Annotated in this window: 44 protein-coding genes and 1 pseudogene (2 of these 45 cut by a window edge); 28 read left to right on the top strand and 17 right to left on the bottom strand. The window is 61.7% G+C overall.

Features of this window, described 5'->3' with window-relative positions:
* The 8 genes from QF050_RS19065 to QF050_RS19030 form a co-directional block, all read left to right on the top strand.
* Window positions 1–989: the 3' portion of a LacI family DNA-binding transcriptional regulator gene (locus tag QF050_RS19065; protein WP_308931837.1), read on the top strand. Its footprint begins 73 nt before the window's first position; 989 of the gene's 1,062 nt are visible here — the last part of the coding sequence; its start codon lies beyond the left edge, outside the window; the stop codon is at window positions 987–989.
* 334 nt (window positions 990–1,323) lie between these two features.
* The gene (argH, locus tag QF050_RS19060; RefSeq protein WP_308931836.1) at window positions 1,324–2,766 is read left to right on the top strand and encodes an argininosuccinate lyase; all 1,443 of its coding nucleotides are present in this window, start codon (window positions 1,324–1,326) and stop codon (window positions 2,764–2,766) included.
* A gap of 66 nt (window positions 2,767–2,832) precedes the next feature.
* A complete protein-coding gene (locus QF050_RS19055; protein ID WP_308931835.1) occupies window positions 2,833–3,750 on the top strand; it encodes an amino acid ABC transporter permease in 918 nt (305 codons plus the stop codon).
* Window positions 3,747–4,514, top strand: a complete 768-nt coding sequence (locus QF050_RS19050; protein ID WP_308931834.1) for an amino acid ABC transporter ATP-binding protein — start codon at window positions 3,747–3,749, stop codon at window positions 4,512–4,514. Before QF050_RS19055 ends, QF050_RS19050 begins: the two co-directional genes overlap by 4 nt.
* Before the next feature lie 29 nt (window positions 4,515–4,543).
* The gene (locus QF050_RS19045; RefSeq protein WP_308931833.1) at window positions 4,544–5,416 is read left to right on the top strand and encodes an ABC transporter substrate-binding protein; all 873 of its coding nucleotides are present in this window, start codon (window positions 4,544–4,546) and stop codon (window positions 5,414–5,416) included.
* Window positions 5,413–6,270 carry a polysaccharide deacetylase gene (locus QF050_RS19040; protein ID WP_308931832.1) on the top strand — a complete coding sequence of 286 codons (858 nt, stop codon included), beginning with the start codon at window positions 5,413–5,415 and terminating at the stop codon, window positions 6,268–6,270. The genes QF050_RS19045 and QF050_RS19040 overlap by 4 nt, the downstream gene beginning before the upstream one ends.
* Entirely contained in the window at window positions 6,267–7,175 is a 909-nt protein-coding gene (locus tag QF050_RS19035; RefSeq protein ID WP_308931831.1) for a polysaccharide deacetylase, read from the top strand. The genes QF050_RS19040 and QF050_RS19035 overlap by 4 nt, the downstream gene beginning before the upstream one ends.
* Window positions 7,172–8,608, top strand: coding sequence for an MmgE/PrpD family protein (locus tag QF050_RS19030; RefSeq protein WP_308931830.1), 1,437 nt, complete (start codon window positions 7,172–7,174; stop codon window positions 8,606–8,608). Before QF050_RS19035 ends, QF050_RS19030 begins: the two co-directional genes overlap by 4 nt.
* On the opposite strand, the gene QF050_RS19025 is transcribed toward QF050_RS19030, so the two are convergent.
* Both QF050_RS19025 and QF050_RS19020 read right to left on the bottom strand, forming a co-directional pair.
* Window positions 8,601–9,092, bottom strand: coding sequence for a MarR family winged helix-turn-helix transcriptional regulator (locus tag QF050_RS19025; protein ID WP_308931829.1), 492 nt, complete (start codon window positions 9,090–9,092; stop codon window positions 8,601–8,603). The genes QF050_RS19030 and QF050_RS19025 overlap by 8 nt on opposite strands.
* On the bottom strand, window positions 9,092–9,508 hold the full coding sequence (locus tag QF050_RS19020) for an SRPBCC family protein (protein WP_308931828.1): 417 nt from the start codon (window positions 9,506–9,508) through the stop codon (window positions 9,092–9,094). The genes QF050_RS19025 and QF050_RS19020 overlap by 1 nt, the downstream gene beginning before the upstream one ends.
* Before the next feature lie 327 nt (window positions 9,509–9,835).
* Here QF050_RS19020 and QF050_RS19015 point away from each other — a divergent pair, with 327 nt between their 5' ends.
* Window positions 9,836–10,936, top strand: coding sequence for a class I SAM-dependent methyltransferase (locus tag QF050_RS19015; RefSeq protein ID WP_308931827.1), 1,101 nt, complete (start codon window positions 9,836–9,838; stop codon window positions 10,934–10,936).
* Window positions 10,937–10,984: 48 nt separating this feature from the next.
* Here QF050_RS19015 and QF050_RS19010 read toward each other — a convergent pair whose 3' ends face one another.
* From QF050_RS19010 to QF050_RS18975, 8 genes and pseudogenes are all read right to left on the bottom strand, one after another.
* The gene (locus QF050_RS19010) at window positions 10,985–12,151 is read right to left on the bottom strand and encodes an HD domain-containing phosphohydrolase (protein ID WP_308931826.1); all 1,167 of its coding nucleotides are present in this window, start codon (window positions 12,149–12,151) and stop codon (window positions 10,985–10,987) included.
* Window positions 12,148–12,549: a hypothetical protein gene (locus tag QF050_RS19005; RefSeq protein ID WP_308931825.1), complete on the bottom strand. Its 402-nt coding sequence runs from the start codon at window positions 12,547–12,549 to the stop codon at window positions 12,148–12,150. Before QF050_RS19005 ends, QF050_RS19010 begins: the two co-directional genes overlap by 4 nt.
* A 57-nt stretch (window positions 12,550–12,606) precedes the next feature.
* Window positions 12,607–13,362 carry a hypothetical protein gene (locus tag QF050_RS19000; protein ID WP_308931824.1) on the bottom strand — a complete coding sequence of 252 codons (756 nt, stop codon included), beginning with the start codon at window positions 13,360–13,362 and terminating at the stop codon, window positions 12,607–12,609.
* A gap of 83 nt (window positions 13,363–13,445) precedes the next feature.
* Window positions 13,446–14,195 (bottom strand): NAD(P)H-binding protein, encoded by a 750-nt coding sequence (locus QF050_RS18995; RefSeq protein ID WP_308931823.1) that lies wholly within the window; start codon window positions 14,193–14,195, stop codon window positions 13,446–13,448.
* Window positions 14,196–14,488: 293 nt separating this feature from the next.
* Window positions 14,489–15,067 carry an Ltp family lipoprotein gene (locus QF050_RS18990; RefSeq protein ID WP_308931822.1) on the bottom strand — a complete coding sequence of 193 codons (579 nt, stop codon included), beginning with the start codon at window positions 15,065–15,067 and terminating at the stop codon, window positions 14,489–14,491.
* Window positions 15,068–15,474: 407 nt separating this feature from the next.
* Window positions 15,475–17,136 (bottom strand): thiamine pyrophosphate-binding protein, encoded by a 1,662-nt coding sequence (locus tag QF050_RS18985; protein WP_308931821.1) that lies wholly within the window; start codon window positions 17,134–17,136, stop codon window positions 15,475–15,477.
* Window positions 17,137–17,469: 333 nt separating this feature from the next.
* Window positions 17,470–17,964 (bottom strand): hypothetical protein, encoded by a 495-nt coding sequence (locus QF050_RS18980; RefSeq protein ID WP_308931820.1) that lies wholly within the window; start codon window positions 17,962–17,964, stop codon window positions 17,470–17,472.
* 140 nt (window positions 17,965–18,104) lie between these two features.
* A pseudogene (locus QF050_RS18975) lies at window positions 18,105–18,332 on the bottom strand (Lrp/AsnC ligand binding domain-containing protein); the annotation flags it as partial.
* Window positions 18,333–18,840: 508 nt separating this feature from the next.
* Here QF050_RS18975 and QF050_RS18970 point away from each other — a divergent pair.
* Window positions 18,841–19,248 carry a hypothetical protein gene (locus QF050_RS18970; protein WP_308931819.1) on the top strand — a complete coding sequence of 136 codons (408 nt, stop codon included), beginning with the start codon at window positions 18,841–18,843 and terminating at the stop codon, window positions 19,246–19,248.
* A 405-nt stretch (window positions 19,249–19,653) separates the two neighbouring features.
* Here the strand turns inward: QF050_RS18970 and QF050_RS18965 are convergent, their stop codons facing one another.
* Complete coding sequence (locus tag QF050_RS18965) at window positions 19,654–20,157, bottom strand: Lrp/AsnC family transcriptional regulator (protein WP_308931818.1); 504 nt, start codon at window positions 20,155–20,157, stop codon at window positions 19,654–19,656.
* 93 nt (window positions 20,158–20,250) lie between these two features.
* Here QF050_RS18965 and hisC point away from each other — a divergent pair, with 93 nt between their 5' ends.
* On the top strand, window positions 20,251–21,342 hold the full coding sequence (hisC, locus tag QF050_RS18960) for a histidinol-phosphate transaminase (RefSeq protein WP_308931817.1): 1,092 nt from the start codon (window positions 20,251–20,253) through the stop codon (window positions 21,340–21,342).
* Between the two features lie 44 nt (window positions 21,343–21,386).
* Window positions 21,387–22,799, top strand: a complete 1,413-nt coding sequence (locus QF050_RS18955) for an amino acid permease (RefSeq protein WP_308931816.1) — start codon at window positions 21,387–21,389, stop codon at window positions 22,797–22,799.
* Window positions 22,800–22,893: 94 nt separating this feature from the next.
* Here QF050_RS18955 and QF050_RS18950 read toward each other — a convergent pair whose 3' ends face one another.
* On the bottom strand, window positions 22,894–24,279 hold the full coding sequence (locus QF050_RS18950; RefSeq protein WP_308931815.1) for an MBL fold metallo-hydrolase: 1,386 nt from the start codon (window positions 24,277–24,279) through the stop codon (window positions 22,894–22,896).
* A 44-nt stretch (window positions 24,280–24,323) separates the two neighbouring features.
* Window positions 24,324–24,788 carry an Hsp20/alpha crystallin family protein gene (locus QF050_RS18945; RefSeq protein WP_308931814.1) on the bottom strand — a complete coding sequence of 155 codons (465 nt, stop codon included), beginning with the start codon at window positions 24,786–24,788 and terminating at the stop codon, window positions 24,324–24,326.
* Between the two features lie 274 nt (window positions 24,789–25,062).
* Here QF050_RS18945 and QF050_RS18940 point away from each other — a divergent pair, with 274 nt between their 5' ends.
* The 7 genes from QF050_RS18940 to QF050_RS18910 all read left to right on the top strand — a co-directional run bounded on the left by QF050_RS18940 (window position 25,063) and on the right by QF050_RS18910 (window position 31,075).
* Entirely contained in the window at window positions 25,063–25,809 is a 747-nt protein-coding gene (locus tag QF050_RS18940; RefSeq protein WP_308931813.1) for a glucose 1-dehydrogenase, read from the top strand.
* Window positions 25,810–25,853: 44 nt separating this feature from the next.
* The gene (locus QF050_RS18935; protein ID WP_308931812.1) at window positions 25,854–26,315 is read left to right on the top strand and encodes a universal stress protein; all 462 of its coding nucleotides are present in this window, start codon (window positions 25,854–25,856) and stop codon (window positions 26,313–26,315) included.
* A 44-nt stretch (window positions 26,316–26,359) separates the two neighbouring features.
* Window positions 26,360–27,592, top strand: coding sequence for a hypothetical protein (locus QF050_RS18930; protein ID WP_308931811.1), 1,233 nt, complete (start codon window positions 26,360–26,362; stop codon window positions 27,590–27,592).
* Window positions 27,558–27,752 (top strand): hypothetical protein, encoded by a 195-nt coding sequence (locus QF050_RS18925; protein WP_308931810.1) that lies wholly within the window; start codon window positions 27,558–27,560, stop codon window positions 27,750–27,752. Before QF050_RS18930 ends, QF050_RS18925 begins: the two co-directional genes overlap by 35 nt.
* A 30-nt stretch (window positions 27,753–27,782) precedes the next feature.
* The gene (locus QF050_RS18920; RefSeq protein WP_308931809.1) at window positions 27,783–29,213 is read left to right on the top strand and encodes a hypothetical protein; all 1,431 of its coding nucleotides are present in this window, start codon (window positions 27,783–27,785) and stop codon (window positions 29,211–29,213) included.
* Window positions 29,214–29,345: 132 nt separating this feature from the next.
* Window positions 29,346–29,618 carry a hypothetical protein gene (locus QF050_RS18915; protein WP_308931808.1) on the top strand — a complete coding sequence of 91 codons (273 nt, stop codon included), beginning with the start codon at window positions 29,346–29,348 and terminating at the stop codon, window positions 29,616–29,618.
* 44 nt (window positions 29,619–29,662) lie between these two features.
* Complete coding sequence (locus tag QF050_RS18910) at window positions 29,663–31,075, top strand: amino acid permease (RefSeq protein ID WP_308931807.1); 1,413 nt, start codon at window positions 29,663–29,665, stop codon at window positions 31,073–31,075.
* A gap of 524 nt (window positions 31,076–31,599) precedes the next feature.
* On the opposite strand, the gene QF050_RS18905 is transcribed toward QF050_RS18910, so the two are convergent.
* Both QF050_RS18905 and QF050_RS18900 read right to left on the bottom strand, forming a co-directional pair.
* Window positions 31,600–33,552 (bottom strand): hypothetical protein, encoded by a 1,953-nt coding sequence (locus tag QF050_RS18905; RefSeq protein WP_308931806.1) that lies wholly within the window; start codon window positions 33,550–33,552, stop codon window positions 31,600–31,602.
* Window positions 33,552–34,757, bottom strand: a complete 1,206-nt coding sequence (locus QF050_RS18900; RefSeq protein WP_308931805.1) for a hypothetical protein — start codon at window positions 34,755–34,757, stop codon at window positions 33,552–33,554. The genes QF050_RS18905 and QF050_RS18900 overlap by 1 nt, the downstream gene beginning before the upstream one ends.
* A gap of 173 nt (window positions 34,758–34,930) precedes the next feature.
* On the opposite strand from QF050_RS18900, the gene QF050_RS18895 reads away from it, so the two are divergent.
* From QF050_RS18895 to QF050_RS18880, 4 genes are all read left to right on the top strand, one after another.
* A complete protein-coding gene (locus tag QF050_RS18895) occupies window positions 34,931–38,050 on the top strand; it encodes a DUF3427 domain-containing protein (RefSeq protein ID WP_374121582.1) in 3,120 nt (1,039 codons plus the stop codon).
* 364 nt (window positions 38,051–38,414) lie between these two features.
* On the top strand, window positions 38,415–40,433 hold the full coding sequence (locus QF050_RS18890) for a helicase HerA domain-containing protein (protein ID WP_308931804.1): 2,019 nt from the start codon (window positions 38,415–38,417) through the stop codon (window positions 40,431–40,433).
* A 746-nt stretch (window positions 40,434–41,179) separates the two neighbouring features.
* On the top strand, window positions 41,180–41,842 hold the full coding sequence (locus QF050_RS18885; protein ID WP_308931803.1) for a hypothetical protein: 663 nt from the start codon (window positions 41,180–41,182) through the stop codon (window positions 41,840–41,842).
* Between the two features lie 127 nt (window positions 41,843–41,969).
* Window positions 41,970–43,217, top strand: coding sequence for a DNA adenine methylase (locus QF050_RS18880; protein ID WP_308931802.1), 1,248 nt, complete (start codon window positions 41,970–41,972; stop codon window positions 43,215–43,217).
* A gap of 188 nt (window positions 43,218–43,405) precedes the next feature.
* On the opposite strand, the gene QF050_RS18875 is transcribed toward QF050_RS18880, so the two are convergent.
* On the bottom strand, window positions 43,406–43,726 hold the full coding sequence (locus tag QF050_RS18875) for a hypothetical protein (RefSeq protein ID WP_308931801.1): 321 nt from the start codon (window positions 43,724–43,726) through the stop codon (window positions 43,406–43,408).
* 170 nt (window positions 43,727–43,896) lie between these two features.
* On the opposite strand from QF050_RS18875, the gene QF050_RS18870 reads away from it, so the two are divergent.
* From QF050_RS18870 to QF050_RS18850, 5 genes are all read left to right on the top strand, one after another.
* Window positions 43,897–46,971: a BPTD_3080 family restriction endonuclease gene (locus tag QF050_RS18870; protein ID WP_308931800.1), complete on the top strand. Its 3,075-nt coding sequence runs from the start codon at window positions 43,897–43,899 to the stop codon at window positions 46,969–46,971.
* Window positions 46,961–48,787 carry a site-specific DNA-methyltransferase gene (locus QF050_RS18865; RefSeq protein ID WP_308931799.1) on the top strand — a complete coding sequence of 609 codons (1,827 nt, stop codon included), beginning with the start codon at window positions 46,961–46,963 and terminating at the stop codon, window positions 48,785–48,787. The genes QF050_RS18870 and QF050_RS18865 overlap by 11 nt, the downstream gene beginning before the upstream one ends.
* 61 nt (window positions 48,788–48,848) lie before the next feature.
* Window positions 48,849–49,655 (top strand): hypothetical protein, encoded by an 807-nt coding sequence (locus tag QF050_RS18860; protein ID WP_308931798.1) that lies wholly within the window; start codon window positions 48,849–48,851, stop codon window positions 49,653–49,655.
* Between the two features lie 32 nt (window positions 49,656–49,687).
* Window positions 49,688–52,462 (top strand): ATP-dependent DNA helicase, encoded by a 2,775-nt coding sequence (locus QF050_RS18855; RefSeq protein WP_308931797.1) that lies wholly within the window; start codon window positions 49,688–49,690, stop codon window positions 52,460–52,462.
* 153 nt (window positions 52,463–52,615) lie between these two features.
* Entirely contained in the window at window positions 52,616–53,413 is a 798-nt protein-coding gene (locus tag QF050_RS18850) for a hypothetical protein (RefSeq protein ID WP_308931796.1), read from the top strand.
* Between the two features lie 141 nt (window positions 53,414–53,554).
* Here the strand turns inward: QF050_RS18850 and QF050_RS18845 are convergent, their stop codons facing one another.
* Window positions 53,555–57,671: the 3' portion of a DUF3883 domain-containing protein gene (locus QF050_RS18845; RefSeq protein WP_308931795.1), read on the bottom strand. The gene runs 470 nt beyond the window's last position; only the last 4,117 of its 4,587 coding nucleotides appear in the window; its start codon lies off the right edge, out of view — the gene reads right to left on this strand; the stop codon is at window positions 53,555–53,557.

Below are 57,671 nucleotides of genomic sequence, written 5' to 3'. Positions count from 1 at the left end.
CGGCGCGGGCCCTCGGCGGCTACGGGGCCGTAAGCCACGAGCTTCAGTCGATGGTGGCGGCAGCCGCTGAAGCCCTTGGCTATCGGGGGAACGCCTTGGCCCGCAGCGTCAGCTCCGGACGCTCGCACACCATTGGGGTTGTCATCAGCGATATCGAGAATCCCCACTTCGCGAAGGCCGTCCGGGGAATGACCGATGCCGCCAAGGCTGCCGGGTTTGACGTCATCCTGGCCAATACAGATGAGAACCTCGACGCTGAACGGGCGGCCGTTCAGGTGTTCCTCGACAAGCGCGTGGATGGGTTGATCGTTGCCTCCGCGAGTCGAAGCGACTCTGCGCATTTGTTGGATGTGGTGCGGATGGGGCGCCCGCTGGTCCTCTTTGACCGGCGCCCGGACAATGTTGAAGCGGACTGGGTGGGGACTGATTGCTACGCCGATGCGACGGCGGTCATGGACTATCTCATCGACAGGGGCCATAAGAACATCGTCTTCCTGTCGGCCACCACGAAGACGCCTGAAGAGCTGGAATCCGGGCATCCGCTGCCCATTTCGACCATTGCGGACAGGGTGCGTGCCGTTCGCACGGCCGCCCTGGCGGCGGGAATCCGCTACGAGTTCATCTCGGACGCCATGTCCCCGGAGCGGTCCCATGAGATTGTCGCCTCCCTGCTCCGCCGCGGCCACCGGCCCAGCGCCATCATCGCCTCCTACAGCCGCATTGCGCTCCCGGCATTCCAGGCCATTCGCGAGGCCGGCCTGGAGGTTCCGCGGGACATCTCCCTGGTCTGCCTGGATGACGCAGAGTGGATGACCGTCAGCAGCCCCGAGGTGACCGCAGTGTCCTTGCCTGCGTATGAGCTGGGTCTAAAGGCGGCCGAGGTGCTGGTTGGCCGGATCGAGAACTCGGGATCGGACCTGAGGGACCACCTGCTGCCGGCGGCGTTCGCGGAGCGTGGCTCCGTGGCGAAGATACCCGCACGCGCGTAACCCCAGTTCCACCGCGCAGTGCTGCCGGCAGTGCCTGAAGTGCTGTTTCCTCGTCGCCCCTCGAGGGTGCCCCGAGTGTGCCGTCGCGCCGTCCCGACCCTTGATCGGCACCAGGTTCGCGGGTAACCAGTACCGGATGACTAGTCAGGATACCGGTGTCTCGGCAACAATGATTTATTGTGTGAAACCGGTGTCATGAATCTGCTGTCATCAAATTAATAGCCGTGAAACAAAGTGGAAACCATTGACAGTTAGGGTTTACTCCAGAAATACTTTCGTTGCACGAGGTGATACGTGTCACTTCCCGTCAGACTTCCCAAGGAGCCATAGGCATATGCAAGAACAGACAAAGCTGTGGGGCGGCCGGTTTGCTGGTTCCTCCAGTCCTGAACTCTCCCGCTTCTCGCGGTCCGATCCCCGGTACTTCCGGATGGCCCCCTACGACCTGCACGGTTCCCGGGCCCATGTACGTGAACTCAACCGGTCAGGCCTTATTGATGACGCCGAACTCGCGCTGTTCCTCGACACGATTGATGTCCTGGCCAGGGACATCGAAGCAAACCTGGTCCAGCCGCAGGAAGCGGACGAGGACGTCCACACCTTCCTGGAGCGGCTGCTGATTGAACGCATGGGGCCAGCGGGCGGAAAGATCCGCGCCGGCCGCTCCCGTAACGACCAGGCCGCCAATGACCTCCGGCTCTACATGCGGGACAAGGTCCGGCTGATCGCCGACCTCCTGGTCGAACTGGCCGAGGCACTGGGCTCCCAGGCGGACCGGCACCTCCACACTTCGGTCCCGGGATTCACCCACCTCCAGTCGGCGCAGCCGGTCGTCTTTGCCCACCAGTTGCTGGCCCACGCCCAACCCCTGGTCCGGGACCTGGACCGGTTCCGGGACTGGGACCGCAGGGCGGCCGTTTCGCCCCTCGGTGCGGCAGCGCTGGCCGGTTCCACCTTCGCGTTGTCTCCAGAGCTGGCCGCCAAGGACCAGGGGTACGAGTCGAGCGCGGAGAATTCGATCGATGCCGTGGGAAGCCGCGATGCCGCCATCGAGTTCCTCTTCGTCTGCTCCCTGACGCTCATTGATATCTCCCGGCTCTGCGAGGAGATCATCTCCTGGGCATCCCAGCAGTTCCGCTGGATCACTATGGACGATGCCTACTGCACCGGCAGCTCGATCATGCCGCAGAAGAAGAACCCGGACATCGCCGAACTTGCCAGGGGCAAGGCCGGCCGGGTCCTGGGGGATCTCATGGGACTGATGGCCTCCGTCAAGTCGCTCCCACTCGCCTACAACCGGGACCTTGCCGAGGACAAGAACGCAGTCATCGACGCCGTTGAAACCATCGAGGTCGCTCTTCCCGCGCTGTCGGGCCTGGTGCGGACGTTCTCGGTCAACGTCGACGAGGTCCGCCGGCAAGCCACGGCGGGTTACACCCTGGCCACCGAGGTTGCCGACTGGTTGGCGCGGCAGGGAATTCCCTTCAGCGAAGCGCATGACATCTCAGGGGCGCTGGTGCGGTTCTGCGAATCACACGGTCTGGACTACGACGACCTCACTGATGAGCAACTCGCCGCGGTGGATTCCCGGCTGACCCCGGAGATCAGAGGTGTCCTTAGCCTTGAAGCTGCCCTTGCGGCCCATTCCGGGTTTGGCGGCACCGCCCCGGAACGGGTTGCCGAACAACTCACACGACTCCGGGCAAAGCTGGACCAGGCACGAAGCTGGGCGGCCGACTACCAGGGGCTGCGCGTCCCGTCCGGCGCAGCGGGCTGACCCGTGGCGCCCACCAACGCCGGTCCCCGCGGCGACCTTGAACCCCTCCATGATCAGGAAAACGCCATGAAGACTCAACCAGCGCCCAGCATCGCAGGCACTGAATCGGTCGATCTGAAAATCGTCCCGCGCCGGCACATAGGGAGGTGGATTGGCGCCACGGCCGTGGTGCTGCTCCTGGTCTGGCTGGCCGTCTCCTTTTCCCGGGCAAAGATCAGCTGGCCCACGGTCCAGGAATACCTGACTGTCCCCGTGTTGATCCAAGGCATCGGAGTGGCCCTGATCCTCACGGCAGTCGCCATGGCGATCGGCCTGGTCCTCGGCGTTGTCACAGCGGTGATGCGCCTGTCGAAGAACCCGGTGGTCTCGGGCGTCGCGTGGCTCTACATCTGGGTCTTCCGCGGCACCCCGGTGTACCTGCAGCTCCTGATGTGGTTCAACCTGGCCCTCATTTTCCCGGTGATCGGCATCCCCGGGCTCTATTCCGGCCGCATGATCGACATCCTGACTCCCTTCGTCGCGGCATCCATCGGCCTGGGGCTGAACCAGGGCGCCTACACGTCCGAGGTGGTCCGGGGCGGAATTCTTTCCGTGGATGAGGGCCAGACGGAGGCCGCCCAGGCGGTCGGCATGACCCGGCTGCAGGCCATGCGGCGGATCGTCCTGCCGCAGGCCATGAGGGTCATTATCCCGCCGGTGGGCAACGAGGTCATCGGCATGCTGAAGACCACCTCCTTGGCTTCCGCGATCGGCGTGAGCGAGATCCTTTCCGAGGCCCAGCACATCTACTACGTCAACAACCGGATCATGGAACTCCTGATCGTCTGCGCGGTCTGGTACCTGGGCGCGGTGTCCATCCTGAGCATCGGGCAGTTCTACCTGGAACGGTTCTTCGCCAAGGGCTCCTCAAGCCGCCAACTGCCCATGACGCCCATCCAGAGGTTGTCGAGCATTTTCGGTACCAACAGGAAGGCACGCTCATGACCACCAACGTTCTGGTCCGCGCCGAAAACGTCCACAAGAGCTTTGGCCTCAACGAGGTCCTCAAAGGCATCAACCTCGAGGTCAACAGCGGCGAGGTGGTTTGCCTGCTCGGTGCCTCAGGCTCCGGCAAGAGCACGTTTCTGCGCTGCATCAACCATCTGGAAACGCTGTCCAACGGACGCATCTGGGTGGGGGAGAAGGTGGTGGGTTACCGGCAGGACGGCAACCGCCTCTTTGAACTCTCCGACAAGGAAGCCGCCCGCCAGCGCCGTTCCATCGGCATGGTGTTCCAGCGGTTCAATCTCTTCCCCCACATGACCGTGCTGGAAAACATCATCGAAGGCCCGGTCCTCGTCAACAAGGTCAAACCGGCCGAGGCCAAACGGCACGCGTCCGAACTGCTTGCCCGGGTGGGCCTGGAAGGACGCGAAGGGTCCTATCCCAGGCAACTCTCCGGCGGCCAGCAGCAGCGCGTGGCGATCGCCAGGGCCCTGGCCATGAAACCCGAGCTGATCCTCTTCGACGAACCGACATCGGCACTGGACCCCGAACTGGTGGGCGAAGTACTGGACGTCATGAAAGACCTCGCAAAATCCGGCCTCACCATGATCGTTGTGACCCACGAGATTGGTTTCGCCAAGGAAGTGGCTGACCGTGTGGCGTTCATGCACGGCGGCGAAATCGTTGAACTCGGCCCCCCGGCCGAGGTCCTTGGCAACCCGCAGCACGAGCGGACCAAGGCATTCCTCTCCCGCGTCTTCTAAACATCACCCCAACCCCTTTGGAGCCACCCATGAAGAAGTTCACCAATGCCGCCCGCATCGCGGCCATCACCGCAGTTGCAGCGTTTGGCCTCACCGGCTGCGTCGGCGGCGCCGAGACCACCGCCGACACGAGCACCGGCACCACCGGCTTGCCCCAGGCCATCAAGGACGCAGGGAAGATCAGAATCGGTTTGTCACCGGACTTTCCGCCGATGGAATTCCGCGACTCAGACAAGAACCTGGCCGGCGTGGACATCGAGCTGCAGCAAAAGCTTGGCGAGGCGCTCGGGGTGCAGGTCGAAGTTGTGGAATCGCCCTTTGACCAGCTGATCAACTCCGTCCAGACCGGCCGCGTGGACCTGGTCATGTCCGGCATCTCGGACACCGTGGAACGGCAGAAGACGGTCGATTTCGTGGACTACTTCAAGTCCCAGGGGCGCCTCTACACCTCAGGCACCCGGGCGGCGGAGTTCAAGCAGGAGAGCGATCTCTGCGGCAAGACCCTCGCCGTCAGCGGCAAGACCGATTACTTCGAGCAGGTGAAAACCTTGAGCAAGACCATCTGCACTGACAAGGGGCTTCCGGAACTGAGCATCCTGCCCACGGACTCCGGCGCGGCCGCTCGGCTCCAGATTGACCAGGGCCGCGTGGACCTGGCTGCCCAGGGCGCAGAAAACCTCGCCTACTTCGACAAGACCGATCCCGGAAAGTACGCCGCCGTGCTCGATCCGCTGCCGGCCAAGCCCTTCGGCATCCTGATGCAGAAGGACAACACCCAACTGGCCAACGCGGTCAAGGACGCTCTCACCAAGGTCACGGACAGCGGCGACTACCAGAAGATCCTGGACAAGTGGGGCATTGGCTACGGTGCCATGAAGCCCGAGATCAACGGAGTTAAGTGAACCAGCAGTCCATGGGGGCAGGGGCGGCGGTGCTGTGGCCGGAAGGCAAGCGCAGCGCCGTCGCCCTGGCCTTCGATCTTGACGGGCCCACGGGCGATGCCATGCTGAAAGGCACCATCTGGACCCGGCCGGAGTACTTCAGCCAGGGTGCCTACGGACCGTGGCGGGCCCTGGACCGCCTCCTCCGGCTCCTGGAAACCCATCACGTCCCGGCAACCTTCTTTGCGCCCGCCTGGGTGGTCGAAACATGGCCCGACCAGTGCCGGCGGATCGTGGAGCACGGCCACGAAGTGGCACACCACGGCTATAAACACGAGAAGTACTGGGACCTCAGTACTGATGAACAGCGGCAGGTGATCGAGACCAGCCAGCGGATCTTCCAGGACGTCCTGGGCGCCACTGCCTTCGGCTTCCGGACGCCGTCCGGTGACTGGCGTCCCGAGACCCCGGCCCTGCTCGCGGAAATGGGCTTCCTCTACTCAAGCTCCATGCGCGGCGATGACCGGCCGTACTTCCACGCCGGCGGGAAGCTCATCGAGATCCCGGCCAGGTCTGACATGGACGACTACGCCTCCCTGGCCTACACCACCAACCCGGACTGGCCCTCCGGCGGGGACCGGATTGCCGGCTACGAACCCACCCTGGACAACTGGATCAGGGAGTTTGACGGCTATCACGCTGAGGGTCTGTGCCTCTCCACGATCTTCCATCCCAAGGTGGTGGGAAAGCCCGGCCGGGCAGCGCTCCTGGACCGTTGGATCCAGCACATGAAGGATGCCGACGGCGTGTGGTTCGGCACCTGTGGCGAGATCGCCACCTGGTGGCGGCAGAACCACGGAATGGAGCCAGCATGACATTCACGCAGGAACCGCCGGCGGGCCGCTGGCCCGGTGCGACCCGGTGCGCCTTTTTGGTCACCGTGGGTTTCGAAGCGGAACTGTCGGTGCTCGCGGCGGGGCCTGACGCCGTCGACCGCGCCAAAAGCCTGTCCGTTGGCCAGTACGGCGGCACCCGCGGCGTGGACCGCCTCCTGGCGGAACTCGGACGCACCGGCACCACCGCGAGCTGGTTCATTCCCGGGGCCAACCTCGGCACCTACCCGCGCCAGGTTGAAGCGGTTGCGGCGGCCGGGCATGAAGTTGCCAACATGGGCTGGGCACTGGAGGACATGGGGCTGCAGCCCCTGCCGGAGCAACTGGACAGCATCGGCCGCGGCCAGGACGCTTTTGAAGCGCTGCTGGGCGTGAGGCCGCAGGGCTTCCGGGCAGGTTGCGGATCATTTGCCCACGGGCTGCCCGGCGAGTTGCTGGACCTGGGGTTCACCTGGTCCTCCTCGTGGCACGGCGACGACCTGCCCCATTTCCATGCCGGCCGCGCTGCAGGACTGGTGGAGGTGCCCCGGCACCACGAACTCGACGACTTTCCCTACTTCGTCTTCAACCTGGACCCGCCCATACCCAAGGGCAGTCCGCGGATCGCCTCCAGCCGGGAGGTGCTGCGCAACTGGATCCTGGAATTCGAGGCCTACCGCGCCGAAGGACGCTGCTTCGTCCTGACGCTCCATCCGGAAATCATCGCCACCCCCGGGCGGATCGGGATGCTCCGGGAGTTCATGGACCACGTCCACGCGTACGGCGACGTCTGGCACGCCACCGGCGGGGAAGTGGCCCGATGGTGGCGGGAAACCGCCGCACCCAACAGCCCGGCCCACCCGGCAGAAATCTTCCACTCCCTCACACGTGAAGGCACCCCAGCATGAATCCAGAGCGGACAGCATCAGAACGCATAGCGGACTTCGTCACGGCACTGTCTCCGGAGGACATTCCTCCTGGGGTCCTGCACCGGGCAAAACTCCATCTGCTGGACACCTTGGGCGCAGGCATCGCAGGTGCGGCGTCGCGGGAGGTCCACCTCAGCAGGTCAGCGCTCGCCGCAGCGCACGGAACCCCGTCGCCTGGAACGGGCTCGCCGGTGTGGGGCACGCCCGCCGAGCTGCCGCCGCTGGCGGCCGCCTTCGTCAACGGCGTGGCGTGCCACGCCTTTGAGCTGGATGACTCCGGCGGGTGCGACCACTCCGGGGCCGTGGTGGTTCCGGCCGCACTCGCTGCGCTGGCTGTCCGGGCCGGCGGTTCCGCGGGCGGAGCGGACGACGGCGGCACGGGAGTTGACGGCGGAAGGCTCCTTCACGCCGTCGTCAGCGGGTATGAGGTGGGCCGCCGGGTCCAGGACGCCCTGGGCGGCTACGCTTCGGTCAACAACCAAGGCTGGCACTCCACGGGGGTGACCGGCACGTTCGCGGCCGTCGTAGCGGCGGGCGTGGTCCTGGGGCTGGACGCGCCGCAGCTGGTTTCCGCCATCGGCCTGGCAGGTTCGTTCACCGGCGGCACCTGGTCCTTCATCGGGGACGGGGCCATGTCCAAACGCATGCACGTGGGGCGCGCTGCCGAAGCCGGCTTGAACAGTGCGCTGCTGGCCAGGGCCGGGTTCACCGGGCCCCGGGATGTGTTCTCCGCTCCGTGGGGCAGCTTCCTGAAGCTCTACGGCCAGCCGGGCGATGTCCAGGAGTCGCGGCTCTTTGACACCCTGGGGGAGGACTGGCAGGTCCTGCGGGCGTCGATCAAGCCGTACGCCACGTGCCGGAGCACGCACTCGGCCATTGACGCGATCCTGGACCTGCGTGCCCGGGGGCTCACCGCGGACTCGACCCAGAAGATCACGGTGAGGACCAGCGCCCTCATTGCGGACATGTGCGGCACCGCCGATGTCCGGTCCCTCGTTTCAACCCAGCTGAGCATGCAGTTCGCCCTCGCGGCCGCGCTGACACACGGCAAGGTCGGGCTGGACCAGGTGGCGGAACAGGGCCGGAACGATCCGCAGCTGAGGGAGCTCATGGGCCGCGTCCGTGTGGAGGTGGACCCGGAGCAGCACGGCGGATCGGCCGAACCGTTCCTCACCGTGCAGACGGATGCGGATTCGTTCGGGGTGCAGGCCGTCAAGGCAAAGGGCGCCGCAACCAACCGGCTCAGCGACCGTGAAACCATCGGCAAGTTCGAGGGACTGGCCGGCACGAGGCTGCCTCCCGAACGGGTCAGCGCTGTGAGCCGGATGGTGCTGGGGTTGGAGTCCGTGGACGACGCCGGGCCGCTCCTGGGCATGCTCGCCGCGGATTCGGAGCCCGCCCTCCTTACGTAACCTTTCGCGCCGGGGCAGATCGCTTGCGGTTGCCGCCAGTCGTTGTTGGCGGCGCGGTAACGTCGGGATGGGCCAAGCGGCGGAGCAGGGATAATGCATCGTCCACGGGCACAGGCTCGAAGAAATTGGCGTCAGCGAGTTCGACGGCGGCGATGGCCAGCGGCGCCAGCTCGGCTCCTGCATCGGTGACGCGCAGCCGTTTGGCCCGGGTGTCCGCGGGATCGACTTCCCGTTCGATGAGTCCTTTGGCCTCGAGGGCGCGCAGGACCTGGGAGGCCATCTTGACGTCGGTGCCGGCCTGGCGTGCCAGGGCCAGCTGGTTCGGGTGCTCACCCTGGCCGTTCAGCCACCACGCGCAGGCGAGCAGCACGAATTGCACGTGGGTGAGATCGAGCGGCGCGAGTGCTGCGGCGATGTCCCGCTGCCAGCGCAGCGTGGCGTGCCAGAGCAGGAATCCGGGGCTCTCGCCGGGGTCGAGCGGCATCAGCTGCCCGCCGTCTTGACCAGCGCAGCCATGGTCTCGGGCCAGTCGGCGGTGATGCCGGGCCCAATCTGGGGTCCGGCCTCGTCGGCGCCGTCGCCGGTGATCTCCATCCTGTACACCACGCGGATCCGGCCCTGGCCGATCGGGTCGATGCGGTGGGTGGTACGAAGCAGCAGGTCACCGAAGCGGGCCTCGTCCACGAAGCGTTCGTTTTCGACGGCCTCGGCGATGACCAGGGGAATCGGATCGTCACCCGGGGGTGTCATCAGGATCTGCGTGCCTGCCGCGAAGGGGCCGTTGATCTCGATTTTCTCGATCTCCCCGTTCCAGGCGCCCCAGTTCTCGACGTCGGACCAGAGCCGCCAGATTGCTTCGGGCGCGGCGGTAGTTTCGATGCTGTTCTCGTATGCCCACATGATGGCCTCCCGCGTAGATGATCTATATAAAGATTATCTACGCACAGACTATTTCTTGTCCAGAGGGAATCCGCGGCACTCCTGTACCCTGACATGTAGGTTCAAGGGCTTCAGCGCCCCATCGACCAACCCCGGGTTTGCTGCCGGATGACGGTCTGGAATCCTGGCCCGTCGCCTTGGACGTCGTCGAACCGCCGCTGCAATCGTCCGTATCCGGTTGCCCCCAATATTTTGGAATGGATCTTCATCCGTACTGGCACCCCAGCTCCCGCGGGAATCCCGCCCTCTGACCCAAAACCTTCGCGCGCAGCTGATGTGCCTGAGTACGTGAACTGGATTGAGGCCGGCGCCAGCGTGACCGCGCGGTGGCGTTCGGCGAACGGCAGGCCGGCGCCGGCACGCGTCGAAGTGGTCTCCGACTCCCTCACGGCCGACGATGCGTACCGCATGGCATCACAAGGGATCGCGATGCTCTGGCACGGAGACTTCCACAACGCGCGGCAGATCCTCAACGCCATGGACCGTCGGACAGGCGCCGGAAAGAAGACCGCAGGAACTCCTGCCGAGAAGTTCTACCGGCACCGGCAGTCCGCCTCGCACCGCGCACGCATTCTGGGCCTGCTGCTGATTCCCCTTGACCCGGGCCCGGTGGTGCCGCTGCGCCGCGCACCGGATATCAGGGAGGCCGCCGCGGAAGCGTACGGAGACATCGGCGAAGCGTCCGTTGTGTCCCTGCACGAGCTTGTGGGGGCCATCGGCGCCCACCAGTGGCGGCGGAATGGGGTCTACGTCGATGCCCTGCAGGGCCGCATCCACCCGCACTACGGCACGTTCTTCCCCACCCGAAGCGAGTATGTGGATCTCGTGGCCGCCGCTGCACTGCCTTCTGACACGCTTGCGTTCGACGTCGGAACAGGCACCGGCGTGCTCGCCGCCGTCCTCGCGCGCCGGGGCGTCCACCGCGTGATCGCCACGGACAACGAATCGCGCGCAATCGCCTGCGCCGCGGAGAATTTCCGGAACCTCGGTGTCCAGGACCGCGCCGAGGCCGTCCTGACCGACATGTTCCCGCCCGGACGGGCACCGCTGATCGTGTGCAACCCGCCCTGGATTCCGGCCACGCCGCATTCCAGCCTGGACAGCGCCGTCTACGATCCCGGGAGCAGGATGCTGTTCCGGTTCCTGAACGAACTCCCCGGCCATCTGGAGCCGGGCGGTGAGGGCTGGCTTGTCCTTTCCGACCTTGCCGAGCATCTCGGCCTGCGGTCGCGCGAGGACCTGCTGGCCGCCATCACAGCGGCCGGGCTGAAGGTGACGGAACGGCTCGACACCACGCCAACGCATCCGAAGGCCTCGGACCGTGATGATCCCCTGTTCGCGGCGCGCTCGGCCGAGGTCACGTCGCTGTGGCGGCTTGTCAGCCAATAGTCCCAAGAGATATGCCCCAGCGGGCGGGGACAGCCAGGGACGGGACCGCTAGTTGGGCGCGGTCCCGTGCTCGATCAGGCCGTTCCTTACCGCGAACAATGTGGCACCCACCCGGTTGGTTGCACCGATCTTGGTGTAGATGTGCTCCACGTGATTGCGGACGGTCTTGCGCGCGAGAAACAGGCTGGCGGCGATCTCGGCCGGAGGCATTCCGCGGCACAGCATGCAGAGGATTTCCACTTCCCTGCGGGTGAGCCCGGCGGGAGGGGCAGGCCGTCGGTGGGGCTGCTGGCCGGCCGCTGTGAGCACGGCGTCGGCAGCTTCGCGGCTGATCCGGCCGGCCGAAACTTCACGCCGCAGCCGGGCAGCGGCATCTGCCGGCGGAAGCGCGGCCCGGTGCGGGCGCGGCTCGAGTGAGGCCTGGTAGGAGTCCGCGGCCGCCAGGATGCGCTGCTTGATCCCCAGCTCCGTTCCGCCAATCCCGCGTGGGTAGCCTGACCCGTCCAGCCGCTCATGGTGCAGGCCGGTCAGGGCCGCCTCGCCCTTCAGCCCGGGAACACGGCTGAGGATCCGTTCTCCCAGGTACGGATGCATGTGGATACGTTCCAGATCCGCCTGGGAGAGGGGCTCCTTTTTGTCCCACACCTGGTTGGACACCCCCAAACGGCCCAGGTCGTGCACCCATCCTGCACGGCGCAGCTCCCTGACATCGTCCGCGGCCAGCCCGTGCTCCCCGCCGGCAACGGCTGCGAGGGCCGCCACGCCGCGGGAGTGTCCGGCCGTGTAGGGAGACTTGAGGTCTGCGAAGTCGCCGATGGCGCGCAGCACCGTGTCCAGCTGGCTGCCGGACAGCGGAGCGTCAGTGGGTGCCAGGTCAAGGGCCGCCTGCCAGCAGTCGACGTCGAGGAGCCCTGCGGTGAGTGCCTGGGCCTGGTCGATGAACAGGCCGGCCAGGGCCGGATCGAACTGGCTGCCGCGGCGGGCCCGCACCATGGCCACCGCGCCGGCCACTCCCTCCTGGCGGAGGAACACTTCGGCAGTGTCCGCCAGGTGCATGATCCGCATTTCCAGCGGGATGTCCGGCCCCGCTACTCCCTCCGGCAGGCCCTTGCCGTCCCAGCGCTCAAAGGTGTGGGCCAGCAGTCCTGCCACGCCGCCGTCGAGCCCTACATTGCTGGCCAGCGCACCGGCGGAGATGCAGTGCGAGGCGATCATGGTCCGCACCGCGGTGCTGCCGGTCGCCGCGAACCGGGTCCAGTTGGCCGCGCGCGGGCCAGCGGCGGCAGGCCCGCGCCGGCGTGGCTGAACATGCCGGCGTACATGGACAGGCCCCGCTGGTCGCGGTTGTAGTAGTCGGCACGGAACGCGATGTCGTCCGTGAACAGCGCCGCCAGTTCGAAGGAGTCCGCGTGGCAGCCGATCCAGGCCACCTGGTTGGCATAGTAGAGCCTGCCCTGGCCGGCGGTGTCTACGCCCGCGGCACCGGCGATCCGCAGCGCCAGCAGGCAGGACCGCAGCATGTGCTCCATGGGCTGGCCCAGGCCCAGATCGATGGCGAGGGAGAGCGCGGCCAGCACTTCACTGCGGCGGGGTCCAGCCGGCGGCTGCTTCACAGTTGCCATTCTAGGAAGCCGGAGCCGCGGGCAGTAGGGACCGCGCGTCGTCGGCCGTTATGCCGCCTGGTTCTTCCTGGTCCGTGCCTGGACAGTTCCTGGTCCCGCAGGATGGGCGGTGGACGGGAACCGGACGCCCACCTGCGCTCCGAACAGTCCACGTTGCGGAAGCCAGAAGTCCGCCAGGTGATCCTGGACAGGCAGTGCACCCGGGACTCCCGCGTCCTCGCCGCCGACGGAGGCCTGGGAATCCGTGACGAGCCATAGCTGCCGCGGCTGGGCCTGGAACGTCTGGCCGTTGGGCACCACACCCGAAACTTTCATCCGGCCAGCGCCGAGCAGTGGACCGGCGAATGCTCCCATGGCCCGCAGCACCAGCTCGTTCCGCCACAGGCTTTCCGGCATCCGCACCGCCATGGCGGTCAGCATCCTCGTGGCCGCGGATGTGCCCAGGTCCAGGCGCCAGTCCACGAAGCCCGGAACCGTGATCACGGCGGTAAACGGCCCGCTCCACCGGACGTCGACGTCGGTCTCCACCGTATGGTGGAAGGCTGCCCCGAAGTAGCGGGCGCAGCTGAACTCGGGCGCGACGTTGGCGTAGAGGGTCCACTCGCCGCCGGGCGTGCGGTGCCAGACGGAGCGGTAGCCGGGGCCCACGGAGCTCACCGGAAAGTCCCGGAACGCCAGGAAGTGGCCGCTGGTAAAGGGCAGCCCCAGGACGGCGTAGCCGGCGAAGTGCTCGGCAGGGTCTTCGGGAAGTTCGGCAAGTTTTGGTGTTGCCTGTGCTGATGACTGCGGCTGGTAGATGGTCATGGCCGCCTCCTTTTCTCTACGACCCGAGCCTATGACCGGGCCGCAGCAAGGGCATGGGGCAACTGCCCCATTTAGCGTTGGCTTTACGCGGCGCCGATGGCGTCGAGCCACTCCTGGAACGTCTGGCGTCCGACGGCGGAACCCGGCGCCGGGATCAGCCCGCCTTTGCGCATTGCCTTGCCCATGGGGCCGGGCACCCGGAGCGGAACGATCAGTTTTTTCTGCCGCGTCTTGGCCAGATAGGCCGTGACCAGCCCTTTCAGCTGTTCGGTCCGCGGGCCGCCAAGGTCCGGGATGCGTCCCTTTGGACCGGCCTCGGCCGCGTCCACCAAGGCAGCCGCCACCTCCTTCGCCGCCACCGGCTGGGTGAGCATCGTGGGCACGAAGACCAGCGGGCCCACTGAGGCGGCTTTGATGGACATCGGCACGAACTCGTGGAACTGGGTGGACCGGAGGATGGTCCAGGGAATGCCGCCGTGCTTGACTTCGTCCTCTTGCACCAGCTTCCCGGCGTACAGTCCTGAATTGGCTTTATCGATGCCCACAATGGACAGCGCCACGTGGTGCGTCACGCCGGCCTTTTTCTCGGCCGCCAGCAGGTTCTGGGTGGCGTTGGTGAAGAAATCAACGGCTCTCTTGGTGGACAGGACCTGGATGCCGGAGACGTCGATGACGGTTTCGACACCCTGGAGAGCCTGGTCGAGGCCGCGCCCGGTGACCAGGTCCACCCCATCGGTGCGGCTGAGGCTGACCACGTGGTGTCCGCGCTCCCTGGCGATGGCCACAACGTGGCGGCCCACTGTCCCGGTTCCCCCTGCAACGGCAATCCTCATGGAAGAAATCCTATGCGGGTTCTCCGACAAAAACTCTTGGCCCGCAAGTTTACCCGTCGGGAAGATGCCTGGCACGTTGGCACGCTCGGCGGAAGGAATCCAGCCCGGTTTGCGCTGGTGGTCGTGCGGCGGACCGGCGTAAGGATGGTTCATGGGGGGTTCTGCACCGGCGACGTGTAGAGCATCGGGCGGAAAACTGAGTGAATCTTGATCCATGGCTGATGCTTGGCGTCGTACCATGAGGGGCTTGAGGATTCGGCATGAAAAAGCCCCTCCGAAGAGGGGCCTTTTCCTTATCCCAGGTTCTGAACCGCGTAGTTGGCTTGCTCGGGGGTGAACTTCTCACCGTACTGGCTGACAAGCTGGTCATAAATGCCGGCAGGCGACATATTCATGTTCTTTTGGTAGCTCTTGGCCTTCGCCAGGGCGGCTACGTTGTAGTCCGCCTTGAGGTTGTCGACCGCATACTGGGCTGCCTCGGGCGAGAACTTCTCACCGTACTGTGAGGTCAGTTGGTCGTAGATCGCAGCTTTGCTCATGTGCATGTTGTCGAAGTAGGACGAGGCTTTGCCCAGGGCCGATTGGTATTCGGATGGAACCTTCGGTGCCGGAGGCGCTGGAGGTGGCGTCGGGGTAGCCGTCTTAGTCGGCGTCGGTGCCGGTGCGGAAGGAGCCGTGGGCGTGGTGGGGACTGACGCAACCGGAGTGGAGATTTCCGGTGCCGTGTTGGCAACCTGGTCCTTGCTGGACCCGTTCTTCGGCGAAACGATGATGATCAGGATGATGATGCCGACAAGCCACCACCGCTTTTTCTTGAACCAAGGACGCTTGGCTTTAGGAGCGTTTGGTGGTGGTGATACGACATTAGACATAGCTGTCCCCTATTTTGCTGAGTGGATTGAATTCCACCCTGTTGCTGGAGTGGAATTCCAACCAAATACTAGTCCGGCCGCTCACAGGAGACGCTCGTATTAGCCGCGTAGCAACCAAGGATTTCCTCAAGATTGACGCAGGTCGCTCGCGATGTGAAGCCAGAACCATAGAGTTAAAGGCATTCTCGTCCAACCAAAAGTTCATGACCTACCGCAAAGTCGCAATACCCCCTCACCTCTCGTCGCATTAGAGACTATTGACTGGCGCGGGGCGCAAAACCGTGAGTAGGGTGATTGTTTGGTATTGCGAGTCAGATCGCACACCTATTCGTTGTGCCCAGTAGTGGCCAATTTGTCGTGACGGCAGTGCCGGCTGGTGATGCATCGTTTACGCGTGATTCATTGGCTTAAGTGCTCGCCACAGCAGCCTTCGCTGCCCGGGTGGCGTTCATCCACTCGGTCAGCCATGGGGCCCGGACGCTCGAGGTGATCCGGCAGTCGGCCACGAACGTGCCCTTGGCGCCGGCGGAGATCCAGTCCTGCAGCGCGGACAGATCGTCCAGCGAGCGGATGACAGCCGACTCGGCCCCCAACGCCCGCGCAACGCCGCTGAAGTCCACCTCCGGGATCAGCATCGGCTTCTCGGTCAGGCCCTGCGAGCCGTACTGGTGGATCTCGGCCCCGTAGGCTGCGTCGTTGTAGATCACCACGATGGCGCTGCGGGCGGCACTGATCAGCGATTCGAGGTCGGACAGGCCCATCAGGAACCCGCCGTCGCCGGAGGCCAGCACCAGGGTGCGGCCGTCCTCCACCGCGCGGGCTGCCCCGACGGCACTCGCAAGCCCCAGCCCGATCGACTGGAACGCGGTCCCCACCATCACCAGGTCCTGCGGCCGCGGGATGTTCCAGTACATGGGCGCCCACCCGATGAAGTGCCCGCCGTCCTGGACCACCGTGCGGCGCTCCGGCAGTACGGCATTCAGCGCGGCGGCGAGGGCGCGCGGGTCCAGTCGGCTGTCATCGGTCACCTCGGAGCCAGCCTCATGTCCCGGTCCGGCAGCCAGACGCTTGGAAGCTTCGGCCCGCCAACCGGCCACTGCCGCCTCGACGTCCAGCAACGACAGCAAGCGCGAAGCAGCGGCCTTCGCATCAGCCTGAATAAACAGGTCCACCCGCGGGTTGGTCGGCTGCAGCGCGGTGTCGATCTGGATGACGGTGCTGTCCGGGCCCAGCAGGTGCCCGAATCGCATGGTGAACGGGCTCAAGCTGGCCCCGGCCACCAGGACCACGTCGGCCTCGTCCATAAGCCCGGCCGCGGTGTCGGTGCCGAAACCGCCGGCCACGCCCAGGTACCCCTCGCCATTGAGGAGGTTGAGCGCCAGGGCGGTTCCGGCGGTCAGTGCGCCGAGCCGGTCGGCGAGTTCGCGGAGTTCCGGGCCGGCGCCGGCGAGGTGCGCGCCGCGGCCGGCGAGGATCAGCGGCCGCCTGGCCCCGGCGAGCAGGCGGGCCACCTGCCCAAGGTCCGTGCCGCCGTCGTGCGTCATATCGGGTGCCGACGGCGCCGGAAGTTCCTGGTCATCAGCCTCGAGTGCCGCGAGGTCGTAGGGGATGGCCAGCACGACGGCGGTGCGCCGGGTGAGTGCGTACTCCACCGCCTGCCGGGTGATGGCGCCTGCGGCGTCGCGGGTGACGGTGAAGGTGGCCGCGCCGAGGCCGGCGGCGATGGCCGCCTGGTCCACGTCCCAGGGCCGGGCGCCGGTGGTGGGGGCGTCTCCGGTGACCAGCACGACGGGGATCTGCGCCTGGACCGCCTCGGCCAGGGCGGTGAGCGCGTTGGTATAGCCGGGGCCGTAGGTGGTGGTGCCCGCGGCGAGCCGTCCCGAGGCCCGGTAGTAGGCGTCGGCCGCGGCGATGGCGGCGCCCTCATGCCGGACGGGGGTGAAGAGAAGGCCCTGCTGCTCCGCGGCATCCAGGAAATAGACGTTGCCGTTGCCCATGACGCCGAAGACGTCGCTGACATAGCTGCTGAGAACCTGCGCCACGCGGCCGGAGACGGTGAGAGTAGTCATGCAGGCATCGTGTGGCCTGCATCTCACATTTGCAATAGCGCCGGATGCGACTGGGACTTTTGGCAGCAGGAGAGCGAGGAAGTGACAAAACGCCCAGCTACGCCAATAACGTAAAGTGGCAATCACTCTCTTAGTTGAGGTGCTTCAGTAGACCGGGCTCACCCGTCGACATCCTAAATGTGAATGCCAAATCGCTGAGGGGCCATCCGGTGGCGCCACATAGGTATGGCTGCTGATCTCACGAGCAGCAGCCATACCTTTGGAATCAGCGAAGCCGACCAATTTCGTGCAGTCGTATCCTACCTAGACAGCCACGGTCACATGCTCCGGGTATCAGTTCTTTTTGAGGTTTACCGTAGTGGTGGTTCCAAGTGCACTGACCTTATAGCTGATGCTGCCGCCTTCGTATTTGAATTCCTTTGTCGCGTCACTGGATGCGAGGAGGGCCGATTTGGTGGCGTCGACATCCCGTTGCGACGTCCAAGTGTAGGGTTCACTGGCGCTGGTGGGGCCGGCGAACGTTCCGACCCAGTAGATCGAGGTCGTATTGCCACCGTCGGAAACCCACTCGATGGTCATCTTGTCGGCGGTGACGCTTGCCTGCTGGTATGACTTCTCGCTGTTCGGGTTGCTCTGCTTCCAAGCGCCAGTCAGGTCGGGGACCTTCGGAGCCTCGTGCGTCGTCTTAGAGTCGGAAGCGCCGCCTGTGGTGCTTCCTGCTCCGCCGCACGCCGTCAAGGCAAGAACGGCAACGAGAGCAAGAGATGCAAAGGACTTTTTCAAGGATTCCCCCAAATAGAAATAGGTAATTGATGCATCGAGAATCATATGCCGGGAGACCGCCGGTGGACGCACGCAGAACCATGAGCGCGTGCCAAGAATCGAGACATTGCTGGTGCGGCAAAATTGCAAACATTCACAGCGCCTGTGGTTGGGTCCCTCATGGATCGGCATGTCACCGCGCCTAGGGCCGGGCGGGATTCCTGCTCCGACAGTCGGCTGATGAGGCCGTCGTAGCGGGGCGGCATGAGTTCCAGGATGGAGATGGCCGTGCTGGTCCGCTCGATCCCGTCGATTTCCAGGATCTCGTTGGTGATGCGGTAGAGGTCGGCCGTGCCGCGGGCCACCACCTTGGCCATGAGGTCGGCGTCCCCGGTGGTGGCGTGCACCTCGATGACCTCCGGGATCGCGGCCACCCTCCCTCCGGATCAGCCAGACGCGGACCGGATCCGTGCAGAACTGGCTCGCCAGCCTTTTCGAGGTTGCTAATCACGTCTAGGATTTCCACGCTGGTCCTCATTGATGCGTTGTCACTGGCCTGATGATCCTGGGTCAAGTTGGCCGGGGTGTTGCGTCTCAGTGCAGTCCACCCGGGAGACTTTTGGCCTGGCGGCGTCCGAGTGGTTCCCGACTTAAGGGCGACTTGTCTAAGGTCCAGGGTTTTGGTGGGTACCAGTCTATGAAGCTTGGCTTACTGCTTCGGTCCGCGTTCCTCGAAGGCTCTGTCGAAGAACGTGGCTGGGCGGCCCCTCTGCCGAGGACAAATCTGTCCAACTGCCCCGCGAGAGGAGCGTGAAGGCGCGACGCGGAATCAGAAGCCTATTGGATGAGGTTCCGATAAAGTGGAGTCGCAACGGGACGTTTTCCCGGACCTCATCTCCGTATTGGAGAAGAGCAATGAGATAGCATTATTTGGGGGTATGTGTGGTCTTCAGTAACGATGTCAAGACTGCCATTGAGGAATATGTGAATGTGCATATTGGCGATGAAAGCTGGCATGCTGACTATTTCAGTTTTGTATCTGACTCGACACTGGCGGCTCGATTGGGAGAAGAGTTCAATTCCGCGCGGTACATCTACAAGATGCTCGAAGGCGTTGGAGCCAATGATTGGCTTCAGCGAGCTCAGATACGAATTCAGGTACTGCAATACGCGTCGATATATGAAGCAGTTCTACATCACATTTTGTTCGAAGACCTCGCAACTGATCCTGCCGTAGTGGCGCTTACAGAGTTTCCGACCAACAAAAAGATCTCAATACCAGCGAGCAGTCAAGCTCAGCTCGAAAACACATCTAACTCACAATGGAAAAGCAATAATTCCGACATATGAAGAAGTAGGTAAGACGAGTAGTACCAAGGTTCGGTTTGACAAGAAGGCAAGCTGCGCATCCTCACTGGGTATTATATCGGAACCACTCAGGGATGATCTTATTGAAATATATGAAGCGCGTAATGCTATTCATATCCATGCCGAGATTCGCAAATCGCTTATTTATCAGATTGATCTATCAAAACGTGCCTATCGGCGAATGAAGCCATTTAAAGATCAGATCGAAGCATGGCGCACAAGCACATCTACCGTGTAGTGCAATTTACAGGGTAATTTACTCTGCTCCCTACAGCGCGCGCGACGCTAGTATCGACCTCGGCGCGAAGATCTGAACTTATAGCGAGGAGTATGGATGGTCTGTGCGCCTGAGGCATTACCCGCACCTCCTACGAAGCGCACCAGCAGTTAGCTAGAAGCGGAGGATTCCTCCTTTGACAGCCGGCTGATCAGGCCGTCGTAGCGGGGCGGCATGAGTTCCAGGATGGAGATGGCCGTGCTGGTCCGCTGAATGCCGTCGATCTCCAGGATCTGGTTGGTGATGCGGTAGAGGTCGGCCGTACCTCGTGCCACCACCTTGGCCATGAGGTCCGCGTCCCCGGTGGTGGCGTGCACCTCGATGACCTCCGGGATCGCGGCGAGCCCGTTCTCCACCGAGCCGGTCCGGGTCTGGCTGATCGAGAGCGAAAGGAAGGCCATGAGTTCGTAGCCCAGCGCGGCGGGGTCCAGCCTGCGGCTGAAGGACCGCAGCGCGCCGCTGCGCTCCAGCCGCGCCAGCCGGGCGTGGACGGTGTTGCGTGCGACGCCGAGTGTCCGGGAAAGTGCCAGGGCGCTGGCTTCGGGGTCCTTGTCCAGGGCGAGGATGATGCGGCCGTCGAGGGAATCGAGGGTGCGAGAGTTTGCGATGGTCATATTTTCACCAGAGGTACTAGAAGTTGAGCAGAAGTCCCAAGCACCGGAGCCTACCTTGCATTGTGGTCCGGGTCACTTCCATGATCGGACCTCATGACCAGTGATCAGCTTTTGGCCGTACCCGAGACTGCGTTGCCCACCCTGCGCGGCGCGGTGACCGGACTTCCGTCCTATGTCCCGGGCCGGCGCAGCGCCGGCGCGGACATCGCAGCCCTCGCCAGCAACGAAAGCCACTACGAGCCCCTGCCCGCCGCCATGGCTGCGGTGACCGACGCAGCCGGAACCATGAACCGCTACCCGGACACCGCCGCCGTCGAACTCCGCGAACGGCTGGCCCGGCACCTGGGTGTCACCGCAGAGGAGCTTGCGGTGGGGCCCGGCAGCGTGGGCGTCCTGCAGCAGATCATCACCGGACTGTGCGACGCCGGGGATGAGGTGGTCTTCGCGTGGCGCTCCTTCGAGGCGTACCCCATCCTGGTGGAGCTGGCAGGCGCCCGGCCGGTCCGCATCCCGCTCGACGAGTTCGAAGGCCACGACCTGGACGCGATGGCCGCCGCCGTGACCGACCGCACCAAGGTGATCCTGCTCTGCACGCCCAACAATCCCACCGGCGTGCCGATCAGCCATGACCGCCTCGAGGCCTTCCTGCGGGCTGTGCCGTCCAGCGTCCTGGTGGTGATCGACGAGGCCTACGTGGAGTACGCCGACGAGGGCCCCGACTCCCTGGCGCTTTATCGCCGCTTCCCGAACGTCTGCGTCCTGCGCACCTTCTCCAAAGCCTACGGACTCGCCGGCCTGCGCGTGGGATATGCAATTGCGACGCCGGCAATCGCCGAAGGACTGCGCCGGACCGCCCTGCCCTTCGGCGTGAGCGCGCTGGCCCAGAAGGCGGCCATCGCGTCGCTGGATGCGGGGGAGGAGATGGAAGCCCGGGTTTCTTTGGTGAAGCAGGAGCGTGTGCGCATGGCAGCTGCGCTGGCGGCTCAGGGCTGGAGGCTGCAGCCGAGCCAGGGCAATTTCCTGTGGATCCGCGCCGACGAGAACCTCCTGGCGAGGCTGGTGGACGCGTTCGACAGTGCGGGCATCCTGGTCCGGGCCTACCAGGGCGACGGCGTGCGGATCACTGTTGCCGACCCCGCCTACAACAACCGCGTGCTCCGGCTTCTCGACGCCCACGCAGCCTGAAGTTTTATCCCCAACAGTTCCACCTACAACTAAGAGGAATTCCCATGGAACAACAGACAAAGACGTCTGCCCGCCCACTCGGCGCAGCCCTCAAACCCCGCCAGCTCACGATGATGGGCCTGGGAAGCGCCATCGGCGCGGGCTTGTTCATCGGCTCCGGCGCGGGCATCCAGGCTGCCGGCCCGGCGGTGCTGATCTCCTACCTCGTGGCCGGCACGCTCATCATCCTGGTGATGTGGGCGCTCGGCGAGATGGCTGCCGCGAACCCGGACAGCGGCGCCTTCTCCGTCTACACCGCCAAGGCGTACGGCCCGGTGGCCGGTGCCACGGTCGGCTGGCTGTGGTGGCTGCAGCTGGTGGTGGTGATCGCGGCGGAGGCGCTCGGTGCGGCGGGCCTGCTGGCCACCATCTTCCCGGCCCTGCCGGTGTGGCTGATGGCCTTCGTGTTCATCGTGGTGCTCACCGCCGTGAACCTCACCAGCGTGAAGAACTTCGGCGAGTTCGAGTTCTGGTTCGCCCTGCTGAAGGTCGCGGCGATCGTCGGGTTCCTGCTGGTGGGCTTTGCGCTGCTGTTCGGCTGGCTGCCGGGCGTGCAGTCGCCGGGCCTGTCCAACTTCACCGGTGCCGGGTTCGCTCCGAGCGGCTTTGCCGGGATTGCCACGGCGCTGTTCGTGGTGGCGTTCGCGTTCGGCGGGACCGAGATTGTGTCCGTTGCTGCTGCCGAGACGGCTGAGCCTGCACGGAGCGTGAAGAAGGCGGTCCGGACGGTGCTGTGGCGCATCCTGGTGTTCTACATCGGTGCGATCTTCGTGATCGCTGCCGTGGTGCCGGTGGGTTCGGCGGGGCTGAAGAGCCCGTTCGCCGCGGTGCTGGACGCGGCCGGCATGCCGGGTGCAGCCACCGCCATCACCCTGGTGGCCGTCGCGGCTCTGCTGTCCGCGCTCAACGCCAACCTCTACGGCGCTTCGCGGATGGCGTTCTCCCTGGCGGAGCGCGGTGAAGCGCCGCGTTGGCTGGCTTCGGTGTCGAAGGCCCGGGTACCCGTTGTCGCGGTCCTGGCCAGCGTCGCCTTCGGCATTGTCACGGTGGTGCTGGAGCTGGCCTTCCCCGAGAAGGTCCTTCCCGTCCTGCTCAACATTGTTGGCTCCACCTGCCTGCTGGTGTGGACGTCCGCGCTCCTGGCACAGCTCGCCCTGCGCCTCCGCGCCGACCGCGAAGGAACGGCGCTTCCGCTGCGGATGCCCGGGTTCCCGTGGCTCACTTCGCTCGGCCTGCTGATCCTCGCGGCGATCTTCACGGTGGGCTTCATCGGCGAGGATTCCCGCCCGCAGCTGCTGAGCACGTTCGGGCTTGTGGCGGTTCTGGCGGTGGGGTGCTGGATGAATCACCGGTCGGGGAAGACCGCGGGCGGGGTTGCGTCTTCCGAGGGTGAAAAGCAGCCGGTCCTCATCGACTGAATCAGGAGCTGAACCAGGCTGCGGGTTCCCTGCGGGGGAGGCGCGTCCGGCTTTTGCCGGGCGCGCCCTTCGCAAACGGCTCGCTGCCGTCGGATTAGCGCGGGGATTCGAGGGAGATTGTTTCCAGGTGCTCGGGAACGCGGGCTCTCCATCCAAGTTGGCGTTTGATGCGGGCCCGGAGGGCGTCTGAGGCGTCTGGCTCTCCATGCGTGACGTAGGTCATGGCTGGCGCCCGCGCGGCGGTCTTCATCCATTGGATCAGTTCGTTGGAGTCGGCGTGGGCGGAGAGTCCTTCCATTTGGATGACTTCTGCCTCGATGTCGATGTCCTGTCCGTAGATGCGGAGGTGCTTTTCACCTGCGGCAAGTGATGCTCCCCGTGTTCCTCCGGCCTGGTATCCGCTGAGGATGATGGCGTTGCGCCGGTCGGGTCCGTAGGCCGCGAGGTGGTGCAGGATCCTGCCGCCGGTGAGCATTCCGCTGGCGGAGATGATGATCATGGGTCCGCCGCGGAGGTTGAGCAGTTTGGATTCGTCAGCGCTGCGGATGGGCGTCGCGACCTTGTACATGGCTTCGAATTCGTGTTGTTCGAGCCTGTGTTCTTCGCGGTGGCGCTGGTACATGTCGGACGCGTCGATGGCCATCGGGCTGTTGAGGTAGATCGGGATGGCAGGGATCGCGTGCCTGGCCAGGAGGCGCGAGAGGTGCAGCAGGACTGTTTCGGCCCGGCCGACGGCGAACGCGGCGATCATGATGACTCCGTGTCGTTTGGCCACGCGGGTGATGATTTCGCCGAGTTCGCCTTCGGGGTTTCCCTCCGGATGTGCCCTGTTGCCGTAGGTGGATTCCGTGACCAGCACGTCCACGGGCTCGAGGTCGCGGGGCGGGTGCATCAGGGGGTCGTGGGTGCGGCCCAGATCGCCGGTGAAGTGGATCGTCCTGCCGGCGAGTTTGAGGTGCACCTGTGCGGCGCCGAGGATGTGGCCGGCGGGAAGGAACGTTGCTTCGATGCCCCCGGGCAGGGGGAAAGGCGTGTCGAAGCCCCGGGTCTTGAAGCTGTTGAGCGATCGGACGGCGTCTTCCGCGGTGTAGAGGGGCAACGGCGGATGATGGGTTGACGATGCCCTGTGATCTGCAAAGCGGGCTTCCTCTTCCTGGAGATAGCCGCTGTCGGGAAGCAGCAGCGTGCACAGTTCGGTTGTGCCCGGGGTCGCGTAGACAGGGCCGTGGAAACCGTCACGCACCAGCGCTGGGATATAGCCGCTGTGATCCAGATGGGCATGTGTGAGGACAACGGCGTCGATGTTCGCGGGACTGATCGGGAAAGGCACGCGGTTACGGTCGCGCAGGTGTTTGTAGCCCTGGAACAGCCCGCACTCGATAAGGACCCGGTGCCCTTGCGAACCGATCAGGTATCTGGAACCGGTCACTGTGTCGATCGCGCCGAGAAACCGCAGCGTCGGGGAATGTTGTTCCCTCATGTTCGCTCCTTCCGGGCGCCGCGCTGGGGACGGGGCTTTCCTCGCTACCCGCGGGTAATGGGGAGCTTCTTCGGTTCCGCCGCCTGGGCCTGTTCGGGCAGCGTGGCGCGGACTTCCAGGACTCCATTCGTGTAGCTGGCCTTGATGTCTTCTTCCTTTACCCCGTCAGGGAGCGGGATGTTCCGGCTGAAGGACCCGTAGCGGAACTCTGACCGGTAGCTGCCTTTATCCCTGTGTTCTTCCTTTTCCTGGCGTTCGGCGCGGATCCTCAGGAACCCGTCATCCATGGTGACCTCAACGTCCTTGTCAGGATCTACGCCGGGCATCTCGGCACGAACCACAAGGGTCTTACCGTCGACGAACTCCTCGACCCGGATGGGGGCGGGGCTGACCGGTGTTTGGAACATGCGCTCCATGGAGTCCAGCAGGTCCGCCGGCGAACGCAAAACGGTGTTGAAGGGGGAGGTCCACCGGGATGCAAAAGGGGACCATTTGAGCAGATCAGACATGACAGTTCTCCAGATTCGATACAGGGAGGGTCCCGCGTAAGGGCCGGTGTCCCACCAGTAGATACCTGCGCGGGAAAGGGCAACAGGGACAAAAGACCCTCGCCGCTGATCGTGCACAACGCTGCTGCGCTGCGGGAAAGCCCGGGGACCTTGGACTCTACTAACCGGATCGGTATGGACGTCCGATGGAACCATGGCAGACGGGACCGGACTCCATGTGCACGCTGGCCCTTGCACGGCCAGATGACGGTCAGCATCACCGAAGGAGCACCACATGGAACGGGTCATTGACAAAGTAGCGCTGGTCAGCGGGGGTGCACGCGGTATTGGAGCTGCGGTGGCATCCCGGCTGCATGGCGAAGGGGCCAAGGTGGTCATCGGTGACATCCTGGACGAGGCAGGCAAGGAAACGGCGGAGCGTATCGGCTCCGGAGCTCTTTTTGCTCACCTCGATGTGACCAGCCCGCAGGACTGGGAGGCAGCGGTGGCCGCCGCCGTCGAAACGTTCGGTGGGCTCAACATCCTGGTAAACAATGCCGGCATCGTGAACTTCGCCTCCATTGAGGACTACACGCTGGAACAGTGGAACATTGTCATCGCCGTGAACCTGACCGGCACGTTCAACGGGATCAAGGCCGCCATCCCGGCGCTGAAGCAGACCAAAGGCGGGTCGATCATTAACATTTCCTCGATCGCCGGCATCCGCGGTTATGAGCAGATCCCCGGATACACGGCCTCGAAATTTGGCGTGCGCGGACTCACCAAGAGCGCTGCGCTGGATTTGGGACCCCATGGCATCAGGGTCAACTCGGTCCATCCGGGAGTCATCTCCACGCCCATGACGGCTGACATCCAGTCGGACATGAGTCACGTGGCTCTGGGCCGCGTAGGCCATCCGGGGGAAGTCGCGGACATGGTCCTGTACCTGGCTTCCAACGAATCCTCGTTTGTTACCGGGGCCGAATTCGTCATCGATGGCGGTGACACCGCGGGGACGGTCACCCGGCACGAGGAAGCCTAGCCCCTGGGCGGTTGGGCACAGCGAGGCAGTGAAAGGAAAGACAAGTGACCAGTACGGGTTCGTTCTTGATTGTTGTCGGTTTTGACGGTTCCGAATATTCCCAGGCAGCGCTGGACTGGGCCATGGATGAGGCGCGGCAGCGCAACGGCCGGCTCCGCCTGGTCACGGCCTGGAATAAGCCGCCGATGGCGTGGTATCCGGCTGTCCTGGAAACGGCCGCAGGCGAGATTGCCGCCGAAGAGTCCCCGGAGCGCATCGCACAGACGCTCCAGGGTGAGGCAGTGAAGTCCGCCGAAGATAGTGGTGTGACCGCAACAGGGCAGCTTGTAGGCACCCATTCACCTGCTTCGGCAATTCTCGACGCTGCCAAGGATGCGGATCTTATTGTCGTCGGCTCCCGGGGCCATGGGGGATTTCCCGGATTGCACGTGGGCTCGGTCTCCACCCAAGTTGTCAACCACGCACAGTGTCCCGTCCTGGTGGTCCGCTCCAACGGAGCGCGATGATGCCTGGTCTTCATGCCGGGTGCCTAAGGAGTCGGCGTCGGCGGATGCTGCCCCGTGTGGCCGTGGCTGCGGCCGTCGTCACGCTGGCCCTCTCGGGCTGCTCCTCCAGCCCGCCGACGCCGGCACAGACGCCGACGACTCCGGTGACGAGTGCCACGTCGAGCGCCTCGGCCATGCCTGGTGCCCTGCCCTCGAAAGTCTTCACCGACCAGGAGCTCACCGCGATCGGTGCTGCGATGCTGCAGCAGCGCGGCCAGCGCCCGGAATTTATGTACGACAGCCAGCAGCTGCGAACTGCCCTCAAATCCCGCCCCTACCCGCTGACCCGGGCCACCGCCCAGCCTGCGGAGTGCGGCGCGTTCCACCTGCCTGCCATGGATGATGCCATGCAGGATCCGAGCCTGAATTTCGCCAGCGGGGGCGTGCCCATCGCCGGCGAATCCAGCCCGACCACCACGATCCTGTTCACGATGCGCAGCGCCCCCCGGGACAAGCTCGCCAAAGCCGACTTCGACTACACTGACGATCTCGTCTCCCGCTGCGGCCAGTTCGAGGTGTCCTACGAGCCGCAGGGCGGCAGCAGCCCCTACAAGATCGTGCTCCTGAAGCCTCCTCTGGTGGGGGAGAAGGCGTACGCGGTGATGGGCCCCTCGCAGCCGTTCGGGAGTGTGGGCCTCCGGGTCCTGGCCGGTACGCTCTCCATCAGCATGAGCCTGAGCGTCTCGCCCCTGAACTCCGAGGCCGATGCCCAGCCCGCCCTGAACTCGATGACCAGCATTGCCCAGCAGCTGATCGACGAGGCCGCCCTGAACCCACCCACTGTGAGCCCCCCGCCCCCGAACGCCAAGACTCCTGAGCAGCTGACCGATCTGCTCCAGACCATCACGGGCCCCGAACGGGGCCACGGCGGACATGGCGTCCGGCACCGTCATCCGCGCCGTCCCTGGCGCCTCCCCCACCGCGCCGCCGTCTCTGCCGGACTGCACCTACAGCGACGGGGCCTACTTCTCCTCGCTCCAGGGCTCCACCACCGCCCAAGCGGAGATTCCGGGCTCCACGAAGATGGACTATCTCATGGTCCGGCTGGTCAGCATGCCCACAACGGCGTCCACGCCGTACCCCTTCGATGCGCGCGCCGCAACCCTGCGGGACTGCCCAACCATCCAGGAAGAGGTCTTCACGGGCGTGGGGACCAGCGGCAGCCTGAGCCAGTGGACGTCCCTCCACCGCCTCAGCCTGAACGTGGCCGCGGACTCGGCGTACGCCGTCGCCCATGAGCACCCGGACGGGGGAGTCTGGCACCTGCTTGTGGGGGCAAGGAAGGGCAGCCTAACCGTAGAGCTGGAAGCCATCAAGAACACCGAGGCCGACCTGCAGCCCGGAACCGATGACATGGCCGCGGTCATCAGCCAGGTCTTCGCCAAGGCCAGCCAGTAGGCCGGGACAGATGGAGTCGGGGAGCAGGAGATGAGTGCCATCCAATCCCAGGTGCGCCGCCGTTGGGCGGCCGGGGGCGCCGTGGCCCTGCTGGCCCTCGCCGGGTGCAGCTCAGCACCGACGAGCAGCCCGACGACGTCGCCCCCTTCCGTGAGTGCGTCCCCGGCGACAGCCATGCCGTCCGTGGTCTACACGGACCGGCAGCTCGCGGACATCGCGACGACGGTGGTCCAGTCCCGCAGCGTCCAGGGGCTGGTACGCGACCCGGCCAACCTCCGCGGCAACCTGGCCCTGCAGGGGACCACAGTCACCAGCACGACGACCCCCGCCGAATGCTCCCCGCTCCGGCTGCACGAGGACACCGACACCCAGCTGCGGTATCTGGACACGAGCGCAAGCATCACGGCGGGCCAGATGCCCGTGGCCGCCGCCCCGGGCTCGCAGACACTAGTCATCGCGTTCACGATCAGGAGCGCCTCCGGGGACAGGCTCGCCAACGCGGACTTCGACTACACCGACCCCCTGCCCTCCAAGTGCGCACAGTTCGAACGCAGCTATACCGACAACCGCGCAGGGCAGAGCATCCCCGGCCCGGCGTACACGGCCCAGCTGGTCACCGCACCCACTGTGGGCGAGAAGTCCTACGCAACCACCCAGAAAGCCAAGGGCCTCGGGGAGCAGGACATGGGCATCGGCGGGATGCAGGTGCTCGCCGGCACGATCGCCATCGACCTGAGCACCACCCTCTGGCCCGTCAACTCCGACACCACGGCACGCGCCATGGATGTCATGGCGGGCTTTGCCCGCGACGTCATCGCCGAGTCGCTCAAAAGCGAAGGCCCGCAGCCCATACCGCCGGGCGCCCGCACCCCAGCGGAACTCGAAGGCCTGCTCGGGAACCTCACCGGACCGGCAGGGGCAACGTTCTACCTGAGCCCGACCGATTCCCGGGCCGTGACACGGATGGCCGGAGTCTCGCCCGCCCCCGCGCCGGGCAGCTGTGCCTTCGATGACGCCTCCTATTACGGCGCCCTGGCGGGCAACGCGACCACGGCCCACGGGATCGGCTCCGGCAACGACAAGGCGATCATGTTCGACGTGGCTGTCATCAGCACAGGCACCTCGACCAAGCAGCCCAGCCCCTTCGACGCCAGGGCCGCGGCACTCGCGGACTGCAGCACCATCCAGGCGAACACCCAAGGCCAAGGCGCCGCCGCGTGGTCATCGGTCACGCCCATCACCGCAGGGATCGACGCCGACACCGGCTACGCCTTCAAATACTCCCTGGCCGACGGCCAATTCCACTGGTACATCCGCCTCGGAGCGAGGAGAGGCAATCTCAGCATCGAGGTGAACACCTTCGCCGGGCGCGGCCTGGCAGACGGGAGCATCCAGTCGGCCATCGACACCGCCGCCGCAATCATTACCCAGACGTTCGCCAGGGCGGGCGCGCAGTTGTAGTAACCGGTTGGTTGGCTGGTGCCCGTGCCCGGTAAGGAGTCCGACCCTGGGACGAAGACCAGGCCGCCATCGCAGCCGGCCTCGGCGCGGCCACCTTCACCGTCACCCGCGATGTTGGATGCGGGGGAGGAGATGGCAGCGCGGGTTTCGGCGGTCAAGCAGGAGCGTGAACGGATGGCCGCTGCGCTGGCAGCCCAAGGCTGGAAACTGCAGCCGAGCCAGGGCAATTTCCTGTGGATCCGCGCCGATGCCCAGCTCCTGGCCAGCCTGGTGGAGGCGTTCGACCGCGCGGGCATCCTGGTCCGGGCCTACCAGGGCGACGGAGTGCGGATCACTGTTGCCGACCCCGCCTCCAACAACCGCGTGCTCCGGCTCCTCGAAGCCCACGCAGCCCACGCAGCCTGAAGTTTTATCCCCAACAGTTCCACCTACAACTAAGAGGAATCCCCATGGAACAACAGACAAAGACGTCTGCCCGCCCACTCGGCGCAGCCCTCAAACCGCGTCAGCTGACCATGATGGGCCTGGGAAGCGCCATCGGCGCGGGCTTGTTTATCGGCTCCGGCGCGGGCATCCAGGCCGCCGGCCCGGCGGTGCTGATCTCCTACCTCGTGGCCGGCACGCTCATCATCCTGGTCATGTGGGCGCTCGGCGAGATGGCCGCCGCCAACCCGGACAGCGGTGCCTTTTCCGTCTACACCGCCAAGGCGTACGGGCCGGTGGCCGGTGCCACGGTGGGCTGGCTGTGGTGGCTGCAGCTGGTGGTGGTGATCGCGGCCGAGGCGCTGAGCGCGGCGGGCCTGCTGGCCACCATCTTCCCGGCCCTGCCGGTGTGGCTGATGGCCTTCGTGTTCATCGTGGTGCTCACCGCCGTGAATCTAACCAGCGTGAAGAACTTCGGTGAGTTCGAGTTCTGGTTCGCCCTGCTGAAGGTGGCGGCGATTGTCGGGTTCCTGCTGGTGGGCTTCGCGCTGCTGTTCGGCTGGTTGCCGGGCGTGCAGACGCCGGGCCTGTCCAACTTCACGGGTGCCGGCTTCGCGCCGAGCCGTTTCGCCGGAATTGCGACCGCGCTGTTCGTGGTGGCGTTCGCGTTCGGCGGCACCGAGATCGTCTCCGTAGCGGCAGCCGAGACGGCCGAGCCGGCCCGCAGCGTGAAGAAGGCCGTCCGGACGGTGCTGTGGCGCATCCTGGTGTTCTACATCGGCGCCATCTTCGTGATCGCCGCCGTGGTTCCCGTGGGTTCGGCGGGGCTGAAGACCCCGTTCGCAGCGGTTCTCGACGCTGCAGGCATGCCGGGCGCGGCCACCGCCATCACCCTGGTGGCCGTCGCGGCTCTGCTGTCCGCGCTCAACGCCAACCTCTACGGCGCTTCGCGGATGGCGTTCTCCCTGGCCGAGCGCGGTGAAGCGCCGCGCTGGCTCGCTTCCGTGTCCAAGGCCCGCGTGCCTGTTGTTGCAGTGCTGGCGAGCGTTGCCTTCGGCATTGTCACGGTTGTCTTGGAGCTGGCGTTCCCCGAGATGGTCCTTGGCGTCCTGCTGAACATCGTTGGTTCGACCTGCCTGCTGGTGTGGACGTCCGCGCTCCTGGCTCAGCTGGCGCTGCGCCTCCGCGCCGACCGCGAAGGAACGGCGCTTCCCCTGCGGATGCCCGGCTTCCCGTGGCTGACGGGTCTCGGTCTGCTGATCCTGGCGGCAATCTTCACGGTGGGCTTCATTGGAGATGATTCGCGTCCGCAGCTGCTGAGCACTTTTGGGCTCGTGGCGCTGCTGGCTGTGGGGTGCTGGATGAACCACCGGAACCGGGACGTACAGCCCCCTGTCGAATCTCCAGAGGGCGACAAGCAGCTTGTGCTGATCGACTGAACCACGAGCTTGTAGATCACTTGGTGATTCTTGGACTAGGGGCGCTACCGGTCTGATCGGTAGCGCCTTCACCGTGATATTCGAAGTCGCTCCTCATCCAGGCGCGGTAACGGCCGTATTCTAAGTTCCGCGCTTAAACCGCTGAATAGTTGTTTGCTAGCTCGTTCCATAGCACTTGGTGAAGAACTGGCCATGTCGCCGCCACGGCGCTGTACTTTGTTAGCAATCGCTGTATGTCGGGCTTCCCGAGCCTAACTCTCCCCAAAACCAAGGCGAGGAGAAATTCTGCCGACGCTGCGCCCTCCTCTGTACCTACGGCGTTCAATGTCTCCTGGATGACATCGAACATGTGCAGGCTCAGCGTCTCATCGGAGGAATAGTCCAGTTCCCTTGGAAGCGCGGCCCGAAGCAGGCTAGCCTGGATGATCGCATCATTAAAACGAGCAAAGTTCCGCGGCGCAATTACCGTCCAATTGTGGTCGTGAGAAAGTGCCGCATGCTTTGTCTTACGAGTGAGGCGGAGGTTATGCAGAATAGCACTGATAGTCAGAAAAACGTCCGCTTGTGTTGGGACCCGGCCGTCCGTATTGGGATCGACGGAGTAGTTGAAGTCCCAAAAGGCAAAGTTGGGTTTGAAGAAGAAGGGGCTGCATCCCGCCGTCTATTGACGCTCTTAGAAACAGCGATGATGTTAGCCCACCTTCAGCCGGAGATGTATCGAGGACTTCCAAACGTTGCTCAATGCTTCGGATTAGCTCCTCCACGCTATGCGATCGTGTGAGCGGAACTGCGTCATCCCGTAGTCGCCGCCAGAGCTTCGCTTCCTCATACCAGGGAGTGCCCTTCGCTGGTGAATCCGGTGGCAGATGGATTGACTCTACGCAGAACAGTCCGTGTTCTTTCGGGTTGGAATTCCCATAAGTTAGATTTACGGATAGCTCTTTCCACTGAGCCTCATCCTGCATGCGCCCTACCAAGATAAGGAACAGAAGTGGGTTCCCTTCATGCGCTCGCCGAAGGCTCCTGCTAAGGCTAAGAATACTGCGTCCAGTCACCACCGCGCTCGCAACTATGACAGCCACTCCTCCACCTAGCGACGTTCGCTGCCTGGTGATGAGATCTTTTGCATTCACGATGTGCCCATCGGGCAGGCGGACACCTAGATCACTTAACTCCGTTCGAATCCGCTGAGCCAAGAGCAAGGAGTCTCTGTCATCTAGATGCACCAGCCATTTGGTGGCGGCCGGAATATGCCGAATCAACATCTTCGATAGCTTGTTCGAAATATCGGAGTCCGAGTTTTCGGGGGCCTCGATGACCGGAGATAGATCGAAGAATATGGTTCTGAACGGGTCATCTGATCCTGCCACTGTTGTGTGGCAGGCCACCACTCCGTATCCATAAACCGATTTCATTAGCGGACTAAGCCACTCCGGCGCGTCCTTGGCAGTAATCATGCGTGAGGAAACTGTTGGGTTCGCAGGTAGGAACTGATCCCCACCCACGTGTACGGTCGACTGTCCGCCCTGGCACAGCGGACAATCGCTGGCCTTCCATGATCTAATCGGGTTCATGTAGCCAAGAGGTGCCTGCCCCTGAGTAAGGTCGCAGAGGACCTTGATCGAATCGTCCCTCTTGCCGACGAAGTACAGAATGACCTGGCGAAGCCGCGACAATTTCTGAGAACGCTCGATCTGGTCCACTATTGCACCAGACGTTGATGCCGATATCAGGGCGATGCTCGCCGTGTCTTTTTCAATTTCGAAGGCCCCATCTATACCCGCGTAGCTCCCGAAACTATCAATAGATGGACGCGGCGACTCGGGACGAAGACGGCCGATAATCTCGGCAAGCGAATAAGCCAAGGCATTAATCGAGGCGGTATCGGTGTAAATGTACTGTATGTCCGGGTCTGGAAGATGCGATAACAGTGCAACAGCGATAAACGAAATTTCGTTACCGTACTTCAGCACATTGGCTGTGCGCAAAAATGCGTCCGAGTGCTTTCCGCTCGGCTTAACATAATGATAACCCGCACTCGCATTGATGACGCCATCATGGCTTCGAAAAATATTTACCAGGCCTTTGCTGAAGATAGCTTCGCTTGCTCGCTGGTCAAGCGTTGTCGGCGATTCTGCATGCAGGCATATCGAGCCATGAATATCAACGGTCGCGGCAACGACGGTTGGTGCTTTATAGTAGCGGGTTATTGCTGGAACTCTATCCAGGATGTCTGAATGGTTGACAGCCGCATGAAGGGAGTCTTTTGTGTCTGACGGTCCCAGGAGCCAAATCTGTTGAGGAAAAGTAGCCGTCTCATAGTGTGCAGCTAAAGCATTACCAACATCTCGAGGGATAATTTGCGTAGAAGAACAGTAAACAATGGTAACGGCAACCGACTGCTTTGATCGAAGTTCAACTTGCGCATCATATATATAGTAAGGCGAAGCCGTCCGTACTCGTTCCGGTGCGTACATTAAGTTCCCCTGCGAAAATTGGTTGGAATCAGCATTGTTACCAGTGATCCGCATATGTCCTGACGACTCTGTTCTGCCAAATCGAGGTCCCACTTTAGGGCCTGGTCTTCAAGTGGAGAATATGGTGAAGCGATGAAGTCACGAATTAGTTCTACTCGACCGGTGCGAATCCGAATGAAGCCCCGCAAAGTTGTGAGCGTTGACTGCACGTGGTCAAGGCCTAGCCCGCGAGATGTATTTGACGAAGTCGTGACATGCTTGCGGAGACAGTCGAAAAGCGCGCTTATTTCCATAGGAAGGGATGGTTTATCGCTCTGCTGAAGCTCATCGAGCCGTCTCGCTGCAATTCCTGGGCCTGTATCCAGAACGCTTATCTCGAGAAATCGTCGCATGTCTCGAACGACAGATTCCTGGTACAGAGGAGATTCGTGGCTCTCATGTCGGAGATAGTTGTATAGGAGGGGTTGGTTTCTCACTCGCCTTGCCAACACGTCGAGGCTTTGGCCGACAGCCTCGGCCTTCACCAGCCTTACAGAAGGGTTGAGTGCAGTCAGACCGTCGGTATGGAACCGAGCGTACCGGTGAGTATTATCCAGTAGCTCATGAAGGATCTGGGCGATCGGATCGACATTTTGAAAAAGCAATTCTTTGCTCCGAGGGCCTACCTGGACGAGACCGCCAAATTCACGTACCAGACGGGCCATTGCTCCTTCGTTGCGGAGCTTGCCGTTGGCCGATCCTCTAGCCGGAGTGTAAAGGGCTTCTGGTTCATGTCGAGAGGTATGGTCCGCTGCGGCTATAAGTGCCTCGCTGCCTCTTTTTGCACCTGAAAAATCGGCAATGCGGTCCAGTCTACGGATAGCGTCTCGCCTGGCAGCATAGGTGATATCGTTTCCGCTCCTATCAACCACTACCGGAGCCATTAGCACAGAAAAAAGCCCGTGGTCATGCTCCAGCAGGTTTTCCAGGCTTGACTGATCGTGGATGCTTGGGACATAGGTGTGCAGGCGTCCGTGAGGATTGCGACGTGCCCAAGTGGCGATCACTTGGAGTGTGGAAGCCAAACCCCCTAGATCGTCACCTTTGAGTGCATGAGGTATGCGAAGGTCAAGGCGCTGGGACGAGTCTGCAACGATCTGCTGGAGTAATCTCTCGGAGGATTCAATCGTATTCGGCCGGGTTAGTTGCAGTGTTGCAGTCCCCATACGACGTCTCCGTTCAAAGATCAATGCCAGCACTTCCGTCTGTGCATTGAATCAGATAGCGGGCAAAAGCGAATAATTTAGCTTCCAAGTGACGCAACTGACCTACCACCTCATACGCTGACTACTATGCTGGCTGCGTGAATGAACTTATTGGGAAGCTCAATTCCGGCGGGCTGCCCGAGGGGCTATACGAACTTCTGGTCACAGACGCACTCATGGAACAGGTCCAAGTGGAGTCGACAGTTCGTGGGTCATTCACGGAAATCGGGGCCGAGGATGCCCCGGAGATCCTTTCGCGATATGTTGCCGGGGCCGTAAAGGAGATGCTAACTAGAACGTGGCAAGAGGACCGCGTTGTCGTTGTCAACCGACTACTTCGTGCACTGGAGCATCCGCGTACTTTGTTGCACGGGCCGATCCAGCTTCAGTCACTCCACCGCACAGACAGACTAAAGCGGCGCCAGCTCCGCCGCCCAACCACGAAGCTCAGTGATTCAGCGCTTTTGACCAACAGCAAGGACGATCCAAATCTCGCCGCTGAGCTCCGGGCCGAGATGGAGTCCGCCGACACAGTGGACCTTCTCTGCGCCTTTGTCCGCTGGACTGGCCTTCGGCTATTGGAGCCTGCGTTTGAGCAGCTCAAAGAACGCGGAGCAAAACTACGCGTCATCACCACCACATATATGGGTGCCACCGAACGCCGCGCCATTGACGAGCTCGTCAACCGGTACGGGGCCGAGGTAAAGATCAGCTATGAAACGCAGGCAACTCGATTGCATGCCAAAGCCTGGCTGTTCCGCCGCAACACGGGTTTCGACACCGCCTACGTCGGCAGCTCTAATCTGAGCCAGGCTGCTCTCCTCGACGGGCTGGAGTGGAACGTCCGCCTTAGTTCCGTCGCAACGCCCGCCCTCCTGCAGAAGTTCAAGGTCACCTTCGACAGCTACTGGGAGCAGCGGGCTTTCCAGAGCTATGACCCGGAGCGCGACGGCGAAAAGCTGGACGCTGCGTTGGAACGGAACGGCGGCCATCGCACAGCAGCGCCGGATGCAACTACCGGTCTTGAGGTTCAGCCGTTCCTTCACCAGGAGGAGATGCTGGAGGACCTGGAAGCCGAGCGGCTCAAGGGATTCAATCACAACCTCCTGGTGGCGGCCACCGGAACCGGCAAGACTGTCATCGCCGCCCTGGATTACAAAAGGCTGTCCGAAGGTGCCGGCCGTGACCTCAAACTACTCTTCGTCGCCCATCGTCAGGAGATTCTCAAGCAGGCGATGCGCGCCTACCGAGACGTCATGCAGGACGGCGCCTTCGGTGAGCTCTACGTGGGGGACCACAAGCCGCAGGATTGGAAACACATCTTCGCCTCCGTCCAGTCGCTGTCTTCCCTCGGCATCGAGCAGCTCGACCCTGACTTCTTCGACGTCGTCGTCATCGATGAGTTCCACCACGCCATGGCGCCCACGTACCGCCGCCTGCTGGACCACCTGCAGCCGCAGCAGCTTCTCGGGCTCACGGCTACACCGGAGCGCGGTGACGGAGTCGACGTCGCCAAACAGTTCTTCGACGGGCGTACCGCCAGCGAACTTCGCCTCTGGGACGCCCTGGACGCTGACCTGCTGGTACCGTTCCACTACTTTGGCGTCTCGGACGACGTCGACCTCAGCCAGTTGGAATGGAAACGCGGCAACTACGACACCACCCAGCTGAGCGTCCTCTACACAGGGAACGACGCCCGGGCCGCCAAGGTGATCCGTGAGCTCCGCGACAAGGTCACCAGCACCGACCATATGCGGGCCATCGGCTTCTGCGTCTCGGTGCAGCACGCCCACTACATGGCCGAGGTGTTCAACCGGGCCGGCATTGCCTCCGTCGCCGTCGATGGCACCACTGACAATGCTGACCGCGAGGAATCTCTCAGGCGTCTGGGGCAGCGGGAGATCAACTGCATCTTCGCCGTCGACCTTTTCAATGAAGGGCTGGACCTGCCGCAGGTGGACACCATCCTGCTGCTCCGGCCCACGCAGAGCGCCACCGTCTTCCTCCAGCAGCTGGGACGCGGGCTGCGCCGTGCCGAGGGCAAAGCGGTGCTGACGGTCCTGGACTTCATCGGCCAGCAGCGCCGTGAGTTCCGCTTTGATCTGCGCTACCGGGCGTTGACCGGCTACGGGCGCAAGGAGCTGGAGAAGGCTGTCGAGGACGAGTTCCCGTATCTACCGTCCGGCTCGCAGATCGTGCTGGACCGGGTGGCGCAGAAGGTGGTGTTGGACAACATCAAGGCACAGCTGCGGTTCAACCGGGCGCAGCTCGTCCGGGACGTTGCTTCTTATGCCGAAACTGAGCTAGAGGCGTATCTGGAGCGGTCAGGGAACGACGTGAAGACGATCTACCGTTCGACCAGGGACTCGTGGACCGGTTACCTCCGGCAGGCAGGGCTGATCGAGGGGCTATCACCCCTGGAGACGGTGCTGCGGGGGAAGCTCGAGGAGCTGTCGGACGCGGAGGAAAAGAAGCTGCTGGGCCGCATGGCCCGGCTGATTCACGTGGACGATCCCGAACGTGCCGCCGCATATTCGATGCTGGTTGCCCCCGACGCTCCCCGATACGCGGAGCTTGGCGTGCGCGATCAGGCTCTTGCGCGAATGCTTTTTTACACACTTTGGGATGACGGCGGCGGGTTCAAAACGTACGACGACGGGTTGAACCATCTGCGTGGCTACCAGTTTGTGTGCCGCGAGATTTGCCAGGTCGTGAAGCTTGGAGTGGCTGCATCGAAACACGCCGCGAAGAGTCTCGGCTCGGGCCTGCAGCACATCCCGCTGCTCTCGCATGCCACCTACCGGCGCGAGGAGGTTCTGGCGGCACTGCAGTACGGCTCGCTGGAACAGGGCAAGAACGTCCAACACCGGGAAGGCGTTGCATGGTGCCCTGCGACGTCCACGGACGCCTTCTTTGTCACCCTGAACAAGAACGACAAGAAGCACTCGGCGACGACGATGTACAGGGACTATGCAATCAGCCCGGAGTTGTTTCACTGGGAGTCACAGAACGCGACCTCGCCTACCAGCCCGACGGGCCGCCGCTATCTTGACCGGGCGTCGCACAATTCGAAGATTCTGATCTTCACGAGGAACGCAGCAGACGATGTTACCGGGCTAACAGTTCCCTACACCTGCCTCGGGCAGGTGGACTATGTCCAGCACACGGGGGAGAAGCCGATCTCCATCACGTGGAAGCTGCACCGGCCCATGCCGGCTGATGTGTTTGCCACGGCTGCTGCCGTGGCGCAGTAACAATGTCGGGGGCCACCGCTAGTATCTCCGGTATGGGAATCAGGATGACCGGGCGTGAGCGACGACTGATAATCCAATCATGCGACTCGCCTCCCAGGAATCCCGGGGCAAACTACGGAGCAGCCCATCACAATACGCAACGCGTGGCTTGATGGCAGCCGCGCAGCCATACATCCATCTGCAGTCTGAAGGGGACCCAGGCGCAGCGATCGGTCCCGGAAATTGCTTATGGGGCCGACATCCTTCGTCTGACGTCGACAGCAAAGTGGAAATTAACTGCCCCAGCGGCGGAGTTGAGAAGTTCGAGTCAAGATAACGAATGACTATTTTCGCTTTGAGATCGAACACTATGGAAAGGCACCAAATGACTAGCATCGTCACTGCCGTGGCTAACAAGACGAAGGCCCTCAGCCCGCTGGCCGAGCTCATCAACAAGAAGTGCACGGCAATTGGCGGGATCTACCGGCTGGACTACAACCAAGCGGTGGTCCTCACAGATGACTATCGGAAGCACGAAGCTGGTGGGGTGCCGCTAGGAGGCTATCTCCTAGCAGCAGCTGGAAACCAGACCGATGCTGGCTTTGTTCTGGATGACGAAGAACTCATCCTCCTCCGCGTCAGAGGCACGGCACCGCTGCCGAACGAGGCCGATCTCGTCCAGACTCGCCTCGCGGTTGTAAGGGACGCCACAACGAGTGGACGATCCTTCGACGACGTTACCGACACGCTAACTCGAGACGAACTGCAGCAGTCGGCATTTGACTGCGAGGTCATTGGCACCTTCTATGCAATGGAGTCGGGAAGCGCGACCCTCGAGTTCGGGGCGGACATCGATAATGTCGTCTCATCCGCTAAATACCAAGTTTTCCTCCCCTCCCCGGAAGTTCTTTCCTGGCTCGCCTCCTACCCCGAGACTGGCCAGGACAACACACTGCCTCTCGGGACCGTCCGCTTCGCGTCGACGATGCGCCGGGCGCGCATGGCTGGGACTGCTAGCGCCGAAGTACGCGTTCACGTAACTGACTTCATCTCACGTAAGACTGCGGTATTCGGAATGACTCGCACAGGCAAGTCCAACACCATCAAGACCGTGGTGACAGCCGTATTTCAGCACGGCGTAGCCAGGGGAGAGCGGATAGGCCAGCTCATCTTCGACCCTCAGGGCGAATATGCAAACGTGAACGAACAGGACGGGACCGGTCTGCGTCTCCTTGGCGACACCGCGGATGAAGTTCGCATCTATAAGGAGAAGCCAGATCCTGCAAAGCCCGTGGAGCGGCCGCTGCGAATCAATTTTCTGGACTCAGCAAGCCTGCAGACTGTCTGGCAGATGGTCCAGCAAGAGGTTGCAACATCGGGATCAGCTGGCGCCCAGTACATGGCCGGGTTCCGAGCCGTAAGTATGGTCGAGCCGCCTTCGACGGACTACTCGGCCGTCAACCACTTTGAGCGGAACAGACTGGCCTTCTACGCACTCCTTCACCGAGCTGGAGTTTCCGGTAACTTGTCCAGGGTCCGTGTGACTCTCACCAAGGATCTGGTGAAGGAACTGACGGAGCCGACGCCGAAATTCGCGGGAGTGGCCGGTAATGATAAATACGCTTGGCTTGGGACTACCCAGGGCGCCAAGGAGTTGCTCGAATGGCTGCGCGCGAAAAACGGGACCGGTGCCCTGTCTGACTCGTGGAAGACGGCCTTCGACGGCGGCGAGCTTGGAGACATACTAAAGGCAATGGAAGGCCGAGCCGGCGATGCTGCAATCAAGCGGCTGAAGCCGTTCCACGACCCAGCGGCCATAGGCGAAATCGGGGAGCTCGTCTGGGGCGACATGCAGGCTGGGAGGCTCGTTATCATAGACCTGTCCCAAGGAAACGGCACTGTTGTAAAGACCTTGTCCGAGAGGATTGTGACGACCTTGCTTGATTACGCGCGGGACGAATTCTCCGCTGGCAAGGAGCCCCGTCCTTTCCAAATCGTAGTCGAAGAGGCGCACAACCTGTTCGAACGGGGCAAGCGGGAAACGGATTCCGATCCTTGGGTGCGGTTGTCAAAGGAGGCCGCGAAGTACAAAGTCGGCATGATGTATGCAACGCAGGAGGTGTCCAGTGTCGACCAACGAGTTCTTTCCAACACGTCAAACTGGCTGGTCGCACACTTGAACTCGGACAATGAGACGCGGGAGCTCTCGCACTATTATGATTTCAAGACTTGGGCCGACAGTCTTCGCCGCTGCGAAGACATCGGATTCGTCCGTATGAAGACATATTCAGGCAAGTACATAGTTCCGGTGCAAATCGCTAAGTTCGACCACGACATGATCAACGAGGCACGCATCACCGCTGGCCTCCTCCCGCTCCTGCCTGACAGCCCTGAGGTTTACTGACGATGCCCTATCCGAACGAGCGGGCCTCGCGGCTCGGTCACGTACCGACCGTCAGCAACCAAGCTGTCCAAGAGGCATTCGCCCGATGGGAGGTCGCACAAGCGAAACCGGAAGACAGCGATCGGGTAACTTCACTGTGTGTCCCTGTCGACTCTTTGTCGAGTCCTTCACCTTCCGCAGACGTTAAGTTCGCCATAACCGTCGATGGGTCCGATTCTGAGGTCGAAGTCACCAGACAGTATCCGACCGTTAAGGTTGGCTACCTCCGCATCGCCGGTTCCTTTCTGGACCTCGACAAGATCGTTAGGGCTGGCAACGGCCCCTTTGTGAACCCGAGACAGATTCGCGAGGCACATTCAGAAGCTGCGTTTGATGCCGCGCTCCCTGGATCTGGTTTGATCCGCCCGGGCCAGAACGGTCGTGATACTTGGCGACAAGAGGTAGACCACTTCCTATGCACCAGCCGCTTTGACCAGGACTCCACAAGCACCCTGGCGGACGCCCTTCTGGCCATGCACGGTACGCCAGGGCACCCGGCTGAGAGTGTCCCAATTCGCGCATGTCCAAGCTGCGGGTTCGGGTTCACGAGCGGCAACGCTCCGCGAGTCAACGCATCTGGCGGCACCTGCTCAGAATGCAACGCTACCCTGTACTTAGCGGACGTCCTGCGCACGCACGACGAGTACTCCCCTGAAGGATCGAACCAGACCGCAATCACACGGGTTATGCTCGTGGCGGAACGACTGATGACGCTCAGCTACCTCGAGCACTTTTGCACGAAGCTCGAGGCGCCTGAAGCTGTTTTACGGCACACCATCTTTATCACGGACGGACCGTTGGCTCTGTTCGGTGTAGTCGCGCCACTGAAACGCCGACTGCAGACCTATCATGATGCTGTCAACGAATGGGGAGTGTCTAAAGGCATCGCTGCGCCGTTGCTCGTGGGAATTGAGAAAACGGGTCGGTTCGTCGAGCATGCGGATCTCATCGCGGATCTTATTCCTAGGGGCAGCGTCATGCGGCTGACGACAGACTATATTAACCGCATGACTGGCCGACCGGACGGTCATGAGTACGGCCGAGACGAATTTTATGGACGAAGGTTCATTTATCGAACGACATCGGGGGATCCCTTGGTGATCACGGTTCCCCCGAAGGCTGGCGTGTTGCCGTATGAAGGTGCTGCGGCCGAGGAGTTCGATAGCTATCCAACCCTACGCATTGTCTGCGAAGTTCTCGACAGGGTGCGGACCCGGCTTTACTCGAATGCGGTCATCCCGGTCGCACTCGCGCACAACGCCGCGTCGCTTCCGCTCGGTGTCGGTCACTCGGTATTGCGGGCGATGGCACAGAATGGGATCCAGTTGCCGAGGGACTCTCAGATCCGCTACCGGTCACCGTTCAAGTGAGCAAGGGAGCTGCGTCATGCTTTGGAGTCCAAGGTTCGCCAGCGCGATTCGTAGATGTCCGTGATGACGCCGTTCAATCTCAACTTCACTTCGGCCAAGACGACATATGGAAGGCAGGTGAGTGGTCGTGACAATCGAGATCATTCGACTTCCGACAAATTCCCCACCGCCGCCGGGCCTTCCCCGAGTCGCTCCACGTTTGGCGCCGGAGGACGCGCATTCGGGCGCCGAAGCATTCGCGCAGAGCTTTGTTCGCGATGAACCGCGCCAACTTTTCTCGAGTGTGCATCCCGTGGCCGAAGCCCAGGCGCGCATGCGGCACCAATCGCCGCTCCGGTACCCGGGGGCCAAGACAGGTTTTGCCTCGGTGGTCGCAGAACTGATTGACACCGCTAGGACCTCTAAGTCCATTCCACCAGTGGAACTCTTCGTCGAGCCGTTCGCTGGGGGGTCCTCGACGGCGCTACGTCTCCTTGGCAACGGGACGGTTCGGCGGGCCCTACTCGCAGACGCAGACCCGCTTGTTTCGGCGTTCTGGCAGGTTGCCGCGAGCGACCCTGCCAACCTCATTGCGCGCATGAAGGAAGAGCACAAATCATTTATCACACCGGGGGGCTCCGCCGCTCTTGAACGTTGGGATTACTGGCGCGGCTGGACAGTTCCAGTCGGCATGAAGGCGCATACAGCACGGTTCGAAACGGCGATGAGGTGTCTTTTCCTCAACAGGACGACCTTCTCGGGAATCCTGCACGGTGGCGCGGGTCCAATCGGCGGACGAGCCCAGAAATCGGAATATGGCATCGGCTGCCGATTCATGCCTGACGCACTGGAGACTCGTATCGCATACGTAGGCGAGCTCTACAGCAAGGGACGTATCGCGGATGTCTGGTGCGGCGATTGGCGTGCGACGCTCGATCAGATAGCTTCCACATACAAAACCATCCGGCCCGAATCTGTACTCGTATATCTCGACCCCCCGTACCTCGAGAAATCGTCGAAGCTGTACAACGTTTCATTCGAGGACGAGGCTGACGCTTCTTGGAAAGGCCAGGGCCCCCACCTGCGTTTGGCCGCGTACCTTATGAGCCGCATCCCGTACCGCTGGATTCTCTCCTACGACGTAGACCCCGAACTCACAGATTCCTGCCTTCTATACGGACGCTCAAGAATGACTCCAAATGATGACGCACGACGACTTGGCGCCAAATCTTTCGTTGTCTCGAAGAAGCTAACTACATTGCGCTACACAGCCGCATCCAATGGCGCTCGGAGCGGCTCAGAGGAATTATTGATCACAACGCTCCCGAAGTCCGTCGTTGACAGGATCAGCAGATTGCGGCCAAATGAAGGAAGCGTTGAAGCGCTGCAGACGTAGCTGCTTCAAGTCTTGCAACTTTGGTCGAGGTGCTCCGCGACTCGCTGAGAGCCGGAACATACAGAGGGTTGCATCCTTGCGGTTCATTCCCGGAGGACGCGTACCCTGCACGGGTGCCCGTCAGCAAGTGACTGGTTGTGGCGCCCAGACTTATGTTGCAAAAGGCGGACCGGGGGGTTCTATATGCTCTACAACTTGTCGATCCAGGTGTCTTCCTCGCGGTTGTCCCATGCTGAACCAACGGTTGGGCGCTTGTTGCTACTTCGTTCCTCGATTCGGCGAAGGATCGGTCTGACGTCTCTTGCAAGGAGCTCGCGGATGTTCACCACCAAACGGGGGAACGTGCAGGACTCGATGACGTCCTTGCGGTCCTTCATGGAGTCGATGCCGGCGGCTGCGAAGGCGTCCCGCAAGGAACGGATCTGATCCTCGGTGATCGGCGGCGTTGCGAGTGGTGCCTGCTGTGTAGTCTGTTTGAGATCGAACAGACTGTCGGAATCTGAATGCATGCTGCAATTTTCGCAGATCCGGACGATGGCGAGTATCTGACAGCGGTCGGGCATCGATCGGCTGCGGAGTTGCCGGCTCCCGCAAGGGGGAACAAGCATCGTGTCCAAGACTCTTGCCCGGTCAGGGCCTATAGGATGAGCAGCATGCGTGGGAACAGGATAGGTATGGCATGAGCACGACAATTGGCAATCCAATCCTTAACTCACCCTACGATCAACCGGACCGCTACTACGAGATCGGCCCACAGGGTCCGACCGGCGATATCCGTGAGGGGCGGCGGCCGAGCGAGTCCTTCATTCCCATAGCGATCACAAAAAAAGGCAAGCGCGGCAGCGATCAGTCGGTGCAGGAGACCTTTGACCTGGATCTCACCGGTGAGCGGCGCGAAAAGAATAGCCTCATTAACGAGCTCCGGCGCGACGTCGCAAAATGGCGACGAAGCGGAGAATATGCTGGTGTCACACCCATTACGCGTAAGCTCCTCCAACACTGGGCCGATCCCAAGCGTGAGAACCGAGTTCTGTTCTGTCAGCGCGAGGCCGCCGAGACCGCGATCTTCCTCACAGAGGTCGCCGGACGAAGCCAAGGCCACCCGGACTGGCGAAAGAGGCTGGAGCCCGAGAATGAGGCGCACAACGGAGGGCTATCTCGAGCAGCCTTAAAAATGGCTACTGGTTCAGGCAAGACTGTGGTCATGGCCATGCTGATCGCTTGGCAGACGATCAACAAGGTGCACTCTCCGCGTGATGCGCGCTTTAGTAATCGTTTCCTTGTGGTCGCACCAGGTATCACAATCCGTGACCGACTTCGAGTCCTGCTTCCTGAGGACCCGGAGAACTACTATGACCTGCGCGACCTGATCCCCACAGACCTCAGAAGCGGCCTGGATCATGCCCGGATCGTCATCACCAATTACCACGCTTTCCAGCTAAAGGACGCCAAAGAAATCCGCGGCGTCGCAAGGAACACCCGGCTCCTCCTCAAAGCAGGCCGCAAGGAGGACCCCTTCAGGGAAAGCCCTCAAGCCATGGTCAGCCGCGTACTCAGGGGCCTCGGGACAGAGAAGCAGCAGATAATCGTTTTCAACGACGAGGCGCACCACTGCTACCAGGACCGCCCGATCCCGGCCGGCGTCAAGACCGCAAAGCTCAGCTCAGAAGAGCAGACGGCCAACGAAGAAGCCCGCGTCTGGTTCCGAGGTCTGCAGGCGATAGCCAAGCATGCAGGCATCAAGCAGATCTTCGACCTGTCTGCCACGCCCTTCTACCTGAAAGGCTCTGGCTACAATGAGGGATATATCTTTCCGTGGACCGTCAGTGACTTCTCCTTGATGGACGCGATTGAGTCAGGCATTGTGAAGGTTCCACGTACACCGGTCGACGATGACTCCGATCAGGACCTCGTTACGTACCTCCGGCTCTGGGACTTCGTCGGAGACCATCTCCCGAAGAGGGCGGCGAAGGGCAAAGTCGCCGGATGGCTCCCGCCGCCCGAGCTAGAAGGCGCATTGCGCAGCCTTCACCGTAGCTATGAGAAGGCGTTCGACCACTGGCAGCAGGAGCTGGAACAGTATGGTGAGACGCCGCCTGTATTTATCGTGGTTTGTCCCAACACTGTGGTTAGCAAGCTCGTCTATGACTGGATCGCGGGCGATACTATCGAGCAGGACGGCGACATAATTGCACACACGCCAGGTAACTTGGCCCTCCTGAGCAACGTGACTGATGGCCAGCCTCTCGCGCGGCCACGCACGATCCTGATCGATTCGGCGCAGCTCGAATCCGGTGAGGGTATAAAAGCCGATTTCAAGCAAGCCGCGGGTGCCGAGATCGCCGCTTTTAAGGCGGAGTACCGCCGCCGCAACCCCGGCGCCGACGTCGAGAAGATCACCGACGAGGAGCTGCTCCGCGAAGTGATGAACACGGTGGGCAAGAAAGGGAAACTCGGTGAGCAGGTCCGCTGCGTCGTGAGCGTTTCGATGCTCACAGAGGGCTGGGACGCCAACACTGTGACTCACATCCTCGGTGTCCGGGCTTTCCGCAGCCAGCTGCTGTGCGAGCAAGTGGTCGGACGAGGCCTGAGGAGAAGGTCATATGCCGTCAACGACGACGGCTATTTCGACGCAGAGTACGCCAACGTCTATGGCATCCCGTTCCAGTTCATCTCCTCGGACCGTCCAACAAAGGATCCGTTGCCGCCTAAGCCGGTGCAGCAGGTGGCAGCCCTTGAGGGCCGGGAGCACCTGCGGATCAGCTTTCCTAAGCTCGTGGGCTACCGCGTTGAACTGCCAGATGAGGAGATCTGGCTCGACCTGGTATCCGCTCCGGTTTTCGAGATCGGCCCCAACACAGTGCCACGATGGGTGGAGATGCAGGGTGTCGTTGGAAGCGGAGAAAGGGAGCGGGGTGACAACCGAGTCTTCAGAGCCCAAGAGGTGGCATTTGCGCTCGCCAAACGAATCCTAGACACTCAGTTCAACACGGTCGAAGATAAGCGTCCGTGGCTGTTCCCTAGACTTATAGAAATGTGCCGTGATTGGATCGAGCAGCGGGTCGTCCTCGCTGATGGCTATAGCCTCAGCTTCATCATGACGATCACGGAAGCTCAGGCCGAGGCGGCTGAGCACGTGTGGAATGCGATCGTACGTCAGGCTGGAAACCGTCGGGAGCGGCTCCGCCCGATGCTCAACCGATTTGACCCCGAAGGGTCTACTGCGGATGTTGACTTCCCGACCCGCAAGGCGACGGTGCCGACGGAAAAGTCGGAGGTCTCGCACGTGGCCCTCGACGGCAAGGACGGCAACACCTGGGAGCAACTCCTAGCCGCCGAACTGGAACTTAATCGGAATGTCGAGGCGTACGTTAAGAATGACCACCTCGGCTTCATAGTCCCCTATGTGCACAAGGGGACGACGCACTCGTACATCCCCGACTTCCTTGTCCGGCTAAAGCGATCGAACGGCGAAGATTTCAACCGAATCCTTATCGTCGAGGTCTCGGGCAGTCAGAAGAGTCCTGGCCCGACGCAAGCCAAGGCAACGACAGCAAGGGACTCGTGGTGCGCCTCCGTGAACAACCATGGTGGCTTTGGGCGTTGGGGCTACGTCGAGATGACCAGCCCGCTTGAGTTCAAAACTCGGCTGGCCGAGGCGATCCAGCTGCTGTACGGAGACCAGCCGATCATCGGTGACCCAGACCTGCTCGATTTCGACACTCAGAACCTAAGGAGCGCTCGTGGCGCCTAACATCCCGAAGGGTCCGACGGCGGTCGACGCCATAAAGCACGGCGACAAGCGGACCAACATTCCGACAGCAGATGCACACGAGTTTGTCGACCCGAGCCTCGAAGAGGTGCGGAAGGTTCGTTACGCCCGGGACGAGAGCCTAGATCCTCAGCTCGTGTGGCGCAGCAAGTATCCGGACAGCGGGGACGCCGGCGCAACCGGCGATGCCCTAGTTACTGATGCACCGCCGATCTATATCCAGGAAAAGATCGATCCGAGGGTACTTATCGAAAATCTTCGACGAACCGCTGAAACTGCAGATGAGGAACCCGAACTCACGCTCTTCGACGGCTTCGACGGGCTTGACGAACTCGATCAGGTTGATTTTTACAAGCACGACGCTAACTGGTCGAACCGTATGATTCTCGGTGACTCGCTGCAAGTCATGGCCTCACTCGCGGATCGTGAGCGGTTGCGAGGCAAGGTGCAGATGATTTACATCGACCCTCCGTACGGAATCAAGTTCGGCTCGAACTGGCAGGTCTCAGCTCGTAACCGAACAGTTCGCGACGGCAGACTCGAAGAGATGGCGCGGGAGGCCGAACAGATCCGAGCGTTTCGGGACACTTGGGAACTAGGCATCCACTCATATCTCTCGTATTTGCGCGATCGCCTACTTGGCGCTCGAGAACTGCTTACCGAGTCGGGCTCGTGTTTTGTCCAGATTGGGGACGAGAACGTGCATCTCGTGCGTGCCCTTATGGACGAGGTACTAGGTCGGGAGAACTTTGTCAGCCTTATCTCGGTCGACAAAACGTCGTCCTCATCTATGGGCTACCTCGATAGTGTCGCGGACTATGTCATTTGGTATGCCAAAGATTGGCAGAAGCTTAAGTATCGTCCCCTCTTCCGGCTGAAGGCGGAGAAGAGTCTCCGATTCCTCCAACTTACTGATGGAACTCGTAGACCAGCCACGAAGGGGGAGCGAGATGACATATCGACTGCGCCTCCCGGCGCAAGGTGGTACGAAGTTGGTGACCTCACCAGCCAGACGGATTCAAGCCAGAGCCGTTATAGCGTGCAGTTTGACGGCCAGAACTTCAGCGTTGGGAAGAGGAACTGGGCGACACCAAAGACCGGTATGGGCCGGATCATAGCAGCTCAAAGGGTGCAGCGGCGTGGTGCAAGCATCGGGTTCATCCGGTTTGCAGATGATTTTCCGGCGATCCCGCTTAGGAATAACTGGACGGATACCGGAACTGGCTCGTTTACGGATGAGAAGATCTATGTCGTGCAAACCGGAAACAAGATCGTCGAACGTTGTGTCCTGATGAGCACGGACCCTGGTGATCTGGTTCTTGATCCCACCTGCGGCAGTGGTACTACCGCGTTTATCGCCGAACAATGGGGACGGCGTTGGATCACGATCGATACCTCGCGAGTTGCTCTTGCCTTGGCTCGCCAACGTATTATGGCAGCGCGCTACCCTTGGTACCTTCTCGCGGACAGCCTGGAGGGTCACGCTAAGGAACAGTCGTTGACCGCCTCTTTGTTGCCACGCCAGGAGTTCACGAGAGATATTCGCCATGGATTTTGCTATGATCGTGTCCCTCATATCACCCTAAAATCCATCGCAAACAACCCCGACATCAAAGAGGGGATGACCCTCTCCGAGATAGATGCGGTGATAAAGCGGCATGCCGACTATGAGTTGCTCTACGATAGGCCATTCGAGGACGCCAAGAAGGTGAGAGTGGGCTGGGCCATTCACTGTGGAGTCTTTAAGCCCACACCGGTCGCTTGCCTTCGCCGGAGGTCCAGGAGGCAAGCCGCTTAGCGAGACTGAGGCCGCGAAGGACGCAGATTCGCCCACCTTCGAGCAGTCGATCCTCGATAACTTGGCAAAGGCGGGCATTCAGAACGGGCGGCGCCAGGAGCGGATTACTTTCGAGGAGTTCGACACATACGCCGGTGAATACATTCAGGCGATCGGCAAGCAGGCGGGAGCTGTCGAAAATGACGCTCCCACGCGTGTCGCTATCGCGCTCGGCCCACAATACGGCACAGTGAGCGCTGCTTACGTCAAGAAGGCGGCTCGTGAGGCGATAAATGCCGAGGGCGTCGATCTCCTTTGTGTACTCGGCTTCGCATTCGATGCTCAAGTTGCGGGTGTAACCCAGGAAGACGGTGTGACGGTCGAGACCTCCTCCGACGGCTTCGCGAACGTAGCAGGATCGCGAAAAATAGGCAGAATTCCGGTGCTGATGGTCCGGATGAACGCGGATCTCCTCATGGGCGAAGAGCTGAAAAAGACCGGCGCCGGCAACCTGTTTACAGTTTTCGGTGAACCCGACATCGGCATCGATACGACAGCGGAAGGCCTCGTCGTAAACCTCAAGGGCATCGATGTCTACGACCCGACGACCGGCGAAGTCCGGAGCAACGACACGAGCCGGATCGCGCTATGGATGATCGACACCGACTATAACGAGGAATCGTTCTTCGTCCGCCACTGCTACTTCACTGGGGACAACGACCCCTATAAGCGGCTCAAGTCAGCGCTCAAGGCCGATATTGATGCGGACGCATGGGATTCCCTCTACAAGACAGTCTCCCGACCATTTCGCAAACCGGAAAGCGGAAAGATCGCTGTCAAGGTCATTAACGACTACGGTGACGAGGTAATGAAAGTGTTCGCGGTCTAGGCCGCAGCGCATTTGTACGGGGGGTGCAGGGAATGAAGTCATATACGCCAGCGCAGTCAGAGGCCATCGCATGTCTTGATGAGCCACTTCAGATTATTGCGTGCGCGGGGTCTGGCAAGACACAAGTAATCTCACAGCGGATCGCGAACATACTGGCGCAACCTGGGGTTCGGCCGAAGAATGTTATCGCGTTCACGTTTACGGAGAGAGCAGCAGCTGAGCTCAAGGATCGAGTCATGTCGATCCTTGGTGAGGGGCGCGATAACGTGCACGGCTTAGCAGAAATGTACATCGGCACGATGCATGGGTACGCGCTCGATCTGCTTCAGCGGCTCGTGCCCGACACGTTTAAGTTTTCGGTGCTAACGGACATCACGGCACGCCTTCTGGTCGACAAATATAGCAAGCAGTCAGGACTGACCACCTGCCCTACGCTCCCCACTGCAAGGCAGGATTACCTGTGGCGCTTCGTCAACTCGCGGCTATACCTGCAGCTCATGAGCGTCCTTCGCGAAGACACCATCCATGAATCCCTCGTGCCAGAGGGTGTCTTGGAGTCCGAGGCCGCGTACCTCCGCCTGCTCTACGAGCAGGCGCGCTTTGACTTCGCCGAGATGATCAACCTGGCTGTCCAGATGCTCGAAGGTGACGCTGCGACAGACGAGGACGCAGCGACGGTGCAGGCGCATATTCGCGACGATATTAAATACGTCGTTGTCGACGAGTACCAGGACGTCAACCCTCTTCAAGAGCAGCTGGTGCGCGGCCTTGTTCAGTACGGTGCGAATCTGTGCGTGGTCGGTGACGACGACCAGACCATTTACCAATGGCGAGGCAGCGCGGTCTCCAATATCATCACTTTTGCCGATCGCTACAAAGGAGTCCGTCAAGTCACCCTTGCGGACAATTTCCGATCAAGCCAGGGGGTAGTAGAGCTTGGCCGATCAATTGCGGAACTTGTGCCCACCGGAGAAAGGCTTGAAAAGCGAATGGTCGCGGCGAGCCACCAGGTGTGGGAACGCGGCGATCTGCTGGCGCTTAATTTTGACGACCCAGTGGCCGAGGCTAGCTGGATTTGCGATCGAATCCAGGCGATGCGTGGGACGGCCTTCAAAGATACGCCAGACTCTGAGCCTCGTGGCCTCTCATGGTCGGACTTCGCAGTACTGTACAGATCCGTGGCAAAGGATGCTGACCCACTCGTCCAGGAACTTCGCACACGAGGAATCCCCTACGTCGTGAAGGGTCTCAACCGGCTCTTTGACGCTGACGAGATCAAGGCAGTGGTCGGCATTTTCCGCTATATCGTTGAGGAGATCGAGGTCCAGTCTCTGAAGGACCTCTGGCTCCAGGCGGACCTATTACCGAAGCCTGAGAAGTGGACAGCGGCAGTTGGAGTGCTTACCGATGGCCGTAATTTTGATCGAGGTGCACGTTGGGGGGTGTATAACATCCAACGTCTTTATCTCGACTTCCTTGAGGCACTGGAGCTCCGCGAGGAAACCGTGCCCGGCGGACCAAGCCGCGGGGAGCTCGTCTTCTATCAGCTCGGCAAGTTCAGCCAGGCGATATCGGACTTTGAACAGATTCATTTCGCGAGTAACCCAGTCGAGAAATATAAGACGTTTGCGAAGTGGATCGAGAATCAGGCGCCGGACTATTACGCTGAGTCCGATGGCGACGTCGGTTATGCCACACCGGACGCAGTGACTCTTGCTACAGTCCATCAGGCCAAGGGCATGCAGTGGCCGGCTGTATTCGCGCCTTGCCTGCGCAGGAATCGGTTCCCGTCGAGACGCTGGGGCGGTCTAAGTCTCTTTCACATCATTCCCGACACGGCAGTCGCTGACTCCGATCGCTACCGTGGGACGTTCGCAGACGAGACGCGACTCTTTTACGTTGCTGTGACACGCTCGCAGAAGTACCTCTACCTTACGCATTCGCCCGGGGGTGGCCAGTTCTCTAGTCGCTCGGAGTTTTTCGACTTTTGCACCGCCAACAGCTGGGTCTCCACCAAGGCCGGTCCGGTAGCTGGTTTTCCGTTGGACCCCAAACCTCGCCACGAGACGCCGCAGGTGGTTCTGTCGTTCTCCGAGCTCAAGTACCTTTTCGAGTGCCCCTATCAGTTCAAGCTGCGGTTCCTCTTCGGCTTCAACCCTCCCTTGCACGAGGCTCTGGGCTATGGCAAGGGCTTACACGACGCCCTCTCCGAAGTCCACAAGAAAGCGGTCGCCGGCGAGTTTCTGGATGTTTCCAGCGCCGCTGCACTCGTCCAGCGGCACCTGTACACACCTTTTGCCTATCCTGAGTTGCGGTCAACCCTGCAAGAGTCGGCGGTCGCGGCTATTCAAAGGTATTTCGCCATGCATGGTGAGGAGATACCACAGACTGTCCACTCGGAGAAACAGATTCAGGTACATGTGGCGCCAGGGATCACAGTCGATGGAAGAATCGACCTAATTCGGCGGCTCGACACGGATGAGTTGTCCGTTGTTGACTTCAAATCGACCGATCGTGCTCAGTCCGAGGACGTGACCCGGGATCAACTCCACGTGTACGCGGTTGGCTACGAAGAGCTCACGGGGCAAAAACCGGATCTCATCGAAGTTCTAAATCTAGATGAACAGGGCAAAAGTACACGCGAAGACGTGGAGTTGGCGGTGCTCAGCGGGGTGCGGGTCAAAATCAAGGAAGCAGGGGACGCACTTCGCGCGAACAGGCTGCCACGCTTGGAAACTTGGTGTACTCATTGCGATCGATGCGACCTCGCAGCCTTGTGCCGGGACAAGCCGTCCAACAACTCTTAGGGTCTCGGTCGGGCTGTTCATCACGGGCAGGATGCTCTCGATCAAGCGGGCTGTACGTGATCTTGTCGTTCTCACATGGGTTGCGACATGTACAAATTTTTCGCGTGGCCAATTGAGATAGTCCTCGGGACGCGACTTAGGGAAGGACGACAAGTGACTGAGCTCCGCGATGTATTGGATTCGATGGAAGCGAGACATATAGCCTTGCCGCTCTCGGAGGCGCTCGTTTGTACTTTTGACGACGCAGTCGGCCCGCTGGTTTCCCTCATGGAACGACGGCAGTTCGACTGTTGTCCTGTTCTCGAAGGTGGGGTCCCCGTTGGTGTTTTCGATCGACTTTTACGAGCAAGTTCTGTGGAGCTGGGAACCCGCCCATTGATTGTTGGTCAGCTGATTTCTGCGGACACACGGATCCTGGAACTGGCGAGAAAGTTAGACGAACACGACTTCGTGTTTGTGCTATCAGGAAGCCGAATATCAGGCTTCATCACCGTGGCGGATCTTGGGTCTACCCTAGCCAGGTCATTTTGCTACCTGCAGCTGGCGTCCGTTGAAATGGGTCTCTCCAAATACCTACGCTCCCGCTTTCCGGATCAACCGTTAGCAATTGAACTTCTCGGCGAATCCAGGCAAAAAGCTCACCTCTCGCTGGTCGACCGGCTGAAAAAGGAAGACCAATATATAGATGATTTTGCTGCGTGCAGTCTTGAAGACCTCCTGCGAATTGTCGGTAAGGACCAGGTTTTTCGACAAGCATTGACGGACAATCGCGGCTGGCAGAATCTCAAGTCTGGACTTATCGATTTCAGAAACGATGTTATGCACCCATCGCGACCTCTTGTTGCGCCGGGTGTTCGTAGCGTTTCTAAATTTGTGGAGAAGATCGAAAACTTGCAGATAATCGCTCATGCTGTTGATCGGATACTTCGGGAGCCGGACGCAGAATTATGACCATCGTTTCAGGAGGAAGTTCAAGAGGCCTTACACTGCTCTCAGTGAGGTGGCTCGATCGCAGCGCGGGAAATGCGATCTCGCCGAACTGTTCCATGAAGTTCCCGCTGGTGCCAAACTGCGCCCGGGCAGTTCTGGACGCTAGTCGTCGTCGGAAATCGTCCGCCGACCGCCAGGCGAAAGACCCAGTAGGCCCCGTGTCGACCGAACGGCCGGCATTCCCCGAGCGTCTAGGTCAACATCTGGCTCGCGTAGGGCTTCCCACCCGCTATCGAAGCCGAAGAAGTCGATCTGGTTGACTGGATCCTTGATCCTGTGGATCCGATAGAGATCGTCATCCTCAGCGTTCTCGACGATGTACAGCCAGAACTGGTCGGCGTACTCCTTAGCCTCCCGGAACTGGCGGGCTGACAGCATCACACCGCGAATGGTCCATTCGCCTCGGATCGACTTAATCTCGATGCGCCGAGCGATCTGGCTATCGTTGCCACGGGATAGGACGTCGAATCCCGGGTTCGTGTGGTCTTGCTCCTCTGGTTCCCGACCACGGGAGCGTTCGTATGCCAAAACCCGGTCAACGCCGGCTCGGTCTATCTCGAGCGCGTCGGGAGACTCGTCACCGTTAGTGCCATGCGCCGAGTCGTCGCCAAAGAGCACGTATGAACGCATTCGCGTTGCACTTCCTGCTCTACCCCTGTCTTTTTGGCCGACGCCCGTCGTACCGCTATTGGCATCCCGACGGAATCGCGTCCCTTCCGTTCCAAAGCTAGCGCCACCGCCCCTGTTGCTGCTGTCAGGGCTCGTGCGGGCGGAATCACGGGCTCCCGCGTTCGTCACCTCTTGGTGCGCTTCTGCATCTTCGACGTCGTTATCACCGAGAGCGGCGGACTGTGAGTGAACTCCGTGCCCGGCATCAACTTGATGCGGTTCGGCTATGTCGCGGACGTTCTCGTCGGATAGTTGGTCGTCCTTATGCTCCTTGATAACGTCAACAGCGACGGTCGAGGCGATGGTTTCGCGGTCGACGTCGATAACAGACGCTATACCGTAGTCGTCGAGTCTGTGCATTGCGTCTTCTGCACTGATCGCGTCGAGCACTGTGACGATCAGGGGAGCGAGCTCCGAGGGATCGAGGTCGGGTGCGATTGCCCGTGAGATCTCTCTGGCCACCGGGATCTTGTTCGTAGTGCTCGTATGAACGACCCGGAACTCGTCTGGAAAGAACATGGCGTCGATCGACTGTGGTGGCGTCGCGAACTGTTGACTACCGATCGAGGCGCGATAGACGACGTTCAGTGTGGTGGCGCGACGAATGTCCAGATCGCGGATGATTCCCGGCTTCACACGGAGGTCGGGGCGGGGCGCAGTGACACCGTCGATGGCCCGCATCAGGGCATTCTCCCGCTCCTCAATTAGCGCCATGAGGCCGTCGTCTGCGGCGCTCACTACTTCGACGGGTTCGACCTCGATTACATCTTCGGCCTTCGTTACTCCGGCGTACTCGAGTGCACGCTGCGTGCCTCGTTCGCGGTCTATAACGTCGTTGACGAGCAGAGCAATCTGGTCCGCCATTTTCCGTGGGTCACGGAATATTAGCCGTTCGGGTCTCGCAAGGACGCCGCGTTGGTCGGGGAAGCTTGGTCGTCTCCCAATAAGTTGGAGCGTGCGGGTCGTGTCTGGATCCTCAGTGAGCAACGAGCCGAGCAACGACCAGCATTCGTGGACAACGAGCTCGTCTTCGGGATCCAAAGGACTTGTCCCGACTTCGTTGGAGATCAATTTGAGAATGAAATCCAAGTCATTTGCGGTCGGTTCTTCCGTGATGCCCATAGCATCGAGGAACTCCTGATAGCGGCGCATCTCGCGAGGGAGCTGCGAGGCCCAACGGCCTAAACGGGTGAGCTGCCAAAAGGCCTGGCGGGGATGGATGAAGGTGCCGGGCGATGTTTGAATAACTGGCTGGTCAGCGAGCGCCTTGAGTGCTGCCCCCTCGGGCTGGCGGCCGAGCCACACATAGACCTCATTGTTCATGATGGCGCCTGCAGCCGCGCAATGACGCAGGTGTGCTGTCACCATTGTGAGGGTGGGCTCCTTTGGCATGCCCAACCAAGACAGCAGCTCCGAGTACTCGAATTGGTTGGCTCGCGACAGACCAAGCTTCGGTCCCTGAGATTCGAAAAGATAGCTCTGGAAGATCGGATAGAGATCCGACGGCTTTCCCTTGCCTCCGCCCTCGACAGGCAGCCAGGGAAGGTCGCGCAGGTTTGCGAGGCTGACCGGGACCGAGGCGAACTTGGCGGGGGCATCCGCGATGGCCTCTAAAATGGCCGCGTACACGGCTGGACTAGGGTTAGCTGCTTCCTCGGCTAGACGCCTTGCGGCCTCATTGACTAGTGAATGGCTTGGAATGGTCGATGCGCCGAGCCACACCACAGTGTCATGGAGATAGTTGCCAATGGCCTGCAAATCAACAATCGGCGCCTCAGGATCGATCAGCGACACCAGTGTATTGGGCATGTGGACGTCACATCCGCGTCGCGCGATGCCGTCCACGCATGGCACTAACGGGGCAGACCAAAGCGCCTCAATTACCAATGGCGCGTGGTCGAGATCACGCCGAGAGTTTTGTACGAGGTCCAGAGCGAATTCAAGGTACTGCGGATCCGAATCTAGCTCGCCAAGACGGGGAATCAGGTGCTTGCTCAGATACTCGACGGAGCTGAGTTCCTCAGCCCCGACCGCGGTGAGCAGTGACCGATGGTCCCTGGCAAAGTCGGCATCGATCAGATCTGCGACGCCAAACAGATCATCAAAGTCCGAAGGAACTGAAAGGTGCTCGAGCGAATCCCGCCCAGTGGATGATCTTGGGAAAATCGCCATAGATCTGACGTCGGCCTGAGCTGTTTCGTTTACCTCTAGAGCAGAGCTTTGGTCCTCGAACCATGCTATGAGCAATTCGGCGTTCTCGGTGAGAAGGGAGGGATTCGCAGAGTTGCAAAGTGATTCAAGGCCTGTCTCCAGGGTCAGTCCCCTCACGAGCCCGAGCATCGTTGGACTCTTCGTGGCGAGTCGGTCTCCGTCAACCACGAGCAGGTCCGGATCAATATGGGTGAAAAATTCCCGCAACGCATCGTCATCGATCCGAACCACATCTCGGGCCGGTGCGTACCGGGCGCCCTTGCATGGGATCAATGCGAGTTGGCTGGTTTCGGGCTCCTCGATCCAGGACTTGCTCCGATCGAGGAGCGACTCCAGTAACTCGAGTAGCAGGTCGACATCCTTGAGTTCGAGGATGGCGTCCTCGGCTTCCCACGCCCGAGCCAGTTGGCCATCGTTGACCATGTGCTCAACGAGTCGAGCTGCCGTGAGCTGGTTTATGCCGTACTTCGAGTACTCAGTTTCGAAGACGATTGATCGCAGATCTCCGTTAACTATGGGAAGTCCGAGATCGTGCACCACACGAGCCCCTGCGTAGTGTGCGACCTCCATTGGCAGAAGTGCTCCTGCAGGCACCGTCACGCTTCCGTCGACGACCCGAAGAATGGCGGCGCCGGCAGCGGCCTCAGCAACCTTATTGAAGAACTGATCAAAGCCTAGCGGCAGCTTGCCCTCACCCACGTCCCGAGCCACCCGCTGGAGATCTCGAAGAATTCCCCACGTTGAGGTCACACCCGTCACTTCAGCGATGCGTTCCAAATTCTCCGCTACGAGATGCGCCGCAGAATCGAGTAGATCCAGGTTCCACTCGGACCTATAAGTGCCGTCGGCGAACTCAAATGACTTACGATCTGTTCGGGGGTAAAAGCTACCGTTTATGTGTCCGCCCCAGCCCGTTGGCATTTGGGACGGCAGCCCTGCGTAAAAGCGACCTGAGACTGACCCGCCAACACAAAGTGCTACCTGCACTAGCGCATTACGATTGGGATCAATATCGCGATGGCGGCGTTTGAGAACGTCCGAAGTTTCGTACTGATTCTGGAGGAGCAGCCATTCCTCGGTTCGGCCATCTGCGATCACCCGGACGACGTCGTCGTCGACTTCCCGCTCTACTGTTAGGACCTCTGCACCGAGTACCAGCTCAATCGTCGAAACACGTTTAAGGAAGATCAAGGTTGCCGATGCCTCGCGGCGGAACGATGCGCCGAGCCTCTCGATTCTTTCGTTGCTAACAGTTTCTACCTCAAGCTGTTGCCGCAATACTGATTCGCCTCGCGCCCACGGGAGAACGAACGTCGTTCCGGCCGCCATGTGATCCCGT

This window comes from Arthrobacter sp. SLBN-112 (assembly GCF_030944625.1).
Taxonomy (GTDB): Bacteria; Actinomycetota; Actinomycetes; order Actinomycetales; family Micrococcaceae; genus Arthrobacter.
Note: the sequence above shows the minus strand (reverse complement) of the source record. Positions and strands in the feature narration are given on the sequence as shown.

Coding starts and splice junctions, on each gene's coding strand:
- QF050_RS18855 (WP_308931797.1), top strand. CDS start 49,688: ATGAAGTCATATACGCCAGCGCAGTCAGAGGCCATCGCATGTCTTGAT.
- QF050_RS18915 (WP_308931808.1), top strand. CDS start 29,346: ATGGCAGCGCGGGTTTCGGCGGTCAAGCAGGAGCGTGAACGGATGGCC.
- QF050_RS19020 (WP_308931828.1), bottom strand. CDS start 9,508: ATGTGGGCATACGAGAACAGCATCGAAACTACCGCCGCGCCCGAAGCA.
- QF050_RS18910 (WP_308931807.1), top strand. CDS start 29,663: ATGGAACAACAGACAAAGACGTCTGCCCGCCCACTCGGCGCAGCCCTC.
- QF050_RS18875 (WP_308931801.1), bottom strand. CDS start 43,726: ATGCATTCAGATTCCGACAGTCTGTTCGATCTCAAACAGACTACACAG.
- QF050_RS18955 (WP_308931816.1), top strand. CDS start 21,387: ATGGAACAACAGACAAAGACGTCTGCCCGCCCACTCGGCGCAGCCCTC.
- QF050_RS18885 (WP_308931803.1), top strand. CDS start 41,180: ATGACGCTCAGCTACCTCGAGCACTTTTGCACGAAGCTCGAGGCGCCT.
- QF050_RS18945 (WP_308931814.1), bottom strand. CDS start 24,788: ATGTCTGATCTGCTCAAATGGTCCCCTTTTGCATCCCGGTGGACCTCC.
- QF050_RS18940 (WP_308931813.1), top strand. CDS start 25,063: ATGGAACGGGTCATTGACAAAGTAGCGCTGGTCAGCGGGGGTGCACGC.
- QF050_RS18990 (WP_308931822.1), bottom strand. CDS start 15,067: ATGTCTAATGTCGTATCACCACCACCAAACGCTCCTAAAGCCAAGCGT.
- QF050_RS18870 (WP_308931800.1), top strand. CDS start 43,897: ATGAGCACGACAATTGGCAATCCAATCCTTAACTCACCCTACGATCAA.
- QF050_RS18920 (WP_308931809.1), top strand. CDS start 27,783: ATGAGTGCCATCCAATCCCAGGTGCGCCGCCGTTGGGCGGCCGGGGGC.
- QF050_RS18890 (WP_308931804.1), top strand. CDS start 38,415: ATGACTAGCATCGTCACTGCCGTGGCTAACAAGACGAAGGCCCTCAGC.
- QF050_RS18905 (WP_308931806.1), bottom strand. CDS start 33,552: ATGTACGCACCGGAACGAGTACGGACGGCTTCGCCTTACTATATATAT.
- QF050_RS19045 (WP_308931833.1), top strand. CDS start 4,544: ATGAAGAAGTTCACCAATGCCGCCCGCATCGCGGCCATCACCGCAGTT.
- QF050_RS19030 (WP_308931830.1), top strand. CDS start 7,172: ATGAATCCAGAGCGGACAGCATCAGAACGCATAGCGGACTTCGTCACG.
- QF050_RS19010 (WP_308931826.1), bottom strand. CDS start 12,151: ATGATCGCCTCGCACTGCATCTCCGCCGGTGCGCTGGCCAGCAATGTA.
- QF050_RS19055 (WP_308931835.1), top strand. CDS start 2,833: ATGAAGACTCAACCAGCGCCCAGCATCGCAGGCACTGAATCGGTCGAT.
- QF050_RS18900 (WP_308931805.1), bottom strand. CDS start 34,757: ATGGGGACTGCAACACTGCAACTAACCCGGCCGAATACGATTGAATCC.
- QF050_RS19000 (WP_308931824.1), bottom strand. CDS start 13,362: ATGACCATCTACCAGCCGCAGTCATCAGCACAGGCAACACCAAAACTT.
- QF050_RS18985 (WP_308931821.1), bottom strand. CDS start 17,136: ATGACTACTCTCACCGTCTCCGGCCGCGTGGCGCAGGTTCTCAGCAGC.
- QF050_RS18950 (WP_308931815.1), bottom strand. CDS start 24,279: ATGAGGGAACAACATTCCCCGACGCTGCGGTTTCTCGGCGCGATCGAC.
- QF050_RS18980 (WP_308931820.1), bottom strand. CDS start 17,964: ATGATTCTCGATGCATCAATTACCTATTTCTATTTGGGGGAATCCTTG.
- QF050_RS19050 (WP_308931834.1), top strand. CDS start 3,747: ATGACCACCAACGTTCTGGTCCGCGCCGAAAACGTCCACAAGAGCTTT.
- QF050_RS19025 (WP_308931829.1), bottom strand. CDS start 9,092: ATGCCGCTCGACCCCGGCGAGAGCCCCGGATTCCTGCTCTGGCACGCC.
- hisC (WP_308931817.1), top strand. CDS start 20,251: ATGACCAGTGATCAGCTTTTGGCCGTACCCGAGACTGCGTTGCCCACC.
- QF050_RS18995 (WP_308931823.1), bottom strand. CDS start 14,195: ATGAGGATTGCCGTTGCAGGGGGAACCGGGACAGTGGGCCGCCACGTT.
- QF050_RS18965 (WP_308931818.1), bottom strand. CDS start 20,157: ATGACCATCGCAAACTCTCGCACCCTCGATTCCCTCGACGGCCGCATC.
- QF050_RS19035 (WP_308931831.1), top strand. CDS start 6,267: ATGACATTCACGCAGGAACCGCCGGCGGGCCGCTGGCCCGGTGCGACC.
- argH (WP_308931836.1), top strand. CDS start 1,324: ATGCAAGAACAGACAAAGCTGTGGGGCGGCCGGTTTGCTGGTTCCTCC.
- QF050_RS18930 (WP_308931811.1), top strand. CDS start 26,360: ATGCTGCCCCGTGTGGCCGTGGCTGCGGCCGTCGTCACGCTGGCCCTC.